This window comes from Acidovorax sp. sif0632 (assembly GCF_019218805.1).
GTDB classification, from domain to species: Bacteria; Pseudomonadota; Gammaproteobacteria; order Burkholderiales; family Burkholderiaceae_C; genus Acidovorax; species Acidovorax facilis.
This window is the reverse complement of the sequence record NZ_JAHUWW010000001.1, coordinates 228,306-283,635: the sequence shown is the minus strand read 5'-3', so window position 1 is coordinate 283,635 and position 55,330 is coordinate 228,306. Positions and strand designations below refer to the sequence as shown.

At 66.8% G+C, this 55,330-nt stretch carries 57 protein-coding genes (2 of these 57 only partly in view); 35 read left to right on the top strand and 22 right to left on the bottom strand.

From position 1 onward, the window contains the following. Positions 1 to 169 carry the 5' portion of a DUF4124 domain-containing protein gene (locus tag KW832_RS01275; protein WP_218298907.1) on the bottom strand. 431 nt of this gene lie to the left of the window's left edge, so only the first 169 of its 600 coding nucleotides appear in the window; it begins with the start codon at positions 167 to 169; its stop codon lies off the left edge, out of view. 91 nt (positions 170 to 260) lie between these two features. Next, positions 261 to 2,246, bottom strand: coding sequence for a lytic transglycosylase domain-containing protein (locus KW832_RS01270; protein ID WP_218298908.1), 1,986 nt, complete (start codon positions 2,244 to 2,246; stop codon positions 261 to 263). A 14-nt stretch (positions 2,247 to 2,260) separates the two neighbouring features. Here KW832_RS01270 and KW832_RS01265 point away from each other — a divergent pair, with 14 nt between their 5' ends. From KW832_RS01265 to KW832_RS01255, 3 genes are all read left to right on the top strand, one after another. Beyond that, on the top strand, positions 2,261 to 2,833 hold the full coding sequence (locus KW832_RS01265) for a 5-formyltetrahydrofolate cyclo-ligase (protein WP_121422201.1): 573 nt from the start codon (positions 2,261 to 2,263) through the stop codon (positions 2,831 to 2,833). A 126-nt stretch (positions 2,834 to 2,959) separates the two neighbouring features. After that, positions 2,960 to 3,652 carry a glutathione S-transferase family protein gene (locus KW832_RS01260; RefSeq protein ID WP_218298909.1) on the top strand — a complete coding sequence of 231 codons (693 nt, stop codon included), beginning with the start codon at positions 2,960 to 2,962 and terminating at the stop codon, positions 3,650 to 3,652. An 8-nt stretch (positions 3,653 to 3,660) separates the two neighbouring features. Beyond that, complete coding sequence (locus KW832_RS01255) at positions 3,661 to 3,969, top strand: NIPSNAP family protein (protein WP_218298910.1); 309 nt, start codon at positions 3,661 to 3,663, stop codon at positions 3,967 to 3,969. A gap of 24 nt (positions 3,970 to 3,993) precedes the next feature. Here the strand turns inward: KW832_RS01255 and KW832_RS01250 are convergent, their stop codons facing one another. Beyond that, positions 3,994 to 4,449, bottom strand: coding sequence for a hypothetical protein (locus KW832_RS01250; protein WP_218298911.1), 456 nt, complete (start codon positions 4,447 to 4,449; stop codon positions 3,994 to 3,996). A 45-nt stretch (positions 4,450 to 4,494) separates the two neighbouring features. On the opposite strand from KW832_RS01250, the gene KW832_RS01245 reads away from it, so the two are divergent. After that, positions 4,495 to 5,748, top strand: a complete 1,254-nt coding sequence (locus KW832_RS01245) for a multifunctional CCA addition/repair protein (protein WP_218298912.1) — start codon at positions 4,495 to 4,497, stop codon at positions 5,746 to 5,748. Between the two features lie 129 nt (positions 5,749 to 5,877). Further along, on the top strand, positions 5,878 to 6,336 hold the full coding sequence (locus KW832_RS01240; RefSeq protein ID WP_121422195.1) for a GNAT family N-acetyltransferase: 459 nt from the start codon (positions 5,878 to 5,880) through the stop codon (positions 6,334 to 6,336). A 35-nt stretch (positions 6,337 to 6,371) separates the two neighbouring features. On the opposite strand, the gene KW832_RS01235 is transcribed toward KW832_RS01240, so the two are convergent. Together KW832_RS01235 and KW832_RS01230 are read right to left on the bottom strand one after the other, a co-directional pair. After that, positions 6,372 to 7,013, bottom strand: a complete 642-nt coding sequence (locus KW832_RS01235) for an NrsF family protein (RefSeq protein WP_121422194.1) — start codon at positions 7,011 to 7,013, stop codon at positions 6,372 to 6,374. After that, positions 7,010 to 7,555, bottom strand: a complete 546-nt coding sequence (locus KW832_RS01230) for a sigma-70 family RNA polymerase sigma factor (RefSeq protein WP_218298913.1) — start codon at positions 7,553 to 7,555, stop codon at positions 7,010 to 7,012. Before KW832_RS01230 ends, KW832_RS01235 begins: the two co-directional genes overlap by 4 nt. Before the next feature lie 213 nt (positions 7,556 to 7,768). Between KW832_RS01230 and KW832_RS01225 the strand changes: the two genes are divergently transcribed. The 4 genes from KW832_RS01225 to KW832_RS01210 are packed head-to-tail and all read left to right on the top strand — an operon-like array spanning position 7,769 to position 10,163. Then, positions 7,769 to 8,062, top strand: a complete 294-nt coding sequence (locus KW832_RS01225) for a DUF2282 domain-containing protein (protein ID WP_121507643.1) — start codon at positions 7,769 to 7,771, stop codon at positions 8,060 to 8,062. 3 nt (positions 8,063 to 8,065) lie between these two features. Continuing rightward, entirely contained in the window at positions 8,066 to 8,917 is an 852-nt protein-coding gene (locus KW832_RS01220) for a DUF692 domain-containing protein (RefSeq protein ID WP_218298914.1), read from the top strand. After that, a complete protein-coding gene (locus tag KW832_RS01215) occupies positions 8,908 to 9,690 on the top strand; it encodes a DNA-binding domain-containing protein (RefSeq protein WP_218298915.1) in 783 nt (260 codons plus the stop codon). Before KW832_RS01220 ends, KW832_RS01215 begins: the two co-directional genes overlap by 10 nt. Beyond that, positions 9,690 to 10,163, top strand: a complete 474-nt coding sequence (locus tag KW832_RS01210; RefSeq protein WP_218298916.1) for a DoxX family protein — start codon at positions 9,690 to 9,692, stop codon at positions 10,161 to 10,163. Before KW832_RS01215 ends, KW832_RS01210 begins: the two co-directional genes overlap by 1 nt. 14 nt (positions 10,164 to 10,177) lie before the next feature. Here KW832_RS01210 and trxC read toward each other — a convergent pair whose 3' ends face one another. Further along, positions 10,178 to 10,615: a thioredoxin TrxC gene (trxC, locus tag KW832_RS01205; RefSeq protein ID WP_218298917.1), complete on the bottom strand. Its 438-nt coding sequence runs from the start codon at positions 10,613 to 10,615 to the stop codon at positions 10,178 to 10,180. Positions 10,616 to 10,847: 232 nt separating this feature from the next. Between trxC and otsB the strand changes: the two genes are divergently transcribed. The 3 genes from otsB to otsA are packed head-to-tail and all read left to right on the top strand — an operon-like array spanning position 10,848 to position 14,812. Then, entirely contained in the window at positions 10,848 to 11,585 is a 738-nt protein-coding gene (gene otsB / locus KW832_RS01200; RefSeq protein ID WP_218298918.1) for a trehalose-phosphatase, read from the top strand. Next, the gene (locus KW832_RS01195; RefSeq protein WP_218298919.1) at positions 11,582 to 13,387 is read left to right on the top strand and encodes a glycoside hydrolase family 15 protein; all 1,806 of its coding nucleotides are present in this window, start codon (positions 11,582 to 11,584) and stop codon (positions 13,385 to 13,387) included. Before otsB ends, KW832_RS01195 begins: the two co-directional genes overlap by 4 nt. A 48-nt stretch (positions 13,388 to 13,435) precedes the next feature. Continuing rightward, positions 13,436 to 14,812, top strand: coding sequence for an alpha,alpha-trehalose-phosphate synthase (UDP-forming) (gene otsA, locus KW832_RS01190; protein WP_121507649.1), 1,377 nt, complete (start codon positions 13,436 to 13,438; stop codon positions 14,810 to 14,812). Positions 14,813 to 14,830: 18 nt separating this feature from the next. Here the strand turns inward: otsA and KW832_RS01185 are convergent, their stop codons facing one another. Together KW832_RS01185 and hisN are read right to left on the bottom strand one after the other, a co-directional pair. After that, positions 14,831 to 15,025 carry a DUF2905 domain-containing protein gene (locus KW832_RS01185; RefSeq protein ID WP_121422185.1) on the bottom strand — a complete coding sequence of 65 codons (195 nt, stop codon included), beginning with the start codon at positions 15,023 to 15,025 and terminating at the stop codon, positions 14,831 to 14,833. A gap of 32 nt (positions 15,026 to 15,057) precedes the next feature. Then, positions 15,058 to 15,864 carry a histidinol-phosphatase gene (gene hisN / locus KW832_RS01180; RefSeq protein WP_218298920.1) on the bottom strand — a complete coding sequence of 269 codons (807 nt, stop codon included), beginning with the start codon at positions 15,862 to 15,864 and terminating at the stop codon, positions 15,058 to 15,060. Positions 15,865 to 16,081: 217 nt separating this feature from the next. Here hisN and KW832_RS01175 point away from each other — a divergent pair, with 217 nt between their 5' ends. The 6 genes from KW832_RS01175 to eutC are packed head-to-tail and all read left to right on the top strand — an operon-like array spanning position 16,082 to position 22,875. Continuing rightward, entirely contained in the window at positions 16,082 to 17,107 is a 1,026-nt protein-coding gene (locus KW832_RS01175) for an ABC transporter substrate-binding protein (RefSeq protein ID WP_192420882.1), read from the top strand. A gap of 52 nt (positions 17,108 to 17,159) precedes the next feature. Next, positions 17,160 to 18,167: an ABC transporter ATP-binding protein gene (locus KW832_RS01170; protein ID WP_218298921.1), complete on the top strand. Its 1,008-nt coding sequence runs from the start codon at positions 17,160 to 17,162 to the stop codon at positions 18,165 to 18,167. Further along, on the top strand, positions 18,164 to 19,843 hold the full coding sequence (locus tag KW832_RS01165) for an ABC transporter permease subunit (RefSeq protein WP_218298922.1): 1,680 nt from the start codon (positions 18,164 to 18,166) through the stop codon (positions 19,841 to 19,843). The genes KW832_RS01170 and KW832_RS01165 overlap by 4 nt, the downstream gene beginning before the upstream one ends. A 10-nt stretch (positions 19,844 to 19,853) precedes the next feature. Then, positions 19,854 to 20,630, top strand: a complete 777-nt coding sequence (locus tag KW832_RS01160) for a DeoR/GlpR family DNA-binding transcription regulator (protein WP_218298923.1) — start codon at positions 19,854 to 19,856, stop codon at positions 20,628 to 20,630. 26 nt (positions 20,631 to 20,656) lie between these two features. Next, positions 20,657 to 22,066: an ethanolamine ammonia-lyase subunit EutB gene (locus KW832_RS01155; protein ID WP_218298924.1), complete on the top strand. Its 1,410-nt coding sequence runs from the start codon at positions 20,657 to 20,659 to the stop codon at positions 22,064 to 22,066. Continuing rightward, entirely contained in the window at positions 22,063 to 22,875 is an 813-nt protein-coding gene (eutC, locus tag KW832_RS01150; protein ID WP_218298925.1) for an ethanolamine ammonia-lyase subunit EutC, read from the top strand. The genes KW832_RS01155 and eutC overlap by 4 nt, the downstream gene beginning before the upstream one ends. A 98-nt stretch (positions 22,876 to 22,973) precedes the next feature. On the opposite strand, the gene KW832_RS01145 is transcribed toward eutC, so the two are convergent. Next, positions 22,974 to 24,092, bottom strand: coding sequence for a class I SAM-dependent methyltransferase (locus KW832_RS01145; protein ID WP_218299098.1), 1,119 nt, complete (start codon positions 24,090 to 24,092; stop codon positions 22,974 to 22,976). Positions 24,093 to 24,107: 15 nt separating this feature from the next. On the opposite strand from KW832_RS01145, the gene KW832_RS01140 reads away from it, so the two are divergent. From KW832_RS01140 to KW832_RS01110, 7 genes are read left to right on the top strand one after another with little or no spacing between them, the layout of a single operon-like run. After that, the gene (locus tag KW832_RS01140) at positions 24,108 to 24,893 is read left to right on the top strand and encodes an SDR family oxidoreductase (RefSeq protein WP_218298926.1); all 786 of its coding nucleotides are present in this window, start codon (positions 24,108 to 24,110) and stop codon (positions 24,891 to 24,893) included. Positions 24,894 to 24,919: 26 nt separating this feature from the next. Then, the gene (locus tag KW832_RS01135) at positions 24,920 to 25,291 is read left to right on the top strand and encodes a dihydroneopterin aldolase (protein WP_055396414.1); all 372 of its coding nucleotides are present in this window, start codon (positions 24,920 to 24,922) and stop codon (positions 25,289 to 25,291) included. 4 nt (positions 25,292 to 25,295) lie between these two features. Beyond that, positions 25,296 to 26,276: a tRNA 2-thiocytidine(32) synthetase TtcA gene (gene ttcA / locus KW832_RS01130; protein WP_218298927.1), complete on the top strand. Its 981-nt coding sequence runs from the start codon at positions 25,296 to 25,298 to the stop codon at positions 26,274 to 26,276. A 55-nt stretch (positions 26,277 to 26,331) separates the two neighbouring features. Next, positions 26,332 to 26,949, top strand: a complete 618-nt coding sequence (locus tag KW832_RS01125) for a DUF4136 domain-containing protein (protein WP_218298928.1) — start codon at positions 26,332 to 26,334, stop codon at positions 26,947 to 26,949. A 51-nt stretch (positions 26,950 to 27,000) separates the two neighbouring features. Beyond that, positions 27,001 to 27,642, top strand: coding sequence for a histidine phosphatase family protein (locus KW832_RS01120; protein WP_121507658.1), 642 nt, complete (start codon positions 27,001 to 27,003; stop codon positions 27,640 to 27,642). Continuing rightward, positions 27,626 to 28,792, top strand: a complete 1,167-nt coding sequence (locus tag KW832_RS01115; protein ID WP_218298929.1) for a DSD1 family PLP-dependent enzyme — start codon at positions 27,626 to 27,628, stop codon at positions 28,790 to 28,792. Before KW832_RS01120 ends, KW832_RS01115 begins: the two co-directional genes overlap by 17 nt. Before the next feature lie 36 nt (positions 28,793 to 28,828). Continuing rightward, entirely contained in the window at positions 28,829 to 30,673 is a 1,845-nt protein-coding gene (locus tag KW832_RS01110; protein WP_255577450.1) for a lysoplasmalogenase family protein, read from the top strand. Positions 30,674 to 30,779: 106 nt separating this feature from the next. On the opposite strand, the gene KW832_RS01105 is transcribed toward KW832_RS01110, so the two are convergent. From KW832_RS01105 to ruvA, 6 genes are all read right to left on the bottom strand, one after another. Next, complete coding sequence (locus KW832_RS01105; RefSeq protein WP_055396398.1) at positions 30,780 to 31,517, bottom strand: ABC transporter ATP-binding protein; 738 nt, start codon at positions 31,515 to 31,517, stop codon at positions 30,780 to 30,782. Further along, positions 31,517 to 32,755 (bottom strand): FtsX-like permease family protein, encoded by a 1,239-nt coding sequence (locus tag KW832_RS01100; protein ID WP_218298930.1) that lies wholly within the window; start codon positions 32,753 to 32,755, stop codon positions 31,517 to 31,519. The genes KW832_RS01105 and KW832_RS01100 overlap by 1 nt, the downstream gene beginning before the upstream one ends. A 10-nt stretch (positions 32,756 to 32,765) precedes the next feature. Next, complete coding sequence (locus KW832_RS01095) at positions 32,766 to 34,052, bottom strand: efflux RND transporter periplasmic adaptor subunit (protein ID WP_218298931.1); 1,287 nt, start codon at positions 34,050 to 34,052, stop codon at positions 32,766 to 32,768. 35 nt (positions 34,053 to 34,087) lie between these two features. Further along, complete coding sequence (gene ruvB, locus KW832_RS01090; RefSeq protein WP_055396394.1) at positions 34,088 to 35,146, bottom strand: Holliday junction branch migration DNA helicase RuvB; 1,059 nt, start codon at positions 35,144 to 35,146, stop codon at positions 34,088 to 34,090. Between the two features lie 9 nt (positions 35,147 to 35,155). After that, positions 35,156 to 37,066, bottom strand: a complete 1,911-nt coding sequence (locus tag KW832_RS01085; RefSeq protein WP_255577445.1) for a trypsin-like peptidase domain-containing protein — start codon at positions 37,064 to 37,066, stop codon at positions 35,156 to 35,158. A gap of 95 nt (positions 37,067 to 37,161) precedes the next feature. Next, the gene (ruvA, locus tag KW832_RS01080) at positions 37,162 to 37,737 is read right to left on the bottom strand and encodes a Holliday junction branch migration protein RuvA (RefSeq protein ID WP_121507662.1); all 576 of its coding nucleotides are present in this window, start codon (positions 37,735 to 37,737) and stop codon (positions 37,162 to 37,164) included. 47 nt (positions 37,738 to 37,784) lie between these two features. On the opposite strand from ruvA, the gene KW832_RS01075 reads away from it, so the two are divergent. From KW832_RS01075 to KW832_RS01055, 5 genes are all read left to right on the top strand, one after another. Beyond that, complete coding sequence (locus KW832_RS01075) at positions 37,785 to 38,741, top strand: PhoH family protein (RefSeq protein WP_055396485.1); 957 nt, start codon at positions 37,785 to 37,787, stop codon at positions 38,739 to 38,741. 63 nt (positions 38,742 to 38,804) lie between these two features. Beyond that, complete coding sequence (ybeY, locus tag KW832_RS01070) at positions 38,805 to 39,266, top strand: rRNA maturation RNase YbeY (RefSeq protein ID WP_218298932.1); 462 nt, start codon at positions 38,805 to 38,807, stop codon at positions 39,264 to 39,266. Between the two features lie 187 nt (positions 39,267 to 39,453). After that, positions 39,454 to 41,256, top strand: a complete 1,803-nt coding sequence (locus KW832_RS01065; protein WP_218298933.1) for a hypothetical protein — start codon at positions 39,454 to 39,456, stop codon at positions 41,254 to 41,256. 123 nt (positions 41,257 to 41,379) lie between these two features. Continuing rightward, a complete protein-coding gene (locus tag KW832_RS01060; RefSeq protein WP_218298934.1) occupies positions 41,380 to 42,120 on the top strand; it encodes a sulfite exporter TauE/SafE family protein in 741 nt (246 codons plus the stop codon). A gap of 83 nt (positions 42,121 to 42,203) precedes the next feature. Continuing rightward, positions 42,204 to 43,421, top strand: a complete 1,218-nt coding sequence (locus KW832_RS01055; RefSeq protein ID WP_218298935.1) for an MFS transporter — start codon at positions 42,204 to 42,206, stop codon at positions 43,419 to 43,421. Between the two features lie 40 nt (positions 43,422 to 43,461). Here KW832_RS01055 and dtd read toward each other — a convergent pair whose 3' ends face one another. Together dtd and KW832_RS01045 are read right to left on the bottom strand one after the other, a co-directional pair. Beyond that, a complete protein-coding gene (gene dtd, locus KW832_RS01050; RefSeq protein ID WP_218298936.1) occupies positions 43,462 to 43,914 on the bottom strand; it encodes a D-aminoacyl-tRNA deacylase in 453 nt (150 codons plus the stop codon). Continuing rightward, positions 43,911 to 44,861, bottom strand: coding sequence for a cation diffusion facilitator family transporter (locus KW832_RS01045; RefSeq protein ID WP_218298937.1), 951 nt, complete (start codon positions 44,859 to 44,861; stop codon positions 43,911 to 43,913). Before KW832_RS01045 ends, dtd begins: the two co-directional genes overlap by 4 nt. Before the next feature lie 146 nt (positions 44,862 to 45,007). Between KW832_RS01045 and KW832_RS01040 the strand changes: the two genes are divergently transcribed. The 4 genes from KW832_RS01040 to KW832_RS01025 all read left to right on the top strand — a co-directional run bounded on the left by KW832_RS01040 (position 45,008) and on the right by KW832_RS01025 (position 48,653). Then, positions 45,008 to 46,555, top strand: coding sequence for a sensor histidine kinase (locus KW832_RS01040; protein WP_218298938.1), 1,548 nt, complete (start codon positions 45,008 to 45,010; stop codon positions 46,553 to 46,555). After that, positions 46,545 to 47,177, top strand: coding sequence for a response regulator transcription factor (locus KW832_RS01035; RefSeq protein WP_218298939.1), 633 nt, complete (start codon positions 46,545 to 46,547; stop codon positions 47,175 to 47,177). The genes KW832_RS01040 and KW832_RS01035 overlap by 11 nt, the downstream gene beginning before the upstream one ends. A gap of 139 nt (positions 47,178 to 47,316) precedes the next feature. Then, entirely contained in the window at positions 47,317 to 47,802 is a 486-nt protein-coding gene (locus tag KW832_RS01030; RefSeq protein ID WP_218298940.1) for a heme-binding protein, read from the top strand. Between the two features lie 152 nt (positions 47,803 to 47,954). Beyond that, positions 47,955 to 48,653 (top strand): ankyrin repeat domain-containing protein, encoded by a 699-nt coding sequence (locus KW832_RS01025; RefSeq protein ID WP_255577441.1) that lies wholly within the window; start codon positions 47,955 to 47,957, stop codon positions 48,651 to 48,653. 55 nt (positions 48,654 to 48,708) lie between these two features. Here the strand turns inward: KW832_RS01025 and KW832_RS01020 are convergent, their stop codons facing one another. The 5 genes from KW832_RS01020 to KW832_RS01000 form a co-directional block, all read right to left on the bottom strand. Then, a complete protein-coding gene (locus KW832_RS01020; RefSeq protein ID WP_218298941.1) occupies positions 48,709 to 49,527 on the bottom strand; it encodes an amidohydrolase in 819 nt (272 codons plus the stop codon). Positions 49,528 to 49,530: 3 nt separating this feature from the next. Next, positions 49,531 to 50,541, bottom strand: coding sequence for a tripartite tricarboxylate transporter substrate binding protein (locus tag KW832_RS01015; protein ID WP_176888175.1), 1,011 nt, complete (start codon positions 50,539 to 50,541; stop codon positions 49,531 to 49,533). Positions 50,542 to 50,661: 120 nt separating this feature from the next. Beyond that, on the bottom strand, positions 50,662 to 51,405 hold the full coding sequence (locus tag KW832_RS01010; RefSeq protein WP_055396362.1) for a GntR family transcriptional regulator: 744 nt from the start codon (positions 51,403 to 51,405) through the stop codon (positions 50,662 to 50,664). Between the two features lie 389 nt (positions 51,406 to 51,794). Continuing rightward, entirely contained in the window at positions 51,795 to 53,198 is a 1,404-nt protein-coding gene (gene dbpA / locus KW832_RS01005) for an ATP-dependent RNA helicase DbpA (protein ID WP_218298942.1), read from the bottom strand. A gap of 33 nt (positions 53,199 to 53,231) precedes the next feature. After that, positions 53,232 to 54,512: a DUF4010 domain-containing protein gene (locus tag KW832_RS01000; protein ID WP_218298943.1), complete on the bottom strand. Its 1,281-nt coding sequence runs from the start codon at positions 54,510 to 54,512 to the stop codon at positions 53,232 to 53,234. Positions 54,513 to 54,676: 164 nt separating this feature from the next. Here KW832_RS01000 and KW832_RS00995 point away from each other — a divergent pair, with 164 nt between their 5' ends. Beyond that, positions 54,677 to 55,330, top strand: the beginning of a protein-coding gene (locus KW832_RS00995; protein WP_207401908.1) for a bifunctional diguanylate cyclase/phosphodiesterase. 1,419 nt of this gene lie beyond the right edge of the window; 654 of the gene's 2,073 nt are visible here — the first part of the coding sequence; the start codon lies at positions 54,677 to 54,679; the stop codon falls past the right edge of the window.

Below are 55,330 nucleotides of genomic sequence, written 5' to 3'. Positions count from 1 at the left end.
TGTTGTTCTGCAGCTTCATCGGCTCGGCATCCTGCGAGGTAGGCGGCGGCTGCGATCCGTAATGGGTTTTGCCGTCGGCATCGACCCACTTGTACACCGGCTGCGCCTGCGCTGCTGCGCCCAAAGCCATCGCCAGGGCGACCATGGCCACCCAACCCAGTTTTCTCATGGCTTACCCCTCCAAATATTGGCAAAAATAGGCCCTAGCGCTTATCCGATAAGCGCCAGCAGCTCTTCTATTTATAGCAACCACCGACCCATCAAGGCAAATCCTTGTTCACCTCTGGCAACGCCGCATCGCGCGGGCCGATCGTGCCCAGGCGGCTCTTGAGCGACTGAGGCTGGCCGGTGAGCATGGCTGCGTAGTTGGTGGTGTTGGACAGCACTTTCTTCACATAGTCACGCGTCTCGGCAAACGGCACGTTCTCGGCCCAGATGGCGGCGTCCAGCACCGGGCCGTTGCGCCAGCTGCGCGGGCGGCCGGGGCCTGCGTTGTAGGCGGCCGCGGCCATGGGCATGGAACCCGCAAAGTCGTCCAGCGCGAGCTTGAGGTAGGCCGTGCCGATGGTGATGTTGGTGTCGCGGTCATTGATCTGGTCGGCCGTGAAACCGTTCAGACCGATCTTCTTGGCCGTCCAGCGCGCGGTGGCAGGCATCACCTGCATGAGGCCCGAGGCGCCCACGTGCGAGCGCGCATCCATGATGAAGCGGCTTTCCTGGCGGATCAGGCCGTACACGTAGGCCGGGTCCAGGCCGATGCCATTGGCACGCTCCACCACCGCGCTGCGGAAGGGGGTGGGGAAGCGCTGCGTAACGTCCACAACGCTCTTGGTGCGCTCGCTGGTGTTGATGCAGCGGTCCCACACCTCACGCTGGCAGGCGAAGTCGGCGGCGGCCAGCAGTTCGCGGTCGGGCATGCCGCCGCTTTGGTGCAGGTTGGTGGTGTAGTTCCACTCGCGCACGCCTTCGCTGCGCAGGCCCAGCAGGATGGCGTACAGGGCGCGATTGAGCCCCGGGTTGGCGCGAGCGGCGGCCTTTTCTTCGGCGGTGAGGGGCGCGGGCGCGGGCGGCGTGGTGATGCGCTGGCCCAGCTCTTCGAGCGCCAGCTGCTCATAGAAGCCGCGCGTTCCGGCGATGCCTTCGAGCAGTTGCCGTGCTTCGGCGCGTTCGGCATCGCTCACGCGGCCCGCCAGCAGCGAGCGCGCCTTCCAGTACACCCAGGTGCTGTCCTGGCGGCCTTCAGGGCCCATGGCGTCCACCGCCTTGCCCACGGCCTTCCACTGGCCAGCGCGCAGGGCGGCACGCACCTTCCAGCCCAGCAGGTCGTCGTTGAGGTCGCTGTCCTTGGTCACATTGGCGAAGTAGCCATGGGCGTTGCTGGCCAGCTTCTGCGCGGCGGTCTTGCCAATCACGCCCCAGGCCCAGTTGCGCTCTTCGGCAGAGAGGTGCACGCCCCATTTGTTCTCCAGCTGGTAGGCCGCGCTGTCCGGGTCGCTGGTGGCCAGCTTCAACAGGGCGAGCAGCACCAGTTCCTGCCGGGCCTTGCCAGCGGCAGTGGCGCGCGAGAGCAGGTACTTGCTGGGCGCATCGAGCACATCCTTGACCTGCGGCAGCGATTCCGGCGAGACGATTTCGACCGCCGTGCGCACCACGCGGGGGCGGTTGGCCTCCACACCCAGGCGGGCCTTGCGCCACACATCCAGGGCCGAGAGCTTCTTGTAGCCATACAGCTCGCGCGCGGCGTGGGTGCAGCCATCGTCGGCGTCGCGGATCGCATACCAGTTGCTGCGCACGTCCTCAGCCACCGTGGCAGGCGCCGTGCCCTTGATCTGGTCGATCAGGAGGGCGTAGCAGCGCACTTCGCGGTCGTCCGACATGCGGTAGCTCGGGTGCTGCTCGGCAAACTGGCTCCAGTCGCGGCGCTGACCCAGCAGCAGCAGCCAGTCGTTGCGCAGGCGGTCTTCCTGGTAGGTGCCGACGTAGCGCTGCATGAAGGACTGGATCTCCTGTGGCGAGGCCTCGCCAAGACGCACGCGCAGCTCCCAGTAGGCAGCCCAGGGCTCCAGCGCATGGCCGCGTGCCGCTGGCAGCAGCTGCGCGAGCTTGTTGCGGTCGCCCTTGCGGAACGCCTGCTGCATCTCCAGCAGGGTATCGTCACCACGGTTTTGCGCCATGACAAGGGGCGCGGTAGCAGCCAGCAGGGTGGCGGCCACAAGGGGTGTCAGAATCGCTCTGAGAAATTGCATGGGGGAATTATCTGATGGACAAAGCAGCCCTTCGGCGCGCATTGATAGAAGAACGCCTCAACCTGCCCGACCGCCTACAGCGGGCCGACCTGTTACAGCAGGTGATGCGCATCTGGCTGGTGAACCGGCCCGATACGGTGATTGGTGCCTACTGGCCCATCAAGGGCGAGTTTGACCCCCTGCCCGCCCTGCACCGCTGGAAGGAAGACGGCGAGTTGCTGGACGAGCCCCTGCGCCGCCGCATCGGCCTGCCCGTGGTCAACAAGCAGCACAAGACCCTCACCTTCCACGCCTGGTACCCCGGCTGTCCCATGGAAGAAGACGCCTACGGCATCCCCAAGCCCAAGGACACTGAGGTCATCGTGCCCACGCTGCTGTTTGTTCCGTGCGTGGGCTACGCGCCGGGTGGCTACCGGCTGGGCTATGGCGGTGGGTTTTACGACCGCACGCTGGCCACGCTGCAGCCCAAGCCGTTCACCGTGGGTCTGGGCTTCACCCATGGCTACCTGGATGATTTCGAGCCTGAGGAGTTCGACCTGCCGCTCGATGCCATCCTGAACGACAACGGGGTAGTCTGGCCTGTCTGACCGGCCAGACCGGCTCCTCGGGGCCCGGTGATGCGCGCTGCGCATCATTCAGACCTTTTTTGGCATCGCTGGCGCATCGCGCAGCCGCTAGCATGGCGGGCTGACCTTCATTTTTCAGGTGTCCCCATGTTCAAGCTCTACATCGGCAACAAGAACTACTCCTCATGGTCCATGCGCCCCTGGGTGCTGCTCAAGCAGGCGGGCATTGCGTTTGAAGAAGTGCGCGTGCGCTTCGACAGCTTTGACGCCGATTCGGAGTTCAAGCGTGTGATGAGCCCCGTGAGCCCCACGGGAAAGGTGCCTGCACTGGTCGATGGCGATCTGGTCGTGTGGGACACCCTGGCGATTGCCGAATACGTGGCCGAAACCCACCCCGACAAGAAGCTCTGGCCCGCGGACGCCAAGGCCCGTGCGCGCGCACGCAGCGTCTGCGCCGAGATGCACAGCGGCTTCACCGCCCTGCGCGGCAACTGCCCCATGAACATTGAGGCGAATCTGGCCGATGCCGGCGCGCTGATCTGGCGCGACAAAGCCGGCGTGCGCACCGACGTCCAGCGCCTGGTGGAGATGTGGAGTGCACTGCTGCAGGAGCACGGCGGCCCTATGCTGTTTGGCGAGTTCACCGTGGCCGACGCCTACTTTGCCCCCGTGTGCATGCGCCTGCACTCTTATGCCCTGCCCGTACCCACCCCCATCCAGGCCTATGTAGACCGCGTGCGCGCACTGCCCGGCGTGAAAGCCTGGATCGACGAAGCCCTGGCCGAGAAGGACTTTCTGGACTTCGAAGAGCCGTACCGCCTGCGCCATACCGAGGGTTGAGCATCGCCATGGCTGTCACCATCTACCTGCGCTACGTGCTCAACACCAGCAAGCTCAAGGAGTTCGAGCACTACGGCAGGCTGTGGATTCCACTGGTCGAGAAGTTCGGCGGCCAGCACCACGGCTACTTCATGCCCAGCGAGGGCGCCAACAACATCGCGCTGGCGCTGTTCACGTTTGAGAGCCTCGCGGCCTACGAGGTGTACCGCCAGCAGTCGATGCAGGACGCGGAGTGCCAGGCAGCGTTCCGCTACGCCGAGGAGACGGGGTGCATCGTGAGTTATGAGCGGAGTTTTTTCAGGCCGGTGTTCCGCTGAACAGGCGTGGGCGCACCCGCCCAACTACCGGAACTGCTTGCGCAAAAACGGCTTGTGCCGCGCAATGTGCGCTAACTGGGCGGGGGCAATGGTGCCGCCCAGGTCTTCCTCCTCCGCGTTCAGCACTTGGTTTGCATAGGCCAGCGCACGCGCTACCACCTCTTCGTCGCTCACACCCTGCTGCGCAGCCAGATCCAGCGCCACGCGCTTCATGGCGCGCTGTGACAGCATCCACATGGCGCCGAAGGCGTCCCACGCGGCCATCGCTTCCTTGAACTTGTCGCGGTCGGCCAGGATTTCGTTGAGCGGCTTGGCCAGGATCTCCTGCAAGTCGTCCACCTTGGCCTTGAGGGCTTCGAACTGTGCCTCGCGCCGCAGGGCTTCTGCGGCGGCGTTGGCCGCTGCGTCGGGCGCCGTGGGCACGGGCACGCTGCCGTCGGGGTTGAGCTGGGCAATGGTGAGTTCGGACGATAGGGACATGGTGGGCTGGAATATACGGCCGAGTGCTCGTCCTAAACTACACCGATGCAAATCTACATGGTAGGCGGCGCGGTCCGCGACAAGCTGCTGGGCCGGCCGGTGAATGACCACGACTGGGTGGTGGTAGGTGCCACGCCCGAGCAGATGCTGGAGCTGGGCTACCTGCCCGTGGGCCGAGACTTCCCGGTGTTTTTGCACCCCGAGACGCGCGAGGAATACGCGCTGGCCCGCACCGAGCGCAAGAGCGGGCGCGGCTACCGGGGCTTTGTGGTGGAAAGCTCGCCCGACGTGACGCTGGAAGAAGACCTTTCCCGCCGCGACCTCACTATCAATGCAATAGCTACTAGCGCTTATGGGACAAGCGCTGGAGGCATTTTTGACCCATATTCTGGCGCCAAAGACATCGAAGCGCGGGTGCTGCGCCATGTGACGGACGCGTTTCGCGAAGACCCGGTGCGCATCCTGCGCGTGGCGCGGTTTGCGGCGCGGTTCACCGACTTCACGGTGGCGCCCGAGACGATGCAACTGATGCGCGAGATGGTGGCGCATGGCGAGGTGGACCACTTGGTGGCCGAGCGCGTGTGGCAGGAGCTGGCGCGGGGTCTGATGGAAGAAAAGCCTTCGCGCATGTTCGAGGTGCTGCGCGAGTGCGGCGCGCTGCAGGTGCTGTTGCCCGAAGTGGCGCGCCTGTGGGGCGTGCCCCAGCGGGCCGAGTACCACCCCGAGGTGGATACGGGCGTGCACCTGATGATGGTGCTGGACATGGCGGCCCGGCTGCAGGCGCCACTCCCCGTGCGGTTTGCCGGCTTGGTGCATGACCTGGGCAAGGGCACCACGGCCGCCGACGTGCTGCCCCGCCACATCGGGCATGAGGAGCGCAGTGCGGAGCTGCTGAAAGACGTGGCCGAGCGCCTGCGCGTGCCCGTGGACTGCCGCGAGACGGCCGATGTAGTGGCCCGCGAGCACGGCCACATCCACCGCAGCGGCGACCTCTCGGCCGCCGCGCTGGTGCGCCTGCTGGAGCGCTGCGACGCCATCCGCAAGCCCGAGCGGTTCGCCGACATCCTGTTGGCCTGCGAATGCGATGCGCGCGGACGGCTGGGGTTTGAAGAATCCGCCTACCCGCAGCGCCAGCGGCTGGCGGCTGTGCTGGCGGCCGTGCAGTCGGTGGTCACGCGCGACATTGCAGCGCAGGCAGCTGCCAAGGGCGTGGCTGGGCCGCAGGTGGGTGCGTTGATCCACCAGGCGCGGGTGGAAGCGGTGGCGCAGTGGCTGCAGCCCCGCAGCGACGTTGCCTGACCCTGCACACCACCGCCCAAGACGCGGACAGCCCCTCCTACAATCCGCGTCCGCCTGTATTCCATCCGGGGTACAGCCTTGCAAAACCCTGGTGCAGTTTCGCGCCCGCACAGCCATCCCAACGTATCCATGACCACTGTTCACATCCGCCTTGCCACCCCAGCCGACGCTGACACCGTCGCGCCGCTGTTTGATGCCTACCGGCAGTTCTACGAGCAGGCGCCAGACCTGGCCGGAGCGAAGGCCTTCATCGCTGAGCGGTTAGAGCGTGAAGAGTCGGTGATCCTGCTGGCGCTGGATGCGACGCAAACGGCGGTAGGCTTTTGCCAGCTCTACCCCACGTTCTGCTCGGTGGAGGCCGCCCCTATCTACACGCTGTACGACCTGTTCGTGGCCCCCGCCGCCCGCAAGACAGGCGCCGGGCGCAGCTTGCTGATGGCAGCAGAAGCCACGGCCCGCACCCATGGAAAGGTGCGCATGGACCTGACCACAGCACACACCAACACCACCGCGCAGTCCCTCTACGAATCGCTGGGCTGGACGCTGGACACGGTTTTCCGCGCCTACAACAAACGCGTCAGCGCCTGAACCACCAGGGCGCTTGGCACACTTGCCGCGCCTCCTCACCAGCGCAGCAGGCGCGGCCCCAGCACCGCCCCCAGCGCAGTCGGGATGGCCATGCCCGCCACATACCAGACAGCCAGGAAGGGCGTGGCCATTTCGGGGCAATGCAGGGCGTACACCAAGGCGCCCAGCGCACCCGCCAGCAAACCAGCGCCCGCACCCGTCCACACCAGGCGCGTGGGGGCAGCGCCCTTGAGGGCCCAAAAGCCTGCAACAAATGCCGGCACCGACAGCGCCGCGATATTGAACGGGCAGGTGCGCCAGGTGCTGCCCAGGATGAGCGGCATGCGCTCTGCGGCGGACACCTGCGACAACGCCCACAAGGCCATGGCCCACAGCACCAGCGGCGGTACGGCCAGCCACAGGGCTGCGTGGCCCAGCGCCATGCCAGGGCGGGCCATGCGGCGCAGCAGCGCCAGCCCGGCAGCAGCGAGCGCGGCGGCAAACACCAGCTTGCCCCAGAACATGGGCAGCGCCATGGTGGCCAGCAGATCTGGGCGCAGACCGAACAGGGACAGCATCAGCACCCCGGCGCCGGCAATGCCCGCCAGTGCGGCCACCACAAAGCGCTGCTCTATCGCGTTGCGCTGCACCGGCCGGTCATCGGTGGCCAGCAGGTGGATCAATTCATCGGTTTTCATGCCATTCCCCTGATCTTGGCGGCCAGGGCCTTGAGCCCCCGGTGCACGCCGACTTTGACAGCCGACTCCGACAGCCCCGTGAGGCGCGCCGTCTCGACCACCGACAAACCTTCCAATTTCACATACTCAATCGGCAGCCGTTGCTTGTCTGGCAGCGTGCGCAGCAACTGCCCCAGGTCCCGCCGGGCTTCGGCGGCCTCGCTGTCGCTGCGGGCAAACAACTCGTCGGCATCGTCCAGCGGGTCGTTGCGCCCCTCTTTGACGGCATGCGAGCGCAACCAGTCGATGAGCTTGTAGCGCGCAATCGCGTGCACCCAGGCCGTCACCGGCATCTCGGGCCGGTAGGTGTGGCGCTGGTTGTGCACCGCCAGCAGCGTCTCCTGCACCAGGTCTTCCACCTCATCGAGCCGCTGCGCGAGGCGGCGGCGCAAAAAGGCGCGCAGGTGGGCGCTCAGCTCTTTCAAAAAGCGCTGGTAGGCGGCTGCGTCGGCATCCAGCCCCTGCATCAACAAGCCGCGCAGGCGTTCTTCCACACTCTCCATGGTGTCTCCCTGCAAGAAATTCGTATGCCGGAGCCATTGGGTTACAGGCATCGCAAAAAAATGTTTCGCCATGCCGCTCCGAAATTTTTCGTACAGCGCTGTAACCCGCAAGTTGCGCTGCGCGAATTACAACGCAGATCGGGCAGTTCAACGCGGCCTCTCGCTGCACCCCGATCGGATTCAACCCTGACCCAACCCTCGGAGAACCGTACCATGACCACTCGCACCCTCAGCCTCGGCGCCCTTGCCCTTGTAGCCCTGACCTCTGGCGCCGCCATGGCCCAAACCACCTCCGCCCCCATGGACGGCGCCAAACCCGCCATGGAGAAGTGCTACGGCGTCTCGATGGCTGGCAAGAACGACTGCGCCGCCGGCCCCGGCACCACCTGTGCGGGCTCCGCCAAGGTGGACTACCAGGGCAACGCCTGGAAGTTTGTGCCCGCAGGCACCTGCGCCACCATCAAGACGCCCAAGGGCATGGGCTCGCTCACCCCCATCAAGGCCTGACCGATGGCCCTGTGCCCTCTCACCGCTGGCCTGGGCCTCAAGCCCCAGCACTATGACGAGGCGCTGCACTGCACCGCCACGGGTCTGTGGTGGGAGGTGCACCCCGAAAACTATCTGGCCGAGGGTGGCCCCCGCCTGGCCTGGCTGGAGGCCATCCGCGCGCGCCACCCCGTGGCGCTGCACGGCGTATCGCTGTCGCTTGCTGCCGATACTCCGCCCGACGCGGCACACCTGGCGCGACTGGCAGCCCTTGCAAGGCGGGTGGAGCCAGTCATCATCTCGGAGCACTTGGCATGGTCCAAGTGGCGCGGGCAGTACCTGCCCGACCTGCTGCCGTTTCCGCGCACGCAGGCCGCCTTGCACCGCATCGTAGACAACATCGCCCGAACGCAGGATGCGCTGCAGCGCCCCATCGCCATCGAGAACCCCACGCACTACCTGCACATCGACGGCCACGACTGGCTTGAGACCGAATTTCTGACCGAGCTGGTGCAGCGGACTGGCTGCGCCCTGCTGCTGGACGTGAACAACGTGTACGTCAGTGCCAACAACCTGGGCTTTGACGCGCAGACCTACCTCAACGCCTTTCCCCTGCACGCCGTGGCCGAAATCCACCTGGCGGGCCACCATGCCGACCCGGTGCATGGCGATGCCCTGCTGATCGACAGCCACGACGCGTCCATCGCCCCGGCGGTGTGGGCGCTGTACGGGCAGGTGATCGCGCGCACAGGCCCCATGCCCACCCTCATCGAACGCGACGACAATCTGCCCGCCTTCAGCGAACTGCTGGCCGAGCGCGACAAGGCCCACAACGCGCTCACAGCGGCGCAGCCCGAGGAGGCAGCATGCAGCTGAGCGCATTCCAGGACGGCTTCTCTGCCGCGTTGCTAGGCCATGCCGAGCACTCACCGTGGCTGTCTGCGCTGGAATCCCAGCCCGGCTTTGCCGTGTACCGCAACACCGTGCTCAAGGGCTGCATTGATGCCCTGCAGGCCAGCTACCCCACGGTGTGCCAGCTGGTGGGCGAAGAATGGTTTCGCGCCGCCGCCGCGGTGTATGCCCGCGCGCAGCCGCCAGCTGACGGACTGCTGATGGACTACGGCGCGGAGTTTGCTGACTTTCTGGCCGGTTTTGCACCAGCGGCCGAGCTGCCTTATCTGCCGGCCGTGGCGCGCCTGGACCGCGGCTGGACCGAATGCCATCTGGCGGCAGACGCCACCGCTGTGGACCGCAACTGGCTGGCACAGCAGGCGCCCGATACATTGCCCCTGGTGCAACTGCGCCCCCACCCCGCCGCACGCTGGGCCTGGTGCGACGAGCATCCCGCCTACGCGTTGTGGCAGAGCCACCGCGAAGGTCTGCTCCCCACAGAGCCGCTGGACTGGACCGGCGATGGGGCCTTGCTCACCCGGCCCCACGCGCCCGTGACGTGGCGCCCACTGTCGCGCGCCGGAGTGGCCTTTTTGGACGCCTGCGCCCAAGGCCAGACGCTGGAGGCCGCCGCCACTTCAGCCCTTGCGGCCGAGCCCACAGCAGACTTTGCGGCCCTGATGGGCACCTTGCTGGACGCAGGCGCATTGATACCCACTGACTCACACCAATTCACACCGAGGCCAAGGAGCCCCTGATGACCACCAGCACACATTTCCCCACTGCACCCGCCAAAGGCCAGCGCAAGCTGTTGGCGCGCCTGGCCGAAGCAGCCACCTCGCTCACCCCGCACAGCCTGCTGGCGATGGTCAACCGCGTGGCAATTGCAGGCATCTTCTGGCTTTCAGCGCGCACCAAAGTCGAGGGGTGGTTCACCATCTCCGACAGCGCCTATGCGCTGTTCCGCGACGAGTACAAGCTGCCCCTGCTGCCACCCGAGCTGGCGGCGCAGATGGCCACCGTGGCAGAGCATCTGTTCCCTGTTCTTCTGGTGCTGGGCCTGCTCACTCGCCTGTCGGCCCTGGCCTTGCTGGGCATGACGCTGGTCATCCAGGTGTTCGTGTACCCCGATGCCTGGCCCACGCACCTGTCATGGGCGGGGCTGATGCTGTACCTGGTGGGGCGCGGCGCAGGCAACGTGTCACTGGACCGGGCACTCGGAATTCGTTGAGGCGCCTGTCTTTTTTAAACTGCCGCTGTTTGCACCCAGCGCACGATGTCCGCAGCCCCCAGCGCGCCCGAAACGCGCGCGACCTCGCGCCCCTGCTGGAACAAAATCATGGTCGGAATGCTGCGGATCGCATAGCGCGCCGCGATGGCCTGGTGGTCTTCGGTGTTGAGCTTGGCCAGGCGCACACGCGGCTCCAGCTCGCGGGCGGCCTGCGCAAAGGCCGGGGCCATCTGGCGGCAAGGCCCGCACCAGGGCGCCCAGAAGTCCACCAGCACGGGGATGTGGCTGCGCACCACATGCTTGTCAAAACTGGTGGCATCCAGCTCCAGCGGCGCCCCCGCGAAAAGGCGCTGATGGCACTTTCCGCAATCGGGCGCGTTGCCCAGGTCGGCGCGCTGCACGCGGTTGGTGGTGTGGCAATGGGGGCAGACGATGTGCAGGGCTTCGGTCATGGTGCGGCAATCGGTGTGAGCAAAAAGCGGGCCTCTTAGAACCTGTTCAAGATCTTTTCGGGGATCGCAACAGGTTCTTACACATGGCGGCACAAGCCGGGCGTTTCAAGAGCGGGCCTAGCAGTCCTGAGGTCTTGATGTTGCACCCCGTCGCACACCTTGCGCGCGTTTACCAGCGCTGAAACACCCTTTCACCCGGGTCAGCTTCACCGCGTCTGATAAGGTTTCGCCCATGCAGCTGCTCCCCCTACTGACAACTGCCCATGCGCTTTTTCTGGACTTTGACGGCACGCTCACCGAGCTGGCGCCGCGCCCCGAGGCGGTGCGCATCGCTTCCGGGCTGGTCCCCACGCTGTCATCGCTGTACACCCACTTGGACGGCGCGCTGGCCATCGTGACCGGGCGGCCCGAGGCCGACATCGACGGATTTCTGGCCCCGCTGCACCTGCCGCTGGCCAGCGAGCATGGTGCCCAATACCGACTGACCGACACATCCCACCCTGCCGTTCTGCCGCCAGACCTGGAGAAGGTTCTACGGGCTGCGTACGACCTGGCGGCACACTATCCGGGGTTGCTGGTAGAGCCCAAGCGCGCGGGCGTGGCCCTGCACTACCGCCAGGCCCCCCACCTGGAAGGGTTGTGCCACGACACCCTCTTGCGCGCCATGCAGCAGGTGGAGGGTGTGGAACTGCTGCGCGGCAAATGTGTCTTTGAAGTGAAGCCCCGGGGCGTCCACAAAGGCCAGGCCATTCTCGATTTCATGACACAGGCCCCCTTTGCCGGGCGCACCCCAGTCTTTGTGGGAGATGACGTCACCGATGAGGCTGGCTTTGCCGCCGTTCAGGCACTGGGCGGCTGGGGCATCAAGGTGGGCGAAGGGCCGACCATGGCACAACACCGCTGCATGACATCCGCCGCCTTGCGCGGCTGGCTGTCTTCTGCACGCACGACCTTGGAGCGCGAACGATGAACACGGCAGCCAACGATCCCCAAGCGGGCTCACTCAACCTCGGGATGATCGGCAACTGCGCCATCAGCGCACTGATCGACAACCACGCCCGCATGGTGTGGTGCTGCCTGCCCCGTTTTGATGGCGACCCGGTGTTCAACGCCCTGCTGCAGCCCGGCGACGAAGGCAGCCACTTCGCGATCGAACTGGAAGACCTGGCATCGGCCCACCAGTGGTACGAGCCGAACACCGCCATCCTGCGCACGCAGCTGTTTGACAAGGCGGGCCACGGCATCGAGATCACCGATTTTGCGCCGCGCTTTTACAGCCGCTCGCGCTACTTTCGCCCCATGACGCTGGTGCGCCGGGTGCGCCCCATCCAGGGTGCGCCGCGCATCCGTGTGGCGCTCAAGGTGCGCTACGACTGGGGCCAGACTACCCCCGAAATCACACGCGGCAGCAACCACATCCGCTACGTGGGCGAGAGCATGACGCTGCGCCTGTCCACCGATGCGCCGGTGTCGCATGTGCTGTCGGGCCAGGCATTTGTGCTCACACGCGAACACAACTTTCTGCTGGGGGCGGACGAGACGCTGGTGGAGGGCATCGCCGACACCGCGCGCCTGTTTGAGCAGGAGACCACCTCCTACTGGCGCAGCTGGACCCGCGCTCTGGCCGTGCCGCTGGAGTGGCAGGAGGCCGTGATCCGCGCGGCCATCACGCTCAAGCTTTCGCTGTACGAAGACACCGGCGCCATCGTGGCCGCCATGACCACCAGCATCCCCGAGTCCGCCCACAGCGGCCGCAACTGGGACTACCGCTACTGCTGGCTGCGCGATGCGTTCTTCGTGGTGCGCGCGCTCAACAGCATCTCCGAAGTGGGCACCATGGAGGACTACCTGCGCTGGCTCAGCAACGTGGTGGTGGAAGGCGGCGATGGCCACATCCAGCCGCTGTACGGTATTGGCCTGGAGCAAGAACTGCCCGAGAGCCTTGTGCCGCAGCTGGCGGGGTATCGGGGCATGGGCCCGGTGCGCGTGGGCAACCAGGCGGCCGAGCATTTTCAGCACGATGTGTACGGCAACATCGTGCTGGGCGCAGCCCAGGCGTTCCACGACCACCGCCTGCTGCACCGCGCGGGCCTGGCCGAGTTCACGCGGCTGGAACAGGTGGGCGAGAACGCGGTGCGCGTGTATGGCCAGCCCGATGCCGGCATGTGGGAGCTGCGCACGCGCGCCAGGGTGCACACCTCGTCCGCGCTGATGAGCTGGGCAGCCTGCGACCGGCTGGCCAAGATCGCCGCCACCCTGCAGCTGGCCGACCGTACCAGCCACTGGCAGCAGCATGCCGACCGCATGCGCGCCGAGATCCTCGACAAATCCTGGTGCGAAGCGCGCCACGCGTTCGCCGAGAGTTTTGGCGGCCATGAACTCGACGCGAGCGTGCTGCTGATGGCCGAGGTGGGCCTGATCGACCCCAAGGACCCACGCTTTGTGAGCACCGTGGAGGCCATGGAAAAGAGCCTGTGCGATGGCCCCTACATGCGCCGCTACGAGGCGGCCGACGACTTCGGCAAGCCCGAGACGGCCTTCAACATCTGCACCTTCTGGCGCATCGACGCGCTGGCGCGCATTGGCCGCAAGGCCGAGGCCCGCGCCATCTTCGAGACCATGCTGGCCGCCCGCAATCCGCTGGGCCTGCTGTCCGAAGACACGCATCCCGAGACCCAGGAAATGTGGGGCAACTTTCCGCAGACCTACTCCATGGTGGGCGTCATCAACGCCGCCGTGCGCCTGTCGGCCCCCTGGGACAGCGTCATTTGAGGCACTGTCCGACAGCGGCCCGGGGCGATCCACAACGATGATGAACCCATGAGCCGTCTTGTTGTCATCTCCAACCGCCTTGCAGACCCCCGAAAACCCGCCGCCGGCGGCCTGGCTGTCGCCCTGGGCGAAGCCCTGAACCAGACCGGGGGCCTCTGGTTCGGCTGGAGCGGCACCGTGGTCGAAGGCGGCACACCCGGCGAGGGCGAACTGCACACCCGGCAGGCAGGTGCCGTCACCCTGGCCACCGTGGATCTGTGCCGCGAAGACCACGACAGCTACTACCACGGCTACAGCAACAGCGTGCTGTGGCCGGTGTTCCATTACCGCCTGGACCTGGCCGACTTCAACGCCAGCTACATCGCGGGCTACCGCCGCGTGAACCAGATGTTTGCGCGCAAGCTGCTGCCGCTGCTGCGCGACGACGACGTGATCTGGGTGCACGACTACCACCTGATCCCGCTGGCGGCCGAGCTGCGGGCCATGGGCTGCAAGCAGCGCATCGGGTTCTTTCTGCACATTCCCATGCCGCCGCCGCTCATCATGGCGGCCATCCCGCAGCATGAGTGGCTGATGCGCTCGCTGTTTGCCTACGACCTGGTGGGTCTGCAGAGCGAGGCCGACGTGTCGCATTTCACGCGCTATGTGCGCAACGAAGGCAGCGCGGAAGAGGTGGACGAAAAGCGCGTGCGCGCCTTTGGAGCCACCGTGGTGGTGCAGTCCTTTCCCATCGGCATCGACGTGGACGAATTCACACGCCTCACGCACGCGCCCGACGCGGTGGAAACCTACGAGAACATGCGCGACGAGTATTCACGCAGGCGCCTGCTGCTGGGCATTGACCGGCTCGACTACTCCAAGGGCATTCCGCAACGTGTGCGGGCCTTTCGCGAACTGCTGGACCGCTACCCGGAAAACCGCGACAGCGCCACGCTCATCATGATCGCCTCGCCCACGCGCGACGACGTCAACGCCTATGCCGACCTGCGCCAGGAGCTGGAAGGTCTGTGTGGCGCTGTCAACGGCGACTACGGCGAACTGGACTGGATGCCCGTGCGCTACATCCACCGCATGGTGGCCCGCAAGCGGGTTCCGGGCCTGTGCCGCGCCGCCGCCGTGGGGCTGGTCACGCCACTGCGCGACGGCATGAACCTGGTGGCCAAGGAGTACGTGGTGGCGCAAGACCCGGACGACCCGGGCGTGCTGGTGTTGTCACGCTTTGCCGGTGCGGCCGAGCAGCTGAAAGAAGCGCTGCTGGTGAACCCCTACGACACCCAAGGCATGGCCGACAGCATCCAGCAGGCATTGCAGATGCCGCTGGTGGAGCGGCAGGCGCGCCATCAAAAGCTGATGGCCCGTATACGCCAGCACGACGTGCACTGGTGGCGCAAGGCGTTTCTGGACGCATTGCAGGCGGCGGGGTAGCCGCCCAGCTGCGGCCCGTTACAACAGCTTGGTGATCAGGCTGACCACGAAGCTCAGCAGCAGCGTGGACGCCAGCGGCACATCCCAGTCGCGCCCCAGCCAGCGAAACCGGAAGTCCCCCGGCAGGCGCCCAAAGCCCAGGCGGCGCAGCAGCGGCGACAGCCAGCTGATGAACATCAGGGCCAGGAGAATGACGAGGAGCCAGCGGAACATGGTGCGCCGAGTGTAGGCGCCACCGCATTCGGCTACGCCGTGGCCCGGTCGACCCGGTCAGCCAGCAGGGCCAGCGCCTGGGCATGCAACTGCGGCGTGGCAGCCGCCACCACGCGCCCATCCGATGCCACCGTGAGCGCGCGGCCCTGCCAGTCGGTAATGCGCCCGCCCGCGCCCTCCACAAGGCAGACCAGCGAGAGGTAGTCGTACGGCTGCAGCCCCGCCTCCACCACCAGGTCCACATGCCCGCCCGCCAGTTGGGCATAGGCATAGCAGTCGCCGCCAAACCGCCGCAGCGCGCACTGGCGGCTCAGCGCATCAAAACACTGCCAGTCGGCCGCACCAAAGGCATCCGGCGATGTGGTGTAGATGCGGGCCTGCGCCAGTTGTTCACACCCGCTGGCCCGCACAGGCTGGCCATTGCACTGCGTCAGCTGGCCTGCCAGCCCCGTCCAGCGCTCACCCAGCACCGGCAAATCCATGAGCCCCAGCACGGGCTGGCCCTGGTGCAGCAGGGCCACCAGCGTGCCCCACAGCGGCGATCCGGTGATGAAGCTCTTGGTGCCGTCGATGGGGTCGATCACCCACACGTACTCGGCGTCCAGCCGCTCGCGGCCATGCTCCTCGCCCAGGATGCCGTGTGTGGGCGCCTGCGCCTGCAGCGCCGCGCGCATCGCGGCCTCGGCCTCGCGGTCGGCAATGGTGACCGGGCTCTCGTCCGATTTGGTCAGCACATCCAGCGGGGTGCGGAAGTACCGCAGCGAGTGGACACGGGCCGCATCGGCCAGGGCGTGCGCCAGGGCCAGAAGGGGGGAAACAGGGGTTGGCAAAGTAGTCATTGGAATGGTCAAGGGAAGAGGTGCGGGCAGTGGTTGGGCAATCAGGAAGGACCTGCCGCTCGGCATGAACGGGTTGGCATATTTAGTGCTTGTGTATTTTCGTGCAAAAACAATAATTTGCACAAGTGCAATAAAACGCACAAATTTGGTGAACAAATCCCCTGACCTGCGGTGACCCCGCACTGTTTTTTGGCAACGCACCGTTCTGGAGAAATTCATGCGCACACGCTCCTCCCTCTTTGCCGCCCTGCGCCTGCTGCCCGTGCTGGGCGCCTTGGCCTGCGGGCTGACCGCCGCCCAGGCGGGCACCGTCACGGCCTACACCGCGCTCGAAGAAGACGAGATCAAGGAATACCTGGCCGCCGCCAAAAAGGACTTGCCCGATGTGGATGTCAAAGTGCTGCGCCTGTCCACCGGCGACTTGGGTGCGCGCATCCTGGCCGAAGCTGCCAACCCGCAGCACGACGTGATCTGGGGCTGGGCGCTGACCAATACGCTGGACCCGCGCATCACCGCCCTGCTGGAGCCCTATAGCCCCAAGGGCAGCGACAAGCTGGCTGCCAAGGACAAGGCCGCCGACGGAAAATGGTTCACCACCACCGGCTACATGGCCGCGTTCTGCGTGAACACCGAGGTGCTCAAGGCCAAGAAGCTGCCCATGCCCACGTCGTGGAAGGACCTCACCAACCCCGTCTACAAAGGCGAGGTCGTCATGCCCAACCCGGTGTCCTCGGGCACAGGCTACCTGCAGATTGCCGCGCTGATCCAGTCGCGCGGCAATGACGAGGGCTGGAAGCTCATCAAGGCCATGGACGGCAACGTGGCGCAGTACATCAAGTCGGGCTCGCGCCCCTGCAAGGCCGCGCGGGCGGGTGAGTTTGCAATTGGCACCTCGCTGGCGTTCGCGGCCATGCAGTCGGTGGACGAGGGCTACCCGGTCAAGATGGTGATCCCCACCGATGGCGCGGGCTATGAGCTGGAAGCCTCGGGCCTGATGGCCAGCTCCAAGAACAAGGCCGACGCCAAGCGCTTTCTGGACTGGACGCTGTCGCCCGGCGCGGCGCAGCTCTACACCAAGTACAAGGAAATCGTCACCGTGCCCGGCGTGCCGCAATCCAAAGCGGCTGCAGCGGCAGGCCTGCCCGCCGACCTCTCCAAGGTGCTCTACCCCATGGACTTTGCCAAGTCTGCCAAGGAACGCGACGCCATCCTGAGCGCTTGGCAAAAGACCATCGGCCGCTGAACCGCTGTACCGAACCGCTGCACTGAACCGTACTCCCCGAGGACCAAACACCATGTCCCTGCAGATCACCGACCTGCACAAGAGCTTTGACGGCCAGGTCGCGCTCGAACGCATCCACCTCGCGGTGGGCGCCTCGGAGTTCGTGTGCCTGCTGGGCCCCAGCGGCTGCGGCAAGACCACGCTGCTGCGCATCATCGCGGGGCTGCTGCCTGCCGATGGCGGCCGCATCACCCTGGGCGGGCGCGACCTGGCCACGCTGCCTGCACGCGACCGGGGCTTTGGCATCGTGTTCCAGTCGTACTCGCTGTTCCCGCACATGACGGTGGCGCAGAACGTGGGCTACGGCCTGGCCATCCGCCGCACACCGCGCGATGTGGTGCAGGCGCGCACGGCCGAGCTGCTGGACATGGTGAAGCTGGCAGACTTTGGCGGGCGCTACCCGGCGCAACTGTCGGGCGGCCAGCAGCAGCGCGTGGCCATTGCGCGGGCACTGGCGGTGAACCCTTCGCTGCTGCTGCTCGACGAACCCCTGTCGGCCCTGGACGCCCGCGTGCGCGCCGACCTGCGCCATGAGCTGCGCGAGGTGCAGCGCCGCCTGGGCATTCCCACCATCATGGTCACGCACGACCAGGAAGAAGCCCTGGCCATGGCCGACCGCATTGTCTGCATGCAGGGCGGGCGCATTGCACAGGCGGGCTCGCCGCGCGAGCTGTACCTGGCGCCGCGCACCCGCTTTGTGGCCAACTTCATGGGGCACAGCAACCTGCTGCCGCCCGCCCAGGCCCGGCTGCTGCAGCCCGCCTTGGGCGGGCCCCCCGAAGGCATGGCGCCCGAATCGGCCCTGCTGTGCATCCGCCCCGAGCGGCTGCAACTGCAAGCCAGCGCGCTGGGCGCGGGCCGCGTCACCGGCACCACCTTCCTGGGCAGCATCCAGCGGGTGCAGCTGCGCTGGAACGACCTGGACCTGCTGGCCGAATCCAGCAGCGCCAGCAACTGGGAGACTGGCCAGAACGTAGACATCTCGGTGGGCGCGCAGGACTGTGCCTGGGTGCACGCATGAGCATCGCCGCCCCCTCAACCCAAACACCCCACCTGCCGCCCATGCATGCCAGCGAGCGCTGGCTGCTGCGCGCCTGCCTGCTGCTGCCGCTGGCCGCGCTGGTGCTGTTCTTTGGCGTGCCCATGCTGGCCATTGCCTGGCGCAGCCTGGTGCAGGACACGGGCGGCATCGGCTGGGGCAACTACGCCGCGCTGCTCGACACCCCCGGCGTGTGGCGTGCCCTGGCCAACAGCCTGCTGCTGGGCGCGGTGACCACGGCCGTCACGCTGGTACTCGCCTTTGTGGTGGCGTTTGGCCTGGAGCGCACCTGCATGCCGGGCCGCCGCTTTGTGGCCGGGGCGCTGGCCCTGCCCATGCTGGCGCCCTCGCTGGTGCTGGGGCTGGGCCTGATCTTCCTGCTGGGGCGCAACGGCATCGTGGGCAAGATGCTGGGCGTGCGGCCCGAGATCTATGGTTTTTGGGGCCTGTTGATTGCAGACGTGCTCTACGCACTGCCGCAGGCCGTGCTCATCGTGCGCACCGCGCTGCGCCAGGGCGATGCCCGGCAGTACGACGCCGCCGAAGTGTTGGGCGCCACCCCGTGGCGACAGTTTTGCGACATCACGCTGCCGCAGGCCCGCTACGGACTTCTGAGCGCGGGGTTTGTGGTGTTCACCATCACCATCACCGACTTTGGCAACGCCGTGGTCATTGGCGGCAATTTTGCCGTGCTGGCCACCGAGATCTACAACCAGGTCAGCGGGCAGATGAAATTTGGCATGGGCGCGGTGGTGGGCATGCTGCTGCTGGCGCCCGCCGCGTTATCGGTGTTCATCGAACGCATGGCCGCACAGCGTGCCGGGGCAGGTGCCGAATCGGCCCTGCCGCCCACACCCGCACGCAGCCCGGGGCGCGACACCGCGTTTTTCATCGCCTGCATGGGCATTGCGGGCAGCATCGTGGCCCTGGTGCTCACGGTGGTGGTGGCCAGCTTCATTCGGCTGTGGCCCTACCGGCTGGACCTCACACTCAAGCACTACGACATCACCATTGCAGGGGGCTATGCGCCGCTGTGGACCTCCGTCTGGGTGTCGGCCCTGGCCGCCAGCGTGGGCACAGCGATGCTGTTTGTGCTGTGCTTTGGCATACGCCGCCTGCCGGGGCGGCTGGCGCAGGCGGCCACAGCGCTATCGGCCTTGCCGGTGGGCGTGCCCGGGCTGGTGCTGGGGCTGGCCTATGTGTTCACCTTCAACACCGCCACCTGGCCCTGGGGCATGCTGTATGGCACGGCCATCTTGCTGGCGCTGTGCAACTACTACCACTACCACACGCAGGGCTTTATGACCATGATGACCGGCATGCGCAACGTGCCCACCACGCTGGAAGACGCCACCACCGTGCTGGGCGGCAGCACCGCCCGCGTGCTGCGCGATGTGTACCTGCCCGCGCTGCTGCCTACGCTGCTGGCGGTGCTGGCGTTTCTGTTCATGCGGTCCATGGTCACGCTGTCGGCGGTGATCTTCCTCATCACGCCCTCGCTGCCCATGGGGGCGGTGACGGTGATGCGGCTGGATGAAGCAGGGCTGACCTCGCAGGCCGCAGCGTTCTCTACCTGCATCATGGCGGTGGTGGGGTCGCTGGCGTTGCTGCTGCACTTTGGCACGCAGCGCCGAAAACCTGGTTCCAAGCCCGCCTAACATCGCCACCATGCTGCAAGAAGAACGTTTCCTCCGCATCCGCACCCTGCTGTCCACGCTCTCGCGGGTGAGCACGGAGCGCATTGCGCAAGACCTGGACGTGTCCCGCGAAACCGTGCGCCGCGACATCCTCGCGTTGGAGTCGCAGGGCATTCTGCGGCGCGTGCACGGCGGCGTGGTGGCCCAGGGGCCGGAGCCCGAACCCCCGCTGGCCGTGCGCCAGACGGTGCGTGCGCGCGAAAAGCGCGCCATCGCCCGCGCCGCCCTGCAGCTGCTGCAGCCGGGGCAAACGCTGTTCATTGATGCGGGCAGCACCACCACCCTGCTGGCCGAAGCGTTGTCGAGCCTGTCGGGCCTGACCATCATTACCAACGGGCTGAACGTGGCGCTCAAGCTGGCGGCAGCCGACGCCGGGCGCAGCGCACGCAACGACGTGATCCTGCTCGGTGGCCGCACCGACCCTGCCGTGCAGGCCACGCACGGCGACACCACCGTGGCCGAAATCCACCGCTACCGCGCCGATGTGGCCCTGCTCTCGCCCGTGGGCATCAGCGTGCACAGCGGCGCCACCAGCTTTGAACACCACGAGGCCGCCGTGGCCCGCGCCATGGCCGCGCAGGCCAAAGAGCTGATCCTGCTGGCCGACCACAGCAAGGTGGGGCAAGCCAGCCGCGTGACCTATGCCAGCCTGGCCGACGTGGGCACGCTGGTCACCGACGCAGGCGCCCGCGCCCTGCCCGCCTTCTCGGCACTGCAGGCAGCGGGCTGCCACATCGTGGTGGCCTGATCAATTCAAAAGGGGCAGAGCACACCATGGCCTACCAGCACACCATTGGCGGCGAGCGCTGGCAGTTCAGCGACTTGCGGGAGGTGATGGCCAAGGCCACGCCGCTGCGCTCGGGCGACGCCCTGGCAGGCGTGGCAGCCACATCGGCTGTGGAGCGCATGGCCGCGCGCCTGAGCCTGGCCGACATTCCCCTGTCGCGCTTTCTGAGCGAGGCGCTCATCCCCTACGAAAGCGACGAGGTCACGCGCCTCATCCTCGACACCCACAACGCCGCCGCGTTCGCCCCGATCGCCCACCTCACGGTGGGCGACTTCCGCAACTGGCTGCTGGCCCACGGCACCGACAGCGCCATGCTCGCCGCCGTGGCACCCGGCATCACGCCCGAGATGGCGGCGGCCGTGAGCAAGTTGATGCGCAATCAGGACTTGATCGCCGTGGCGCGCAAGTGCCGCGTGGTCACGCGGTTTCGCAACACCATCGGCCTGCCGGGCCACCTGGCCGTGCGGCTGCAGCCCAACCACCCTACGGACGACCTGCGCGGCATTGCGGCGTCGATGATCGACGGCCTGCTGTACGGCACGGGCGACGCGGTGATTGGCGTGAACCCCGCCACCGACAGCATCGCCGCCCTGACCGGACTGGTGCACATGCTGGGCGATGTGATCGAGCGGCTGCAGATCCCCACCCAGTCGTGTGTGCTCACGCATGTGACCAACACGATCCAGATGGTGGAACAAGGCGCGCCGGTGGACCTGGTCTTCCAGTCGATTGCAGGCACCGAGGCGGCCAACGCAAGCTTTGGCATTTCACTCGCACTGCTGAAGGAAGCGCGCGAGGCGGCACTGTCGCTGCGGCGTGGAAAAAACTTTGGCGATGGAGTGGGCGACAACGTGATGTACTTTGAAACTGGCCAGGGCAGCGCCCTGTCGGCCAACGCGCACCATGGCGTGGACCAGCAGACCTGCGAGGCACGGGCGTATGGCGTGGCCCGCGCATTTGCGCCGCTGCTGACCAACACGGTGGTCGGCTTCATCGGCCCGGAATACCTGTACGACGGCAAGCAGATCATCCGCGCGGGCCTGGAAGACCACTTCTGCGGCAAGCTGCTGGGCGTGCCGCTGGGCTGCGATGTCTGCTACACCAACCACGCCGAGGCCGACTCGGACGACATGGACACGCTGATGACGCTGCTGGGCACGGCCGGCCTGACCTTCATCATGGGCGTGCCGGGGGCGGACGACATCATGCTCAACTACCAGAGCACCTCGTTCCACGACGCGCTGTATCTGCGCGAGGTGCTGGGCCTGCAGTGCGCACCCGAGTTTGGCGCCTGGCTGCAGCGCATGCACATCACCGATGCAGGCGGACGCCTGCTGCCTGCCAGCGATCAACACCCGGCGCTGGCACAGATGCGGCAATGGAGGCTGGGCGCATGACACACGAACCAGCGCCACACGGCATCCCTCCCGACCCGTGGGACGACCTGCGCGCCCACACCCAGGCGCGCCTGGCCCTGGGGCGTGCGGGCGCAGCCCTGCCCACGGCCGAGCTGCTGCGTTTTGGCCTGGCCCATGCGCAGGCGCGCGATGCCGTGCACATCCCGCTGGACGCCGAAGCGCTGGCCACCCAGCTGCAGGCCCAGGGCTGCGCAACGCTCCCCGTGCACAGCGCCGCCCCCGACCGCGCCACCTACCTGCTGCGCCCCGACCTGGGCCGCCGCCTGTGCGATGCCGATGCGCAGGCGCTGCGGGAGTCCTCTGCAAACGGAACCACTCCCATCGACCTGCTGCTGGTCGTGGCCGATGGCCTCTCGTCCCTGGCCGTGACGCGGCAGGCGCCACCGCTCATCGACGCGATTCGCCAACAGGCGCCCGCAGGCTGGCAGCTGGGCCCCGTGGTGATTGCAAAGCAGGCCCGCGTGGCGCTGGGTGACGAGGTGGGCGCACTGCTGGGCGCGCGCCTAGTGGCGGTGCTGATCGGCGAGCGGCCGGGCCTCAGCTCGCCCGACAGCCTCGGCATCTACCTCACCTGGCACCCGCAGGTGGGGCGCCACGATGCGCAGCGCAACTGCATCTCCAATGTGCGGCCCGAGGGCCTGCCCCCGGCCGCCGCCGCTGCACGCCTGTGGTGGCTGTGCCAGGAGGCGCGGCAACTGGGGCTGACGGGGGTGGGGCTGAAGGACCGCAGCGATGGGATGACGCTGGTGGCGGGGAGCTCCCACAAGATCTCCGACCGTTCAGGCTGAACCGGTCGAAGCCAAGGCAACTTCAAGCAAAATTCGGCTCTAGCGCTTGCCCACCAAGCGCCTGCAGCTATCTTTCTCGAAGCACACGAATACCTGGATCACAACCGGTGCGACCGGTCCCCGTGCGCAAACCCCACGGGTTCCCAAGGCTCGCCTGCCCCCACGGCCAGCACCTTGAACAGCTCGCCCATCTCGTGTTCCATGATCAATTTGGCCGCTGTCGCCCGTCCCGCTTGTGGCAGCAGCTCCATTTTGGGGAGCAAACCACAGTTGATGAGGAAATGCGCCTGCGTGGTGTAACCCAGCACGTTCAGGCCCGCCTCTTGCGCGGCCAGCGCCATGGCGGTGAAGTTGACGTGCGCGGTGATGTCTTTGAGCCCCACCGCCACCAGCGGGTCGCCATCGGCCAGGTGGCCCTGGTGGCACATCACGGTGCCCATGTGGCGCTGGGGGTGGTAGTACTCGTCTTCGCCAAACCCATAGTCCAGCAAGAAGGCTGCGCCGCACGTGAGCCGGTCGGCCAGCATGCGCATGAAGCCTTCGCCCTGGGCGTGGATCTCGGTCAGGTAATCCTGCGGGCCTTCGATGTCGATGGGCGGGCGCAGGTCGGTGGGGCGGTCGGCCCAGGCAAAACTGCCGTCCTGAGCTACCGCCACGCCGCGCTGATGCCACACACCGCCCTGCTGGCCGCCGTGGCGCGCCAGCAGTTGCACAGGCATGGCGTCCAGTACCTCGTTGCCCACCACCACGCCGCTGAATTTCTCGGGCAGTGCATCCACCCAGCGCAGCTTGTGGGCGTGGGCTACCAGCTTGGCCTGCTGGCGTGCGCGCAGGCTGCCCGACAGATCAACGATGTTGTAGCGCTGCACCTGATCGCCCAGCGCATCCAGCAACTGCAGCGCCAGCGCGCCCGAGCCTGCGCCGAACTCCCAGACCTCGTCGGTGCCGGTGTGCGCCAGGGCTTCGCCCACCTGCACGGCCAGCGTCTGGCCGAACAGTGGGGTCATCTCGGGCGCTGTCACAAAGTCGCTGCCCGACTCGGGCATGGCGCCGAACTTGGTGGAATCGTTGGCGTAGTAGCCCAGGCCGGGCGTGTACAAGGCCAAGGCCATGAAGCGGTCAAAACCCAGCCATCCGCCCTCGGCGGCAATGGCCTGGGTGATGTGCTGGTGCAGGGCGGTCGTTAAACTGTCGGGTCTTTGGGTCACGGCCCGCATTGTCTCCCAGCCCACATGCCTACTCCCTCCCACCCACGCACCGTTCTGGTCACAGGCGCCGCCAAGCGCCTGGGCCGCAGCATTGCGCTGGCTCTGGCGGCGGGTGGCTGGCAGGTGGCGGTGCACTACCGATCGTCCGAGCAGGACGCTATCGATACGGTAGCTGCTTGCGCACAACTGACAAGCGCTAGCGCCCATTTTGATGCTGATTTTGAGGATGAGGCCGCCGTGCGCGGCTTGTTGCCCCGCGTGGTGGCGCACTTTGGCCGTGTCGATGCGGTGGTCAACAGCGCCTCGTTGTTCGAGCATGACAATGCCGCCACCTTTGGTTTTGCCGCGCTCGAAAAGCACCTGCGCAGCAACACCGCCGCCCCCGTGCTGCTGGCCCAGGCGCTGCACCAGCACGTGGCCGACCGCGCGGCCCAGGGCGAGGCCGACGCGCAGGGCGCCGTGGTCAACCTGCTGGACCAGAAGCTCTGGAACCAGAACCCCGATTTTGTGAGCTACACGCTCTCCAAGGCTGCACTCGAAGCTGCGGGCACCATGCTGGCCATCGCCCTGGCGCCGCGCGTGCGCGTGGTGGGCGTGGCACCGGGCCTCACGCTGACCAGCCACATGCTCAGCGACGAAAAGTTTGCCCAGTTGCACTCCCTCAGCCCCCTGGGCCGCTCGTCCACCGCCGAGGACGTGGCGAGTGCGGTGAAGTTTGCGCTGGAGAACCGGTCGATGACCGGCACCACGCTGCTGGTCGACGGTGGCCAGCATCTGATGAAGTTTGACCGCGATTTCTCTTTGATGTGAGCGCCCGCTCACTCCAGGACCTATTCATGACCACCGCTGCAGGCACCCAGATCCTCACGCTCACCGGTTTGCGCTTTGACGCCAACCTGGGCATCCTCGACCACGAAAAGACCGACCCCCAGCCCATCCAGGTCGATGCCGAACTGAGCCTGGGCGTGCAGCCGCTGGCCCCGCGCGACGACGACATCGGCCATGTGCTGGACTACCGCCGTGTGCGCCAGATCATCATCGACGAGTGCACGGCCGAGCATGTGAACCTGCTGGAGAGCCTGATCGGCAAGCTGGCCAACCGCCTGATGCAACTGCCCGGCGTGCTGGGCGTGCGGGTGAAGATTGCCAAACTCGAAATTTTTGACGACTGCGAAGTGGCCATTCGCGTCGAGACAGGACAGTGGTGACCCCATGAGCGCAGTATTGAACGAAGCCCCCACATCCAACCCCGGCTCCGCCCAATCCACTGGCTGGACGGAGGAAAGCACCGAAGCCACCAGCGGCGCCGCCCGCATGAAGATCGAGCGCGAAACCCACAAGCTGGAAAAGCGCCTGTGCCGCGAGGTCGGCAAGGCCATCGTCGACTTCAACATGATCGAAGAAGGCGACAAGGTGATGGTGTGCATGTCCGGCGGCAAGGACAGCTATGCGCTGCTCGACATCCTGCTCAAGCTCAAGGCCCGCGCCCCCATCCACTTTGACCTGGTGGCGGTGAACCTGGACCAGAAGCAGCCGGGCTTCCCCGAGCATGTGCTGCCCGAATACCTGGCCAGCACCGGCGTGCCCTTCCATATCGAGAACGAAGACACCTACAGCATCGTCAAGAAGCTGATCCCCGAGGGCAAGACCACCTGCAGCCTGTGCAGCCGCCTGCGCCGGGGCATTCTGTACCGCGTGGCCGATGAGCTGGGCTGCACCAAGATCGCGCTGGGCCACCACCGCGACGACATCCTGCAGACGCTGCTGCTCAACATGTTCTTTGGCGGCAAGATGAAGAGCATGCCCCCCAAGCTGGTCAGCGACGACGGCAAGCATGTGGTGATCCGCCCGCTGGCCTACGTGGCCGAGAAGGACACCACCCGCTGGGCTGCGCACCGCAACTTCCCCATCATCCCGTGCAACCTGTGCGGCAGCCAGGAGAACCTGCAGCGCAAGCAGGTGGGCGAGATGCTGCGCGAATGGGAAAAGCGCTTCCCCGGCCGCGTGGAGAACATGTTCAACGCCTTGCAGAACGTGGTGCCGTCGCACCTGCTGGACGGCAGCCTGTACGACTTCAAGAACGCGAAGGCCACGGGCATCGCCAGCGAAGACGGCGACAAGGCGTTTGACAAGGAAGAGTTTGTGGCGCCCTCGCCCACGCTGCCCGGCGTGCAGGTGGTGCAACTGTCGTGAACCCTGGCAAGCTGGGGCACTCTCATGGAGACTTCTTTTTCTGGAGCGTCTGACCATGACAACGCAACGCCGATGGATTCCCCTTCTTGTACTGGGCTTGGCAACCGCCTTGCTCGCGGGCTGCAGCACCACCCGCGTGGTCGACGGGCAAGTACAGAGCTTCTCAACCCTGGCGGCCGCGCCTGCACCTGCCACCTACCGCATCGAACGCCTGCCTTCGCAGCAAACCCCATCGTTTGACGCCATCGCCGCACTGGCAGAACAGTCCCTGGCACGCGCCGGCCTGCAACGCGACGATGCCGCGCCCCGCCTGCGGGTGCAACTGGGCGTGCAGGCTGACACGGTGCCGCGCAACGATCCTTTCAGCCCCTACGGGCCCTACGGTGCGTATGGCCCCGGCCCTTGGGGCGTGGGTGGCTGGTATGGCCGAGGCTGGGGCGTGCATGGCATGTGGCGCTTTGGTGAGCCCACGCCCCTGCACCGCCGCGCTGTCAGCATCGTGATGCGCGATGCCAACACCCAGGCGGTGGTGTACGAAACCTCGGCCGTGCACGAAGATGTGTGGGTGAGCGACCCGGCCGTCTATGGTGTGCTGTTTGACGCCGCACTCGATGGCTTTCCAATGCCACCCCAGGGCCCTCGACAGGTGCGCCTGCCCCTGGCGCAAAAATGAAACATTCCCCTGAGCGGCTGCGAGCTACATCCAACGCCATCGAAAACTGACATGCACGCCACCCGCATCATTGCCATCCGCCACGGCGAAACCGCCTGGAACGTGGACACCCGCATCCAGGGCCACCTGGATATTCCGCTCAACAACACCGGGCTGTGGCAGGCCGATCAGGTCGCCCAGGCACTGGTGGGTGAACCGATTGCCGCCATCTACACCAGCGACCTGCAGCGCGCGCACGCCACGGCCCAGGCCGTGGCCCGCACCACGGGCGCGCCTTTGGTGGCCGATCCCGGCCTGCGCGAACGTAGTTTTGGCCACTTTCAGGGCCGCACGTTTGCCGAGATCGAGGCCGAGCTGCCCGAAGACGCGCTGCGCTGGCGCAAGCGCGATCCGCACTACACCCCCGAAGGTGGCGAGTCGCTCGTCGCGCTGCGCGAGCGCATCGAACACACCGTGACCGTCCTGGCGCAGCAGCATGTGGGCGAGCAGGTGGTGATGGTGGCGCACGGTGGCGTGCTCGATGTGTTGTACCGCCTGGCCACGCGCCAGGACATCCAGGCGCCGCGCACCTGGCAACTGTCCAACGCCGCCATCAACCGCCTGCTGTGGACGCCCGACGGCCTCACCCTCGTCGGCTGGGCAGACACCCAACACCTTGACCAGATCGTCCTGCGCGATGAAAACCACGCCTGAATTGCAATCCACCATCGGCCAGCGGGTGGACGCTATCGACACCCCCGCCCTGGTGGTGGACCTGGACGCCATGGACCGCAACATCCAGCGCATGGCCGACTTTGCGCGCAAGCACCAGGTGCGCTGGCGCCCCCACGCCAAGCTGCACAAGAGTGCAGAAATCGCGCTGCTGCAGCAACGCGCGGGCGCCCAGGGTGTGTGCGTGCAGAAGGTGGCCGAGGCGGAGGCGCTGGCCGCCGGTGGGGTCGATGACATCACCATCACCAACCAGGTCATCGCCATGCCCAAGCTGCACCGCGTGGCGCGGCTGGCCGCCCAGCTGGCGGCGCGTGGCGGGCGCCTGGGCGTGGCCGTGGACCACATCAACGGCATTGAGCGCCTGGCCGAAGCCATGGCGCAATCTGGCAGCGATGCGGGCATCGACGTGCTGGTGGAGATCGACGTGGGCCAGGGCCGCTGCGGCGTGCCACCGGGCGAAGCCGCCGTGCCACTGGCGCTGGCCGTGTCGCGCAGCCCCCGCCTGCGTTTCGCGGGCCTGCAGGCCTACCATGGCCGCGCGCAGCACTTGGCCAGCAGCGTGGGTCGGCGCGAGACCATCGCCGCCGTGGTGCGCGCGGCGGATCACACGCGCCAGCTCATCGAAGCCGCCGGGCTGCCCGTGCCGCTGGTCACCGGATCAGGCACCGGCACCCTGGTGCACGAGGCTGCCAGCGGCGTGTTTGGCGAGCTGCAGGCGGGCTCTTTCTTGTTCATGGATGCCGACTACGCCCGCAACGAGCGTGAACCGGCACAACCCGCGTTTGAACACGCGCTGTACGTCAAGACCCAGGTGGTGTCGGTGCGCGACACCCACGCCGTGTGCGACGCAGGCCACAAGAGCCACGCCATCGACTCTGGTCTGCCCACCGTGGCCCTGCTGCCGGCCGACCGCACCCTGCGTTACGCCAACGGTGGTGATGAACACGGCCTGCTGTATGCCGACGCGCCCGACGCCCGCTTGCCCAGCCTGGGACACATGCTCTGGCTCATCCCTGGCCATTGCGACCCCACGGTCAATCTGCATGACTTTTTGATCGGCGTGCGCGGCGGTTTGGCGACGGGTACTGTGGAGCGCATCATCAGGGTTGATGCCAGAGGCGCGCTGACCTGATTGCGGCAAGAATCGGCGGACATTTTGGTGTCCCCCATGAGCCCCAGCCAGATCATTGTCCTTGCGACCCCCGTCTTCTTTTTGCTGATCGCCATCGAACTGGCGGTGGGCTACAGAAGGCAGCGCAACACCTACCGCCTGGCCGATGCCGTCAGCAGCATCAGTCTGGGCATGCTGAGCCAGACCAGCGCAGTGTTCACCCGGCTGCTGCGCATCGGCATCTACACGGCCCTGTTCGAGCACGTGGCGCTGTGGCGCAACGATGCATTCTGGACCAGCCTGCCCGGCTGGCTGCTGGCACTGGTGTTCTACGACCTGTGCTACTACTGGCTGCACCGCATGGGGCATGAATCGGCCGTGTTGTGGGCCGCGCACGCGGTGCACCACCAGAGCCAGGATTACAACCTCTCCACCGCGCTGCGCCAGACCAGCTCGGGCGCGCTGCTGGGCTGGATCTTTTATGTGCCCATGGCACTGGCGGGCGTGCCGCCGCTGGTGTTTGGCGTGGTGGCGCTCATCGATCTGCTTTACCAGTTCTGGGTGCACACCGAGCAGGTGGGCAAGCTCGGCTGGTTTGACCGCTGGTTTTGCAGCCCCAGCAACCACCGGGTGCACCACGCGGTGAACGACGCTTATCTGGACAAGAACTATGGCGGCATCCTGATCCTGTGGGACCGGGTCTTTGGCACCTTCAAGGACGAAGACGACCAGGAGAAGTGTGTGTACGGCACGCGCGGCCTGCTGAACAGCTGGGACCCGCTCTGGGCCAACGCGCAGGTTTACGCCGGGCTGGCACATGACAGCTGGCACGCGCGCAGCTGGCTCGACAAGCTCAAGGTCTGGGTCAAGCCTCCGGGCTGGCGGCCTGCCGATGTGGCAGAGCGCTTTCCCAAGCCCGCCTTCAGCATGGCACAGATGCAGCTGTACCACCCGCCGATGTCGCGCGCCGCGCAGTGGTTTGCGCTGGTGCAGTTCGCGCTGCTGCTGGCGGGCGTGGCGGCTTTTCTCTGGCAGGCAGATGCGGCGCCGCTGGCGCGCAACGCCATCTGGTTTGCGGTGCTGCTGACGGTGCAATGGTCGCTGGGCGCAGTGATGCAGGGACGTATCACCGCGCTGATGGCGCTGATGCTGCAAAGCGGCGCGCTGGCCACCGCCACCAGCGCGATGGGGTTCATGGAATGGCATTGGCTGTTCAAGCCGCTGACGATGGTTTTTGCTCTTGTTTTGGTAGCTGCCAGCGCTTATTCGCCAAGCGCTAGAGGCCAATTTAACCCAAAGACCCTGCCTCTCCTCGCGGCCGCGCTGGCCGGATCGCTGGCCGGGGATGTGTTCCTCATGTTCCAGGGCTTCTTCATCCCGGGCCTGGTGAGTTTTCTGGTGGCGCATCTGTTCTATGTGGCGCTGTTCAAAAGCGGGCAGGCGTGGTTTCCGCACCGGGGCGCGCTGGCCGCCACACTGGGCATTGGCGTGGCCATGTACGCCTTTCTGTGGGCGGGTGGCCTGCCACCTGCACTGCGCGCGCCGGTGGCGGCCTATGTGCTGGTGATCGCGCTGATGGCGGCCCAGGCCATCGGCCGGGCGACGGTGTTGCGCGATGCGCCGTCGCTGCTCGTAGCGGTCGGCGCCGGGTTTTTCATGCTCAGCGACTCGCTGCTGGCCACCAACCGGTTTGTGATGCCGCTGCCGATGGCGCAGGTCTGGGTGCTGGCCACGTACTATGCGGCGCAGGCGCTGATCGTCAGTGGATGGCTGGCCAGCAAGGCCTCGGTGCCTGCCACCGCAGTGCAGCGAACGGGCGTGACCGGAGAAGAGGGCCGCACGCACATGGCTAGGGACAGGGCTCCGAACATCGCCCCAGGGACGGCTTCACGCTCCTCCTGAGCACCTGTGTGTTCTGTGCGATGGTTTTTTAGCCAAAATTGCCGCCAGCGCTTCAGCATCAAGCGCAAATAGCTATTTATTTGATAGCAAACCACCTGCCTGCAGCTCACCCACTGGGCGCAGGCTCCACGCCCACAGTGATGGCCTCGTCGCGGGCAATCCGGCCGTCGATCAGCTCCACCAGCCGGTCGCAGCGCGCGGCCAGCCGGGGGTCGTGCGTGACCACGACAAAACTCGTGCCCCGCTCGGCATGGATACGGCGCAGCAGGGCAAACACTTCGGCAGAGGACGCGGTGTCCAGGTTGCCCGTGGGCTCATCGGCCAGCACCAGCGGCGGGTTCATGACCAGCGCGCGCGCAATGGCCACGCGCTGCTGCATGCCGCCTGACAGCTCTGCGGGGCGCTTGTCCATGGCCTGGGCCAGGCCCACAGCGTCGAGCAGGCTGCGCGCGTGATCGCGGTGGGCGGGGCTGACGCGGCCTTCGGCCATGAGGGCCGGCAGCGTCACGTTCTCCAGCGCGGAGAAAGCAGGCAGCAGGTGGTGGAACTGAAAGACAAAGCCCAGGGTGCTGCGCCGGCGCAGGGTCAGGGCCGCATCGTCCAGACCCTGCACCGCCTCGCCGTCCAGCAGATAGCTGCCCGTCGTCATGCGTTCGAGCAGGCCCAGGATGTTGAGCAGCGTGCTCTTGCCCGAGCCCGAAGGCCCCATCAGCGCGATGAACTCGCCCCGGCGCACCTGCAGGTCGATGCCGTGCAGTACCTCGGCCTCGCTGGGGCGGCCCAGGTTGTAGCTCTTGCGCACGGCATCGAGCGTGATCAGTTCGGGGGCGGCGGGTTGGTTCATCACATCCTGATGGCTTGCGCTGGGTCCAGCGCCGCTGCCCGCCGCGCAGGCGCCACCGCCGCCAGCACACCACACACCGAAGCAATGAGTGCAATCTGCAATGCCATGCCCAGCGGCAGCGCGATCGAAAACAACGGCAAGCCATCCGAGCCCCGCACAAAATGGGTGAACACCCAGATCAGCCCCACCGCCAGCAGCAGGCCTAGCACCGAGCCCAGCGCACCCACCACGGCGCCCTGCACCAGAAACACGCGCAGCACCTGGCCCCGCGTGGCGCCCATGGCGCGCAGGATGCCGATCTCCCGGCCCTTTTGCACCACCGAGACTACCAGCACGCTGGCAATGCCCAGCACCACCACCGCCAGCACCACGCCCCGGATGATGGAGGTGCTGATGGACTGCGCATTGAGTGCTGACACCAGCTGGGCATTGCTCTCCTGCCAGCTCTCGATCTTGTAGGGGAACTGCGTTTGCAACGCACGCGCCAGGGTCTGTGCCACCCACACGTCTTTCAAGGTCAGGTCGAGCTGGCTGGCGCCCCCCGGCAGCGCCAGCAGGCTTTGCGCCGCGCGCAGCGGCACGATCACGGTGCGCCGGTTCAGGTCTTTCACCCCCAGGTCCACCAGCGCGGTGACACGCACCGAATCACTCACCGTGCCGCCCGCGCCGCTCGTCTGCAACGTGAGGCGGTCTCCCACTCGCACGCCCAGGTCGGAGGCCAGCTCGCGCCCCACGATGGCCTCGCCCGGTGACAAACGGGCGGTACCACTGACCACCTTGGAGCGCAGCCCCACCACGCGGTCATAGCGGTCCAGGTCCACGCCCATCAGGGCAATGGCCTGCGATGCCTCACCGCGCAGCGCCAGGCCTGAGCCGGACACCATGGGCGACACCCCGGCGACTTCGGGCAAGCGCTCCAGCAGCGGCACCAGCGCCTGCCAGTTGGCGACGGACCGCAGGCGCTGGGCGCGCGGTTGGGTTTCGGTCAGCGCAGCGGTGCCATACAAGGCAGGGGCTGCCGGTATGACCAGGTCGTCCGGCGCCCGCAGGGTGATGTGCGCCTGGGCGCCCAGTGTTTTGGCCAGGGTGTTCGACTGCAGGCCACTGATCAGCGCCGAGATGTAGGCAATGACAGCCACGCCCGCCGCCACGCCCACGATGATGAGCACGGTCTGCATGCGCCCCTCTCGCAGAAAGCGCAGCGCCACACGCAACTCGAAGCCAGGCCAGATCCACATGGCGGAGAGCTCAGCGGCCCATGGCGTTGGTCAGTGCGGAGCCTGCATCGCCCCCCGGGGTGGGGGAAACGGCGGTGGCCGCACCTGCGGACCAGGCCACCGTGCGGGCACGTACGCGGTCGCCCGCCTGCACGGCGCCGCCCCGCAGCACGGTGTCGCCCTCGGCAAGGCCGTCCAGTACCTCGACCGCGTCCAGTGTGCGCAGCCCCAGCCGCACGGGGCGGGCCTGGGCGCGCCCCTCCTGCAACACCAGCACCGTCGCCTGGTCGCCCTCCACCGGGGCGCGCAGGGCCGCCTGGGGCAGTACCAGGGTACGCTCGCGCCGCGCAGTCTCTACCTCGACCGATAAGGTCATGTCCTCGCGCAGAAAGGCGGGGGCCTGCTGCTCCAGCGCAAACTTCACCTCGATGGCACCGCGCTGGGCATCCACCGAGGGTGCGATGGTGAGCACACGCGCTGCAAAGCGCTGGCCCGCAAAGGCATCGGCCACCACCGAGGCCTTTTGGCCCGGCAGCAACTGGTCCAGAAAACGTTCGTCCACCTGGGCCACCAGCTGGGTGGGCCCGGCCAGCGCCAGGCTGAGCAAGGCCTTGCCAGGCTGCACGATCTGCCCGGGCTCGACGTCGCGCACCAGCACGCGGGCATCGGCCGGGGCTACCAGCGTGGTCTGCGCCAGGCGGGCCTGGGCCGCCACCGTGGCCGCCCGGGCCAGCGCCAGCTGCGCCTGCGCCTGGACCACGTCAGTGCCGGCATCGGCGTTGGCCTGGACCTGTGCCTGCGCGCTCAATTGCTGCGCCTGGGCCACATCGACGGCGCGCTGCGCCTCATCGAGCTGCGCGGCGCTATAGAACCCCTGGGCCACCAGCTGCTGCACCCGCGCCAGACTGGCGCTGGCCGCTTGCAGGGTGGCATTGGCCTGTGCGCGCGCTGCCTGTGCAGCGCTGCGGCCGCTACTGCGCAGGCCTACCAGGCGGGACTGCGCCTGGCGCTCGGCCGCCACGGCCTGCGCCAGCGCTGCCGCGAGCTCGTCGGACTCCAGTTGCACCAGCACGTCGCCCCGGCGCACCTGCGCGCCTTCTGTCACTTGCACCTGGGCCACGCGGCCGATGACGGTGCTGCCCACATCCACCCGCGACAACGTGGCCACGCGCGCCGAAAACTGCAGCGTGCGCACCAGCGGCGCCGACTGCACCAACAGGGCATCGACCTGCGGACCACGCAGCACCATCACCCCGGTGAAGGCAGCCACCACCAGCACGACAGCGCCCAACGCAACAGCAAACCAGCGCCTATTCACAGATCTGCCCTGGTTGCCATGCGCTGTGCCTTCCGTCATTCAGAAAACAGCCCTCCAGCTGCCTTGGGCGGCGCCACCCCCAGGTGTCGGAACGCCGCCAGCGTGGCAATACGCCCACGCGGCGTACGCTGCAAAAAGCCTTGCTGGATGAGGTAGGGCTCAATCACGTCTTCGATGGTGCCCGCCTCTTCCCCGATGCTGGCGGCAATGTTGTCCAGCCCCACGGGGCCGCCATCAAAGCGGTGGATGACCGCCTCCAGCAGCTTGCGGTCCATCACGTCAAAACCCTGCGGGTCCACATCCAGCATGGCCAGCGCCTTGTCGGCAATGGGTTTGGTGATGCGCCCGTCGCCCTTGACCTCGGCGTAGTCGCGCACGCGGCGCAGCAGCCGGTTGGCGATGCGGGGCGTGCCGCGCGAGCGGCGGGCAATTTCAAAGCCGCCTTCTTCATCCATGGGCGCATTGAGCAGCCCCGCGCTGCGCTTGACAATGCGCGCCAGCTCTTCGGCTGTGTAGAACTCCAGCCGCGCCACGATGCCAAAGCGGTCGCGCAGCGGGTTGGTCAACATGCCCGCACGTGTGGTGGCGCCCACCAGCGTGAAAGGCTGCAGGTCGAGCTTGATGCTGCGCGCCGCAGGCCCCTCGCCGATCATGATGTCGATCTGGTAGTCCTCCAGCGCGGGGTAGAGAATTTCCTCCACCACAGGCGACAGGCGGTGGATCTCGTCAATGAAAAGAACGTCGTTCTTTTCGAGGTTGGTCAGCAGCGCCGCCAGGTCCTTGGGCTTTTCGAGCACAGGGCCACTGGTCTGGCGCAGGTTGACCCCCAGCTCAGCCGCAATGATGTGACTGAGCGTGGTCTTGCCCAGACCGGGCGGGCCAAACAGCAGCACATGGTCCAGCGCCTCGCCCCGCTTCCTCGCCGCGCCGATGAAGATCTCCAGCTGCTCGCGCGCCTTCGCCTGGCCCACGTACTCCTGCAGGAGCTTGGGGCGCAGCGCGCGCTCGATCGCCTCCTCCTGGGGCGATGCGGGCACGGCCGAGATGACGCGTTTTGCGGGGGCGGGGGCGAAGTCGTCGGTCTGGATCGTCATGCAGCGCGGTTACTTGTCCGCCCAGACATAAAAGCCAATGCCTTCTTCAAGGTACTGCTGGCTCAGGTTGGCGTTGATGTAGTTGCGCTCCGCTGCACTGGTTGTATAGAAGTAGGTGTTCGTGCTGCGGTTGAAGTAGCGGTAGACAGGCATAGCACCATTGCCCGGTGCAGCCTGCCCCCACCATGCGGTGCCTTCCAGCGCCACAGTGGGGAAAGCACGGATCAGACCATCACGCTCTGCCGGGTTGGCCGTGTAAAGGTGCATCTTGCGGGCCAGATCGACCAGGCGATACACCGGGAACAGGCTGGAGTCCTGGTTGGAGCCTTCAACGGGGTAAGCGTAGAAGATCGGACCTTCGTAGATGAAGTTCGATCCAAACTGTTTGATCAGGAGATCCCGCTCGCCAACATTGCTGGTGTAGAAATGCTCCAGGCCAGCGCTGTTGTAGAAGCGATAGACAGGCACCCGCCCCGTGGGGCCAGTGGGTGGCGTGGCAGACGACAGCCAGTTCTTGAGCGCTGCGTTGAACGCCACGTCAAAACGGCCATAGTAATCGGGGACTGTGGTGGCCGTGCAGCTGGAACCACCGCCGTAGAGCGTACCGATCACATGGGTGCCACCCTTGAACAAGGCCGAGCCACTGCTGCCACCTTCGGTGGTGCCCTGGGTCCAGTTCACCTGGTAGTAGTTGCCCGTTGTACCGCTGCACTGGAACTGGGTTTCACTGGTGGGAGTGCAGGAAATCAGGCTGTTCAACGTACCCAGGCTGACCTTGAGCAGGTCGCCCCGGGGATGGTGCAGGCCCACCACAGGTGTGCTCAAAGCCTGGGTGCCCGCATCCCAACCGGCAAAGACGGCCCCTGCAGGAGGTGTGTCGTTCAGCTGCAGCAGGGCCATGTCCATGGCACCCGAGGCGTAGAGCAGCGATGCGCCGTTGACGCGCTGGATGGTGGCACTGGACAGGGTGCGGCTGTTGCACGTTGGCGAACGGAAGAACCAGTCGGTCTGCAGCGAGGCAGCTTCGGACTGCTTGGAGATGCAGTGGTTGGCCGTCAAGAAATACGGCGTGCCAGAAGACCGGCTGTCATTGAGCAATGTGCCCGTGCACAGATAGGTGTTGGCACCGGAAGTGAACAACATGCGCGCCACGGCATTGCGCTCAGTCGCATAGGTATCGTAGCAAGTGGCATCCAGGTGGCACGAAGCCGATTCGTTGATCTTGGTGGAGAGTTCTGCCTCCGTAGGGATCGACAGGTTCTCGAAGATGTGCGACACGCGCGGCACCGAGATGTCCACCGTGCTGGCATCCGCACCTACGGGCAGCTCCAGCTCCAGCGTGGCCTCGTCCGATCCGGTATCTGGCGTCCACCAGGTCTGACCGTCCAGGGTGGTGTCGCCCGCCTGCGCATTGCGCTCAATGCGCTGCAGCACTTCCTGGCCGGAAATCTGGAACACCTTGGAGGCGTTGGCCTGGCTGTACACACGCAGCACTGTGCCTTGTGGCAGCGCCTTGACCACTACGCCCAGGCGCAATCCGTACGCACCTTCGGCCGAAAAACTGATAGCAGCCACCTTACCGCCAGTGGCGGTGGGCTTCCACTGCAACTGCTGCTGTGTCTGGGCTGCGGCGCGGGTGGCCACCACATCGCGCGCTGCACCCACCTGGCGTGGGCCGATACCGCCACCCAGCGAAGCCGTCTTGGAGGCATCCAAGGCTCCCAGGCTCACCCGGGAAGGCGTGGGCGCTGTGACAAGCGCGCTGCGGGATTTGATGTTCGAGACACCCTGGTCCACGCTGGCGGGCTGCACCCAGCCATCCACCATCAGCACAGAGGCCGCCTTTTGCGCGCTGGCCTCGGTACCGCTTCCGCCGCATCCGGCCAACAAGGCAAGCGCCGCACCCCAGGCAACGCCCATCCGCCACATCATTCCATTTTTCATTTCTTTCCCTCGCTCCGGTCAAAACCGCCATTGAACACGAAAACAACTGCCGCAACAAACCCGCAAGTGCACTACCTGGCCAACGCCTTCAGTGCCAGTTTGATGCCATCGCTCACACCCACCTCTGGTGGCAGGGCCTTGAGGGCCGCCGCAGCCTCTTTGTCGTTGTAGCCCAAAGCCAACAGTGCCTGCAGAATGTCGGCCTGTGCGTCACTGGCAGCGGGCCCGTGGGCAGCGCCCATGTCGGCCCCCAGCTTGCCCTTGAGCTCCAGCAGCAGCCGCTCGGCCGTCTTCTTGCCAATGCCCGGCACCTTGACCAGGCGGCCTGCCTCCTGCAGCGTGATGGCCTGGGCCAGATCCGCCACGCCCATGCCGCTCAGGATGGACAGCGCAGTGCGCGGCCCCACGCCCGATATCTTGATCAGCTCGCGGAACGCCTGGCGCTCGGGCGCCGTGGCAAAGCCATACAGCAGCTGCGCGTCTTCGCGCACAATGAACTGGGTCAGCAGGCTCACCTTTTCGCCCACAGCGGGCAGGTTGTAGAACGTGCTCATGGGCACATTCACCTCATAGCCCACGCCATGGCAGTCCAACAGCACCTCGGGGGGATTCTTCTCCAGCAGGGTGCCGGTCAATTTGCCTATCATTGATGTCCTTTGCCGCGCACTGCGGCGATCCAACGGGAATTATCCGCGTGATCCTGCGCCACACCTTCACCCCCCACAACAACACCCGGCTCACGCACCTGTGTGGCCCGGCCGACGCGCACCTGCGCACCATCGAAGTGGCCCTCTCGGTGAGCATTGCGCACCGGCACGAGCAGTTCAAGGTGGACGGCCCCAAAGCGAAGGCCACGCAGGCGATGGAGCTTTTGCAGGCGCTGTACGAGATGGCCGAACGCCCGATCACCGAGGACCACCTGCAGCTCATGCTGGCCGGAGACAGCGCCCTGGTGGAGGCGCCCGAGGGCGCCATCGTGCTCAACACCCGCCGGGCCGACCTGCGCGGCCGCACGCCCACACAGAACCTGTACCTCGAAAACATCGCCAGCCACGACATCACCTTTGGCATCGGCCCTGCAGGCACCGGCAAAACCTATCTCGCCGTGGCCTGCGCCGTGGATGCGCTGGAGCGCAGCGCCGTGCAGCGCATCGTGCTGACCCGCCCAGCGGTCGAGGCGGGCGAGCGCCTGGGTTTTCTGCCCGGCGATCTGGCGCAAAAGGTGGACCCCTACCTGCGCCCGCTGTACGACGCGCTGTACGAACTGATGGGCTACGACAAGGTGATGAAAGCCTTCGAGCGCAACGCGCTGGAAATCGCCCCGCTCGCATTCATGCGCGGGCGCACGCTGAACAACGCCTTCGTGATCCTGGACGAAGCGCAGAACACCACGCCCGAGCAGATGAAGATGTTCCTCACCCGCATCGGCTTTGGCGCCAAGGCCGTGGTCACGGGCGACGTGAGCCAGATCGACCTGCCCAAGGGGGCCATGAGCGGCCTGATCGATGCCGAGCGGGTGCTCAAGCGGGTCAAGGGCATCTCCGTCACCCGCTTCACGACGGCCGACGTGGTGCGCCACCCGCTGGTCGCGCGCATCGTGGATGCGTACGACGCACCGCGCCGCGCCCCGGCTTCTCGCAGCCGGGACTAGCACTATCATTTTGATAGCTTTCAGCGCTTATCCATCAAGCTCTGACGGCCAAAAACAGCAAAAATGTCTTTAAACCAACTCTCCTTGTCGCTGCAGTTCGGCCCGTTCGACGGAGCTGCCGCCCACCGCGCCGTGCTGCCACGCCACAAGGTCACCCGCTGGATTCGCCACGCGCTGGCCACCGATGCCGAGATCACCGTACGCATCGTAGGGGCCGAAGAAGGCCAGCAGCTCAACCGCGAGTACCGCAAGAAGGACTACGCCACCAACGTGCTCACCTTTGACTACACCCAGGAGCCCTTGGTAACGGCCGACCTGGTGCTGTGCGCCCCCGTGATTGAGCGCGAGGCCAAAGAGCAGAACAAAAGCCTAGAAGAACACTACGCCCACATGCTGGTGCATGGCACGCTGCATGCCCAGGGGTGGGATCACGAGACCAGCGAGGCAGATGCCGAGGAGATGGAGGAGTATGAAACCGCCATCCTGCAGGAGTTGGGCTTTGCCGACCCGTACGCGACTTCCTGAACGCTATCCCTGCTGCCGAGGGCAGCGGCGCACTTTTTACCATTTGGTACAAAGTGCTCGCATCTGCCGGGGCTCGGCGTTGTCTTGATAAGCGACGATTGACTCCTCCAGTGCGCGTCTCGCAGACCTGTTGGCACTCCCGCCGCGCGCCCTGCCTGTCTTCCCCCTTTTTGCAGGAGTCTTCTCTGTGATCAATTTCCAGCGACACCCTGCGCCCGTGGCGAATTCGGGCCTGCCATGCTTGTATCGCGCCTTGCTGCTGGCGGCGCCACTCGTTCTGGCGGCCTGCGGGGGCGGCAGTGGCGAATCGGAGCCCGCCGGACTCCCGGCCCCTTCCGGCTTCAGCGTGGCGAGCTACGGCCCCAAGACCTACAACTTGGGCTGGACCGTCACCCCGGGTGCGATGCGCTACGAACTGTTCGAGGACCCTGATGGCGCAGCAGGCCCCCAACCTGAATCGCTATTCGGCGTCGGCGCCGCCAACAACGTCACCAGCTTCCCCATACAGGTTGGGGGGCTGCTGCACGAGCGTGTGAACGCGAGTTACCGGCTGCGCGCCTGCGACACGAGCGGCTGCGGCCCGTTCACGAGCGCGGTAACACCCGACCTCACCCAGGCCATAGGGCGCTTCGACCTGCCTGCCGGCGATCCGAAGCAGCGATTTGGCGCCTACACGAACGCAATTGCCCTGTCGGCCGACGGTTTAACGCTGGCTGTCGGGTCGCCCCGCGAGGGCAGTTCAGACGGCCTGGCAGGGGCGGGCGCGGTGTACATCTTCAGCCGCAGCATGCCAGGCGTTGGCATGCCAGCCCCTGCCTGGGGTCTGCGGGCGCGGCTGGAAGGCAGCAGTCCGGCCGCAAAGATGGCCTTTGGCGCCAGCCTCGCACTATCGGCCAACGGTCGCACGCTGGCAGTGGGTGCACCAGAGGAAAGAAGCAATGCACGCGGCATCAACGGCGATGCGGCCAACCGCGACGCGTATGGCGCGGGGGCTGCTTATATCTTCATGGACAACGGCAGCACCTGGAGCCAGCAGGCCTACATCAAGTCCCGCAACACGCCTGCGAAAGTCGAGACCTGCAGCCGCCTGGACATCTCTGGCACGGCTGTATTTCCATGCACCCCCCAACACTTTGGCTTCAGCGTGGCTCTGTCAGCCGACGGGAACCTGCTGGCGGTAGGAGCGCCCGAAGAAGGTGCTAACTTCACCCCGGGGTCTGCCGCCGTGTTGAGTGGACTCTCCTTCACCGGTGAAACCATTTTTGGGGGCGGCGTCGGAGCCGTTCACACCTTTGCCCGCAACAACGGCGGCTGGGCCGAGCAGGCGCACCTGCCAGGCAGCAGCGCCGACCCGACAATGGCCCGCTTTGGGGCGGTTGTAGCCCTGTCCAGCGACGGCACCGTGCTTGCGGCAAACACCGACAAGGACATCTCGGTCCTGACCCATCTCGGAGGTGTCTGGAGTGCACCCACGCAGGTGTGGCGCGTTCCTGCCGCAGGTGCGCTGACGGGTTCGCACAATCCCTTTGCAATGTCCAGGGACGGAAGCACACTGGCCGTCTTGGACCGCTCTGGAGGTACTGACGTTCAGCTGCGAACATTCACACGCACGGGGGACGCCTGGACGCAGCAGCCCGCATTGCCGGTCAAGGCTGCCGACGGGTTCTTTACAAACAGTGTCATGTTGTCGCTTTCTGCGGACGGCCGCATGCTTGCCGTGGGCAACCTCGACGATGCAAGCAACGCCTCTGGCATCAATGGCAACCCCAACAACCAGGCCTTATATTCAGCCGGAGCCGTCAATGTCTACCGCCGTGACGGCACCACCTGGGCGCACAGGGCCTACCTCAAGGCCCCCCAGCCGCGCGCACTTGCACGCTTCGGTGCCAGCGTCGCCCTGTCCGGTGATGCCAGCACCCTGGCCGTGGGCACCAGCAGTGCTACGGATGGCGTAACACCCGCCGCAGCCGACGCCGCCTATCTGTACTGATTGCATCGGCAGCCGGGACCCCACTGGCGACAGGGCTGAACACCCGACGAGGCTCACGGCAGGCAAAAGTGTTGCACCCGCGCCGTCGCCAATGGTGGCGGCGCCACCCCCTACCATCGGAGCATGCTCGACACGCCTTTGCTGCTCACCGCCGCCTTCGTTGCTGGCGCCCTCAACGCCGTCGCCGGGGGCGGCAGTTTTCTGACCCTGCCCGCCCTCGTCTTCACTGGCGTGCCGCCTGTGGTGGCCAATGCCACGGGCACGGTAGCCCTGCTGCCGGGGTACATGGCCGGAGCATGGGGTTTCCGCGAAGACACGGCACCGCCGCCGGGGCTGTCGATGCGCTTGTTGGTGGTGCTCTCACTCATCGGGGGCGCGGCCGGGGCCGCGCTGCTGCTGGTCACACCCGACGCAACCTTCCGCCGCGTGGTTCCCTGGCTGCTGCTGGCGGCCACGGCGCTGTTTGCATTCGGGCCGCAGCTGCGCCGGATGCTGGCGGGCGGCAAACCCTCCACCGCCAAGGCCACGGTGGGCGTGCTGGCGGTGGCTGCCTATGGCGGCTATTTCAACGGCGGGCTGGGCATCCTTCTGCTGGCGCTGTTCGGCCTGCTGGGGCAGACCAACCTGAACGCTATGAACGGCCTCAAGAACTGGGTGTCGGCCCTGCTTACCGCCATTGCCGTGCTCATCTATGCGGCAGGTGGCGTGGTGCTGTGGCAGCAGGCGCTGATGATGATGGTGGCCGCCACCGCAGGCGGGTATGGTGGTGCACGCGTGGCGCGCAAGCTGCCTGCTAACGTGCTGCGCTGGGGCATTGTGGCTACCGGGCTGGTAATGGCCGCTCTGTTCTTCTGGCGGCAGTGAGCGGCAGCCCCTTGCCGTCCTCGTCGGCATCTCCATCCTTTCCTGCGGACAGCGGCCGGCCATCACCGCGTGCGCTGTGGGCCATGCTGCTTGCGCTGCTCAGCGGGTTTGCACTGAGCCAGGCCTTTCGCACCACCACGGCCATGGTGGCCCAAGGACTGACGGCGGACTTCGGGCTCTCGCCAGGGTCGCTGGGCGCGTTTGCGGGGCTGTTTGGCCTTTCCTTCGGCGTGGCCCAGTTGCTGATGGGCGTGGGGCTGGACCTGTACGGCCTGCGGCGCACGGTACTCACGGCGTTTCCGCTGGCGGTTGCGGGGTCGGCGCTCTCGGCCACCGCGCCGACCTACCCCTGGCTGATGGCAGGGCAACTGCTGATCGGCGTGGGCTGCTCGCCCGCGTTTCTGGCCTGCACGCTGTTCATTGCACGGCATTTTCCAGCGGACCGGTTTGCCTACCTGTCGGGCGTGGCGATGGGTGTGGGTGGCCTGGGCCTGCTGTTCACCGGCACGCCGCTGGCCTGGCTGGTGCAACACGGCGGCGGCTGGCGCACGGGTTATGCCGTGTTGGCGGTGCTCAGCGCGCTGTCGTGGCTGCTGATCTGGCTGCGCGTGCACGAGCCCACTCCGCTGGTGCCTCCCCCGGCGCAGCGCGAAACCTGGGGCCAGGCGCTGCAGGGCTTTGGCCAGCTGCTCACCGTGCCGCACACCTGGGGCATTCTGCTGCTGGGCATGTCGGGCTACGCCGCATTTTTGTCGCTGCGCGGCCTGTGGCTGGCACCGCTGCTGATGGACCGCTACCACCTCTCGCTGGTGGACAGTGGCAACGTTGCGCTGGGGCTCTCGCTGATTGCCCTCTTCGCGCCGGGTCTGGGCGGTCGGCTGGACCCGGGCATCGCCCGCCGCAGGCGCTGGATCGGCAATGCATCGCTGCTCATGGCGAGCCTGTTCATGGTGCTGGCGTTCCTGCACGGGAGCGCTGCGGCCAGCGTGGTGCTGATTTTGCTGATGGGCCTGCTGTCGGGCTATGGCGTGCTGCAGTACGCCGATGTGCGGGCCTCCTATCCGCCCACGCTCACAGGCCGGGCACTGTCGGCCTACACCATGGCGATGTTCCTGGGTGTGGCGCTGATGCAGTGGTTCACTGGCATCGTCGCCACCTGGGCGCAGCGCCAGGGGTGGGATGCCTACACGGCCGTCATGCTGGCCATTGCCACCTGGCTGGCGCTGGCGTCGGCAGGGTTCCGGGTGCTGCCGGTGTCGCCCTTGGTTTCTCTCGAAAATAAAAGGAAAACAAGGCCATAGCGCTTATCCATCAAGCGCTGAATGCTATCTATTTTGACCACTAAGCCGCTGTAGGAGGTATCCGCAGCGGGATGGTCACCGGGCCGTCATTGATGAGGTGCACCTGCATATCGGCGGCAAACTGGCCCGCGGCCACCTCGGGGTGCACCTTGCGCGCCTGGGCAACCACATAGTCGTACAGCCGCCGCCCCTCATCGGGTGCAGCCGCCTGGGTGAAGCTGGGGCGGTTGCCGCCGGTGGTGTCTGCCGCCAGCGTGAACTGGCTGACCAACAGCAGGCCGCCACCGGTGTCCTGCACGCTCTGGTTCATCTTGCCTGCGGCGTCCGAAAAAATGCGCAGCTTGAGGATCTTGGCCAGCAGTTTGTCGGCCTCCATCTCCGTGTCACCGCGTTCGGCACACACCAGCACCAGCAGGCCTGCGCCGATGGCGCCCACGGTCTGCCCGTTCACCTCCACGCGCGCTTCGCGCACACGTTGCAATACGCTGATCACTTCACGGCATCCTTCAAATCGTCACGGGGATCATCAAAATGCGCTTCCACATCGGTGGGCAGCAGCTCGATGGTGGCGCGCAGGCCGGGTACGGCGGTCATCAGCGCACGCTCGACCTGGCCGCGCAGCTCGGCGGCGTGGCGCAGGGTCCAGTCGGCGGGCATGTGCAGGTGCATGTCCACAAACTGGCGCTGGCCCGCACGGCGGGTGGAGACATGGTCAAACCGCACGGCACCGGGCGCCTGCGATTGCACAAACTGGTGCAACGTGGCGTCGATGGTGGCCTGCACCTCGGGCTCTACCGCTGAATCCATCAGGCCCTGGGAGGATCGCCACACCAGCTCCACGCCCTCTTTCAGGATATTCAGCGCCACTGCAATCGCCGCCAGCGCATCCAGCCACAGCCAGCCCGTGAGGGCCGCGCCCGCAATGCCCACCAGCACACCGGCCGAGGTCCACACGTCGGTGACGAGATGGCGCGCATCGGCCTCCAGCGCGATGGAGCGGTACTCGCGGGCCGAGCGGAACATGAGCCACGCGAGAAAGCCATTGAGCGCCGAACTGAGCACCGACAGGCCCAGGCCCCAGCCCAGCTGTTCGATGGGCTGCGGGTCCATCAGCCGGTGCCCGGCCGCCCATAGGATGCCCGCCGACACCCCCACGATGAGGATGCCTTCGAACCCTGACGAAAAATACTCAGCCTTGTGGTGGCCGTAGGGGTGGTCGTCATCCGCAGGCCGCGCCGCCACGGTCACCATGGCCAGCGCAAACATGGCGCTGGCCAGGTTGACAAACGACTCCATCGCATCCGACAGCAGGCCCACCGAGCCAGTGACCACCCAGGCCAGCGTCTTGAGAGCAATGGTGACCCCCGCCACCGCAATAGACGCCCACAGCAGGTTGCGGGGTGTGAGCCATTGGTGAGGCTTTGGAGCAGGGTTGGACATGGGTGGAGGTATTGGAGGAGTAGCGCTGAAGAACCGAGCCGGAATTACACCAGAGCGGCCTTAAGACCCGCTTTACGCCGTTCGCTCAGGCAGCGCTACCTTCGGCGAAGCGCGTCCCGCGCAAGCCCCCATGCCAGAATCCGCGCATGACCCCGGCATGGCGCCGCCGCCTTCCCTCGTACCGCACCCTGCATCTCCCCAGCCTGCTGCTCTGGGCCGTGGTCGCATGCGCGGGCGCCAGCTGGCTGGCCGTCGCGCGTTTGCAGCAGCTGCACGCAGCGTTCGAGACCGACGCGCGCATCGTGCACCGGCTACTGAGCCAGCGTGTGGTGCAGCACGATGCCATCATGGCCACGCTGGCGTTGCTGCAGCCCACCGCTGCAGCGAGCAACAGCACCGACGCCGCATCCCCCCTGCCCCGCCTGCCTTCGGTCTACCCGCAAATTCTGGCGGTGCTGCAGCGCACAGCGCAGAGTGATTGGCCCCCCGCACTACAGGCAGAACTGGCGGCCGCTGAAGCCTCCTCACGCCGCACCGGCCATGCGGCCATGGCAGGGCTGAACCTGCCCGCAGGCCGCTATCACCTCGTGCTGGCAGGCACGCCCGCCAGCTACGCACTGCACATCGACCTGCGCAGCACCATTCCCATGGACGAGTGGCCCATGGACAGGTCCACCAGCCCCGTGCGTGTGACGCTGGAGCGCGATGGCGAGGCTTTCGTCGTACAGCCGGGCCGATCCGAGGTGGGCGCCTGGAGCCGCACCTACGAGTTTCACAAGCTGTTGGCGGCACAAAGCCAGCCGCTGGACGTGGTGGCCCGCCGCAGCGTGGGCCTGCACGAGCTGCCGTGGTGGGGCATGCTGGGCTGGTGCGTGCTGACCGCTGCGCTGTGGGCTGCAGGCCGCGCACTGTGGCGCCAGCGCGTGGCCCGCCAGCGGGCCGAAGAGCTGCTGCGCCTGGGCCAGGTGGCACGCCTGAACACACTGGGCGAGCTGGCCGCCGGCATGGCGCACGAGCTGAACCAGCCACTGACGGCCCTGCTGTCCAGCACCCAGGCCGCCCAGCGCCTGCTGGCCGATGAACCGCCCGACCTCGACACCGCCCAGACGGCCATGGCCCGTGCGGTGGAGCAGGCACGCCGCGCTTCCACTGTGGTGGGTCGCCTGCGCCGCCTGGTGGAGCGCCCCGACCTGGCAGGCCAGGCCCAGCCGCTGGCGCTGCCCACGGCCGTGCACGACGCGCTGCACCTGCTGGAGCCCGAGCTGGCCCAGCGGGGGGTGGTGCCCAGCGTGACCACCACTCCCGACCTGCCCACCGTGCTGGCCGAGCCTGTGGCCCTGCAGCAGATCATCCACAACCTGCTGATGAATGCATTGCAGGCCCTGGAACAGGTGCCAGCCACCGAACGCCAGCTGCACATTGCCCTGGCGCGCACCGATACCGGGCACGTGGCCCTGTCGGTGCGCGACCACGGCCCGGGCATACCACCCGAGGCACGCCAGCGGCTGTTCGAGCCGTTCTACACCACACGCACGGGCGGGCTGGGACTGGGCCTGACACTGTGCGACAGCCTGGCGCAGGCCATGGGCGCGCAGCTGGCCCTGGCGCCTGAGGCCACTGCGCCAGCCCAAGGCCTACGGGGCGCGGAGTTTGTGCTGACCCTGCCCACTGCACCGCCCGCCCATGACCGATAACGCGCAATCCCTCTCGCCCCTGATCCACCTGGTGGACGACGATGCCGCCGTGCGCGACAGCCTCTCCCTGCTCATCAGCACCGTGGGCCTGCGCGTACAGGCCTGGGCCGACCCGCAGTCCTTCATGGCAGGGTTTGACCGCGCCAGCATCGGCGCCATCGTGCTCGATGTGCGCATGCCCGGCATCAGCGGCCTCACGGTGCTGGAGCAGCTGCTCGCGCAGGGCGTGGACCAGCCCATGATCCTGCTGACCGGCCACGGCACGGTGGAGATGTGCCGCCGCGCGTTCAAGGCCGGGGCGGCGGAGTTTCTGGAAAAACCGGTGGACGACGAAGTGCTGATCGAAGCCCTGCAGAACGCCGTGCGCCAGCATGTGCGATCCCGCGAGCGCCACCAGGCCGATCAGCAGGCGCGCGAGCGCTTCGCGCAACTGTCGGCCCGCGAGCGCGAGGTGCTGGGCTTGATCGTGGAGGGCCTGACCAACAAGGAAATCGGCCGCGCGCTGGAGCTGTCGCCCCGCACGGTGGAAACGCACCGCGCCAACCTGTTTGGCAAGCTGGGGGCGGAATCGCTGGCGCAACTGATACGGCGGTATGCGGCGCTGGTGGATGCGGCATCCTGAGCTGCTTTGCCAAGGCCTTCCGTAGTTTTACGGAGGCCCGCGCGTAGCCGCCCGAATGGCTGAAAACCGCAGCGTTTTCTACAGTTCTCCCACGGCGCCACAACGGGTGGTGCCGACGTCAAAAACACCGGAGAACACCATGCAAAACCGCCTCGCCACCATCGCCCTGTCCCTGATCGCCACAGCGGCCAGCGCCGAAGGCGTACGCACCGAAAAGAACATCTCGCTGGACCTGGCCACGCAGATCGCCGCGCAAACCGTCGCCACCTGCAGCGCCAACGGCTACAACGTGACCGCCACCGTGGTGGACCGCGCAGGCACCGTGCGCGCCGTGCACCGCGCCGACAACGCAGGCCCCCACACGCTGGAAGCCAGCCGCCTGAAGGCCTACACCTCGGCATCGGCCAAGAACACCACGCTGGCCATGATGGAAGGCGCGCAGAAAAACCCCGCTGCTGCCAACCTGGTGAACATCCCTGGCTACCTGCTGCTGGGCGGCGGCGTGCCGGTGAAGGTGGGTAACGAAGTCGTCGGCGCCGTGGGCGTGGGCGGCGCACCCGGTGGCCACCTGGACGAGCAATGCGCCGTGGCCGGCATCGCCAAGGTGCAGGATCAGATCAAGTAACCCCCTGTAGCGCTGCGCGCCTTCCCCCCAGGGGGACGCCACCAGCGCGGCGGGGCGGCCCTTGCGCGGTGGCCGCTGGCATGGGCCGCGCACATAGCCAACGCAGCAAGTTCTGCGTAGCGACGGATTGGATATGCCGAGAGGAAAACACCATGGTTCGCTTTTTTGCCTTGCCTTTAGGGCTCACGTGTGCCCTGCTGCTGACACACCCGCGCCCGGCACCCGCCCAGGTGCCTCCCACGGCGGCCGAAACAGCGGCCTACCAGGGCCTGCATGCCGCTGCGGCGCGGGGCGACATGCCGACGTTGAACAAGCTGATTGCCGCAAAGGGTGACCTGAACGCACGCGACGCTTACGGTCGCACACCGCTGCATGTGGCCACATACGCCCGGCAGGCCGAAGCGATCCGCGCCCTTGCCAAAGCGGGCGCTGGCCTGGATCTGCTGGAAAACGACCGTTACGACGCCGTGACCATTGCCGCCGTGGCCGACGACGAGGCCACGCTGCGCGTGCTGCTGCAACTGGGCGCCAGCGCCAAACAGGTGACCAGCCGCTACGACGGCACGGCGCTCATCGCCGCTGCCCACCTGGGGCACGACGGCGTGGTGCGCCAGCTGATCGCCGCTGGCGCGCCGCTCGACCATGTGAACAACCTGCACTGGACGGCGCTCATCGAGTCCATCGTGCTGGGCAACGGCGGCCCGCGCCACCAAGCGACCCTGCAAGCCCTGTTGCGGGCGGGTGCGAGCCAAACGCTGACCGACCGGCAGGGCAACACGCCGCTCCAACTTGCACGGCAGCGCGGCTTCAGCGAAATGGTGCGGATGCTGGAAGAGGCAGGCGCCAGGTAAAGAGACGGCGGGTGCGGCAAGCACCCATGCCAATGTCCTCCAAACGCACTTCGCTTCAGCGGTACAGCTTAGCGCCCGCCATGCGCACCTTGTCGGCGCGCGCCGCGCCCAGGGCATTCACCACCGGCTCCCACACACCCGCGTAGGCGGGCATGGCGTCCGGAGCAAACGCCGTATGGGGCCAGTCCGAACCCCACACCAGCCGCTCACCCATCAGACCGGCCACGCGGCGGATCGCGCCGTGCAGTTCGGCGTAGGGGGCTCCGGCCTGAAGGCGGTACCAGCCCGACAGCTTGACCCATGCCCCCAGGTCGGCCAGCCTTGCCAGCGCCTGCCAGGCCGCATCGTCCTGCGCCAAGGCGGCGTGCATCCCCGCCAGATGGTCCAGCACACAGGGCAGCCCCGTTTGCGCATGCAGCTGGGCAATCTGCGCGAGTTGTGCGGGTGCTGCATACCACTGCACATGCCAGCCCAGCGCCTTCAGGCGGGGCGCCAGCGCCTGCATGGCCTGCGCCCCGTTGCCCACGGGAGACACCAGATTGAAACGCACGCCGCGCACGCCCAGTGCGTGCATGGTGTGCAGTTCGCTGTCGGCAATGTCGGTATCCACCACCACCACCGCGCGGTGCCGACCCGGTTCGCGGGCCAGGGCGTCGAGCACCAGCCGGTTGTCGGTGCCGTACACGCTGGGCTGCACCAACACGAGGTGGCCCACGCCCAGCTTCGCGGCTTCTGCCTCAATGCGTTCGAGGGGCTGGTGCGCAGGCTGGTAGTGCCCAGCCTGGACCCGGGCGGCGGCATCAAACACATGGACGTGCGTGTCCCATCCCTCCAGGGCATCCCGCAACGGTGTGGATGTGGCCAGCGCACCCATGGGTCAGCCCACCACGATCTTGCGCTCACGGATGACCTTGCCCCACTGCGCTTGCTGGGCCTGGATGAACTTGCCCGCACTGGCCTGGGTGGCATCGGGAAAGGCATCGCCGCCCAGCGCGCGGATGCGTCCCAGCACCTCAGGGTCTGCCAGTGCCTTGCGGATGGCGTTGACCAGCTGCGTGCGCACCTCGGGCGCAATGCCCGCCGGAGCCAGCACGGGGTTCCACTCCAGCACTTCGTAGTCGGCCACACCGGCCTGCGCCATGGTGGGCACATCGGGCAGCGAACGGGCGCGCACGGCGCTGGTCACTGCCAGCGGCCGCAGCTTGCCCGCCTGGATATGGCCCAGGGACGAGGCCACATTGGCAAAGAACAGCGGCACCTGGCCTCCCATCACGTCGTTCATGGCAGGGCCGCCCCCACGGTAGGGAATGTGGGACAGCCGCACGCCTGTGCGCTCTTCAAACAACGCCCCCGCCAGATGCTGGGCCGAGCCATTGCCGGACGACGCATAGGCCACGTCCTCGGGCTTGGCCTTGGCGCGTGCGATGACCTCCTTGACGGAATTGACACCGAAGCCCGGGTGGCACACCAGCACGTTCGGAAAGGTCGCCAACACGGCCAGTGGCACAAAGGCCGTGTTGCTGTCGTAGGGCAGCTTGGGGTAGAGCGATGGATTGACAGCGAACGACGATGCATCGAGCAGCAGTGTGGTGCCATCCGGCGTGGCGCGGGCCACGGCCGATGCGGCCAGCTGGCCGCTGGCGCCGGGCTTGTTGTCCACCACCACGCCTTGCCCCAGCGCCTCGGCCATGCGGGGCGCGATGATGCGGGCCATCAGGTCGGCACCGCCGCCTGCCGGGTAAGAGACAACCAGGGTCACGGTGCGTCCGCCGCCCACGCCCGCGGCGCGGGTGTGCACCCAGGGGGCGGCCAAGGTGGCGCCCACAGCAGCCAGCGCCGCGCGGCGCGACAGACCAGGGGGGTTCAGAGGATCGGACAGATGGGGCATACAGGTCTCCTTGGTTGAGTTTTCAGGCGTTCAGGGGGCCCCGCAGGAAGCTGGCGCCCCAAGTCCAGCAGGGGGTGTGGAACTGGCTTGCCAGGCCACGGACACCCCCACGGTTGTCGTTCATGTAATGGTCACGGTGTAGTGAAAGGCATGGGCATCGCCGCGCGTGGTGCGCCATTCGACGCAGCGCCCGCCCAGGTCGTAGGCGGCCCGTTGCACCACCACGCCCGGATGGCCTGCGGCCAGCCCCAGGGGGATGGCTTGAGCGGCCGTCAGCACGGCAAAGCCAATGTCGTCCACGGCACGGTGCACATGCACGCCGCAGCGCCGCGCGAACATGGGGTACAGCAGGTCGTCCCATTCGGCGGTGCTGCCTTCAGCCAGGGGAGCAAACACATCCAGCGGCAACCACAGCTCTTCCAGCAGGCAGGGCTGGTCGGCCAGCAGGCGCAAACGCTGCAGCCGCAGCACCATCTCGCCCGTGGCCAAGCCCAGCCTGCGGGCCACGGCGGCCGGGGCCGCCACGCGCTGGCGTGACAGGATGCGCGAGCGTGGCATTTCGCCACTGCCACTGTCAAACCTAAAAAAGCGCAGCATCGACGCACCGGCAATCCCCTGGCGCACAAAGGTGCCCCGGCCGTGTATGCGTTCCACCAGGCCTTGCGCCACCAGGAGTTCCAGCGCTCGGCGCATGGTGCCCAGCGCCACCTGGTGCTCGGTGGCCAGCAGGCTTTCTGCCGGCAGGGCCGAGCCGGGTGGCCACTCCCCTGCCACCACGCGGGCACGCAGGGCGGCGGCCAGGGCGGCGTAGCGGCTCAGTCCCGGGGCACTGTCAAAGGCAACAACTTTGTGGGATGTGGTCATGCCAAGAACTATAGTCCTCTATAGGTCTTGGTGCAATGCGCAGATGCCACAGGCGGCGTGAAAAAAACAGCTGCGGAAATGATCCGCCGCCGGGCAGAACCTGATCACTATCAAGTAGATAGCAACAAATGACACCCATCAAGCGCTGGCGGCATTTTTCACCCAAACTTTCACCTGCCACCAGCGCAGCCAGCCTCCGCGCAGCGGCGCTGGCCCCACGTGAGCGCCTCGGAGCTGAGAGTTGTTTAGCCGAGCCCGAAAAGCGCGCGAAAACGCCTCGGATCTAGGCGCAAAGCACAGCCACAGCTCGGGCTATGGCGAGCATTTGCAACGACGAGCCGGGGCGTTTTCGCGTGCAAGGCGGGCATGGATAAAAGACTCTCAGCCTCTCAGTCCGTGACGAGCCGCGCCTTCACGGTCTTGCCCTTCACGCGGCCCTGGTTCAGGCGCTGCGCGGCCTGCGCGCCAATGGCGCGGTCCACCGCCACGTAGGTCGAGAAGTCGTTCACATTGATCTTGCCGATCTGCTCGCGGGTGTAGCCCATCTCGCCGGTCAGCGCACCCAGTACGTCGCCCGCACGGATCTTTTCCTTGCGGCCACCGATGATCTGGATGGAGACCATGGGCGGCACCAGCGGGCCGCTGCCCGTGGGCGTGAGGTCCGCCACAGGGAACCAGCGCGACTCGCGGCCCTGCAGTTGCTCGATCTTGCCCACGGAGCCCATCTCGTCCAGGCTGGCCAGGTTCAGCGCCAGGCCGTCGGCATCGCCCCGGCCGGTGCGGCCAATGCGGTGGATGTGCACCTCGGGGTCGGGCGTCACATCCACGTTGATCACGGCGGCCAGGTTGGCAATGTCGAGGCCGCGCGCGGCCACGTCGGTGGCCACCAGCACCGAGCAACTGCGGTTGGCAAACTGCACCAGCACCTGATCACGCTCACGTTGTTCCAGCTCGCCAAACAACGCCAGCGCGCTGAAGCCCTGGGCCTGCAGCACCCCCACCAGGTCGCGGCACTGCTGCTTGGTGTTGCAAAAGGCGATGGACGATTCTGGGCGGAAGTGGTTGAGCAGCTGCGACACCGTGTGCAGGCGCTCGCTGTTTTTCACCTCGTACCAGCGCTGCTCGATCTTGCCTTCGGCATGCTGGGCCTGCACCGTGATCTGCTCGGGCGACTTCATGAACTGGGCGCTGAGCTTGGCGATGCCCTCGGGGTACGTTGCCGAAAACAGCAGCGTCTGGCGCTCCTTGGGGCACTGCTTGGCCACCACGACGATGTCGTCGAAGAAGCCCATGTCGAGCATGCGGTCGGCCTCATCGAGCACCAGGGTGTTGAGCGCCTCCAGCGACAGGTGCTGGCGCTCCAGGTGGTCCATCACGCGGCCGGGCGTGCCCACCACGATGTGCGCGCCATGCTCCAGGCTCAGCGTCTGTGCGCGCAGCGGCACGCCGCCACACAGGGTCACGACCTTGATGTTTTCTTCGGCCCGCGCCAGGCGGCGGATCTCGGTGGTCACCTGGTCGGCCAGCTCGCGCGTGGGGCACAGCACCAGCGCCTGCACCGCAAAACGGCGGGGGTTGAGGTTGGCCAGCAGGGCCAGGGCAAACGCGGCGGTCTTGCCGCTGCCGGTGCTGGCCTGGGCGATCAGGTCCTTGCCCAGCAACGCGGGCGGCAGGCTGGCCGCCTGGATGGGGGTCATGGTGGTGTAGCCCAGCTGCTGCAGGTTGGCCAGCGTGGCGGGGCTCAGGGCCAGCGCGCTGAAATCAGCGCGGGCTTGGTTTTCTTTGGAGGTCATGGGTCGATTATCCGGCCCCGCCTTCACCAGCCGCTATGCCTGCAGGGCCAACACCCCCACAAACGCCAGGGTGTGCGCCAGCACGCCCGGTGCCACAGCCAGCGCGTAGCGCCAGCCACCACTGGCCAGGGCCACCGCGCACTTGCTGCCTGCATGCACCAGCAGCGCGGCCATCAGGGCCTGTGCGATGGCGGGTGCGGCCGCGCTGTGCGGGCCGCCGCGCACCAGCACGGCCGCCGTGGCGGCATGCACGTCGGCCAGGGCCGCCAGCAGCGCGCCTGCCAGCATGCCCGCGTCGCCTTGCCACGCCGTGAGCCCCTGCACACCGGCCTGAATGCCAGTGAGCAGAGCCGCAATCAGCAAGGCATCGCGCAGCTTGAACATAGGGGTGTCAGGGGGTACAGCAACCGCCACCTCCGCACCGGCGTCCATAGCCTTCGCAGACAGGTGCGCCGCGCCGCGCCCGCCCCACCATCCCACGACGGCCGCCACACACCCGCCCGCCAGCGCGGGCAGCCACAGCCGAGCCAGCCACTGCGGCTGCACGGTGGCGGCCACCACCACGATCTGGGCCATGGTGGCCACACACGACAGCACCGCTGCGCCTGCGTTGGTGCGCGCCGTGGCCCGGCCCGCTCGCACCTCCATACCCAGGCTGCCGATGGTGGCGGTGCTCGACACAAACCCGGAGGCCAGCGCCGACAGCGCCACGGCATGGCGCGCCTGCATCAGTCGCTTGGCCAAGTGCGCCAGCGACTGGATCACCAGCAGCACGATGACCAGGCGCACCACCACCTGCGGGTTCAGCACGCCTTGCCACAGGGGGGTGTTGGGGGCCAGTGGATACACCAGCAAAGCCAAGGCGGCCAGAATGAGCCCGCTGCGCACCTCGCCGGGCTGCAGCCACTGGTTGGAAAACTGGTGCAACACGTCCCGCAACGCCAGCAGCCCCGTCACCACCACCGCCAGGGCGGCGGCCAGCAACTGGTCGCGCGCGCAGGTCACCCCGATCAGATAGGCCAGAAACAAGGCGATCTCGGTGGTGACGCCAGGGTCGCCAGAGCGGTCGCGCGCATAGGCCACCACCGTGAGGGCCGCTACCAACACGGCCCCCACCACCACCAGCACAGGAACCGCCGTGAGCGCAGCTGCCGCGCCCCCCAGGGAAGCCAGGGTGAACGACCGCACCCCGGCCAGCGCCCGGTCGGGCCCCGCCCCTTTGCGACGCTCGCGCTCAATACCCATCAGCAAACCGCACCCCGCTGCGCTCGCCAGCACGGCCAGCGCTGAGGAAAAACCTCCGAACTCCTGCATGGAACTCCCGCACCTTTCCTGTCTTTTGTTCTTGTGGCAATGCCCCATGGTGACAGAAAGACCCACCGCAACCCACCCACCCGCGCAGCAAACTTGCATGGGGAGTTGCCCCAAGCCTTGCTGTCAGGTCTATCGGCTATAACAAAACCCATCAGCGCCTGCCCATGCAAGACCTTACCAACGCAGCCCCCACCCCTGGCCCCCGTGGCTCCAGCGATGCTTTGCTGCGGCTGATTGCAGACTCCGTGCCCGCGCTGATGGCCTACTACAACCTGCCCGGCCTGTGCTGCCAGTTCGCCAACCAAGGCTATGCCGCCTACAACGGCCACACGACCGAATCCATCCTGGGCCTTACGGTGCAGGAGGCCATCGGCGACAAGGCCTGGCTGGCCATCCAGCCGCATGTGGAACGGTCCGCATGCGGCGAACATGTGAAGTACACACGTGAGCAGACCTTGCCCAATGGCGAGGCCCGCATGATCGAGGTCAACCTGATCCCGCACTTTGACGCCAGCGCGCAGCAGCTGGGCTCGTTCGTTCTGATCACCGACATCACTGAGCGCTGGCGCGCGGAGCGCCAAGTGCGCCAGAGCGAAGAGCGCATGCGCAAGTTCACCGAGGCCACGGACGAGGCCATCGTGTTCCACCGCGACGGCATCATCACCGACGGCAATGAGGCACTCACCCGCCTGACGGGTTATGCGCTGCAGGAGGTGGTGGGGTTTTCCATCTTCCACTTCATCAGTCCGGAATGGAGGGCCGTGGCGCTGGACTACACGCGCACCGGGCGCGAAGACCCCTACGAAGTGACCATCCGC

Coding starts and splice junctions, on each gene's coding strand:
- KW832_RS01270 (WP_218298908.1), bottom strand. CDS start 2,246: ATGCAATTTCTCAGAGCGATTCTGACACCCCTTGTGGCCGCCACCCTG.
- KW832_RS01265 (WP_121422201.1), top strand. CDS start 2,261: ATGGACAAAGCAGCCCTTCGGCGCGCATTGATAGAAGAACGCCTCAAC.
- KW832_RS01260 (WP_218298909.1), top strand. CDS start 2,960: ATGTTCAAGCTCTACATCGGCAACAAGAACTACTCCTCATGGTCCATG.
- KW832_RS01255 (WP_218298910.1), top strand. CDS start 3,661: ATGGCTGTCACCATCTACCTGCGCTACGTGCTCAACACCAGCAAGCTC.
- KW832_RS01250 (WP_218298911.1), bottom strand. CDS start 4,449: ATGTCCCTATCGTCCGAACTCACCATTGCCCAGCTCAACCCCGACGGC.
- KW832_RS01245 (WP_218298912.1), top strand. CDS start 4,495: ATGCAAATCTACATGGTAGGCGGCGCGGTCCGCGACAAGCTGCTGGGC.
- KW832_RS01240 (WP_121422195.1), top strand. CDS start 5,878: ATGACCACTGTTCACATCCGCCTTGCCACCCCAGCCGACGCTGACACC.
- KW832_RS01235 (WP_121422194.1), bottom strand. CDS start 7,013: ATGAAAACCGATGAATTGATCCACCTGCTGGCCACCGATGACCGGCCG.
- KW832_RS01230 (WP_218298913.1), bottom strand. CDS start 7,555: ATGGAGAGTGTGGAAGAACGCCTGCGCGGCTTGTTGATGCAGGGGCTG.
- KW832_RS01225 (WP_121507643.1), top strand. CDS start 7,769: ATGACCACTCGCACCCTCAGCCTCGGCGCCCTTGCCCTTGTAGCCCTG.
- KW832_RS01220 (WP_218298914.1), top strand. CDS start 8,066: ATGGCCCTGTGCCCTCTCACCGCTGGCCTGGGCCTCAAGCCCCAGCAC.
- KW832_RS01215 (WP_218298915.1), top strand. CDS start 8,908: ATGCAGCTGAGCGCATTCCAGGACGGCTTCTCTGCCGCGTTGCTAGGC.
- KW832_RS01210 (WP_218298916.1), top strand. CDS start 9,690: ATGACCACCAGCACACATTTCCCCACTGCACCCGCCAAAGGCCAGCGC.
- trxC (WP_218298917.1), bottom strand. CDS start 10,615: ATGACCGAAGCCCTGCACATCGTCTGCCCCCATTGCCACACCACCAAC.
- otsB (WP_218298918.1), top strand. CDS start 10,848: ATGCAGCTGCTCCCCCTACTGACAACTGCCCATGCGCTTTTTCTGGAC.
- KW832_RS01195 (WP_218298919.1), top strand. CDS start 11,582: ATGAACACGGCAGCCAACGATCCCCAAGCGGGCTCACTCAACCTCGGG.
- otsA (WP_121507649.1), top strand. CDS start 13,436: ATGAGCCGTCTTGTTGTCATCTCCAACCGCCTTGCAGACCCCCGAAAA.
- KW832_RS01185 (WP_121422185.1), bottom strand. CDS start 15,025: ATGTTCCGCTGGCTCCTCGTCATTCTCCTGGCCCTGATGTTCATCAGC.
- hisN (WP_218298920.1), bottom strand. CDS start 15,864: ATGACTACTTTGCCAACCCCTGTTTCCCCCCTTCTGGCCCTGGCGCAC.
- KW832_RS01175 (WP_192420882.1), top strand. CDS start 16,082: ATGCGCACACGCTCCTCCCTCTTTGCCGCCCTGCGCCTGCTGCCCGTG.
- KW832_RS01170 (WP_218298921.1), top strand. CDS start 17,160: ATGTCCCTGCAGATCACCGACCTGCACAAGAGCTTTGACGGCCAGGTC.
- KW832_RS01165 (WP_218298922.1), top strand. CDS start 18,164: ATGAGCATCGCCGCCCCCTCAACCCAAACACCCCACCTGCCGCCCATG.
- KW832_RS01160 (WP_218298923.1), top strand. CDS start 19,854: ATGCTGCAAGAAGAACGTTTCCTCCGCATCCGCACCCTGCTGTCCACG.
- KW832_RS01155 (WP_218298924.1), top strand. CDS start 20,657: ATGGCCTACCAGCACACCATTGGCGGCGAGCGCTGGCAGTTCAGCGAC.
- eutC (WP_218298925.1), top strand. CDS start 22,063: ATGACACACGAACCAGCGCCACACGGCATCCCTCCCGACCCGTGGGAC.
- KW832_RS01145 (WP_218299098.1), bottom strand. CDS start 24,092: ATGCGGGCCGTGACCCAAAGACCCGACAGTTTAACGACCGCCCTGCAC.
- KW832_RS01140 (WP_218298926.1), top strand. CDS start 24,108: ATGCCTACTCCCTCCCACCCACGCACCGTTCTGGTCACAGGCGCCGCC.
- KW832_RS01135 (WP_055396414.1), top strand. CDS start 24,920: ATGACCACCGCTGCAGGCACCCAGATCCTCACGCTCACCGGTTTGCGC.
- ttcA (WP_218298927.1), top strand. CDS start 25,296: ATGAGCGCAGTATTGAACGAAGCCCCCACATCCAACCCCGGCTCCGCC.
- KW832_RS01125 (WP_218298928.1), top strand. CDS start 26,332: ATGACAACGCAACGCCGATGGATTCCCCTTCTTGTACTGGGCTTGGCA.
- KW832_RS01120 (WP_121507658.1), top strand. CDS start 27,001: ATGCACGCCACCCGCATCATTGCCATCCGCCACGGCGAAACCGCCTGG.
- KW832_RS01115 (WP_218298929.1), top strand. CDS start 27,626: ATGAAAACCACGCCTGAATTGCAATCCACCATCGGCCAGCGGGTGGAC.
- KW832_RS01110 (WP_255577450.1), top strand. CDS start 28,829: ATGAGCCCCAGCCAGATCATTGTCCTTGCGACCCCCGTCTTCTTTTTG.
- KW832_RS01105 (WP_055396398.1), bottom strand. CDS start 31,517: ATGAACCAACCCGCCGCCCCCGAACTGATCACGCTCGATGCCGTGCGC.
- KW832_RS01100 (WP_218298930.1), bottom strand. CDS start 32,755: ATGTGGATCTGGCCTGGCTTCGAGTTGCGTGTGGCGCTGCGCTTTCTG.
- ruvB (WP_055396394.1), bottom strand. CDS start 35,146: ATGACGATCCAGACCGACGACTTCGCCCCCGCCCCCGCAAAACGCGTC.
- KW832_RS01085 (WP_255577445.1), bottom strand. CDS start 37,066: ATGGGCGTTGCCTGGGGTGCGGCGCTTGCCTTGTTGGCCGGATGCGGC.
- ruvA (WP_121507662.1), bottom strand. CDS start 37,737: ATGATAGGCAAATTGACCGGCACCCTGCTGGAGAAGAATCCCCCCGAG.
- ybeY (WP_218298932.1), top strand. CDS start 38,805: ATGTCTTTAAACCAACTCTCCTTGTCGCTGCAGTTCGGCCCGTTCGAC.
- KW832_RS01060 (WP_218298934.1), top strand. CDS start 41,380: ATGCTCGACACGCCTTTGCTGCTCACCGCCGCCTTCGTTGCTGGCGCC.
- KW832_RS01055 (WP_218298935.1), top strand. CDS start 42,204: ATGCTGCTTGCGCTGCTCAGCGGGTTTGCACTGAGCCAGGCCTTTCGC.
- KW832_RS01045 (WP_218298937.1), bottom strand. CDS start 44,861: ATGTCCAACCCTGCTCCAAAGCCTCACCAATGGCTCACACCCCGCAAC.
- KW832_RS01040 (WP_218298938.1), top strand. CDS start 45,008: ATGACCCCGGCATGGCGCCGCCGCCTTCCCTCGTACCGCACCCTGCAT.
- KW832_RS01035 (WP_218298939.1), top strand. CDS start 46,545: ATGACCGATAACGCGCAATCCCTCTCGCCCCTGATCCACCTGGTGGAC.
- KW832_RS01030 (WP_218298940.1), top strand. CDS start 47,317: ATGCAAAACCGCCTCGCCACCATCGCCCTGTCCCTGATCGCCACAGCG.
- KW832_RS01025 (WP_255577441.1), top strand. CDS start 47,955: ATGGTTCGCTTTTTTGCCTTGCCTTTAGGGCTCACGTGTGCCCTGCTG.
- KW832_RS01020 (WP_218298941.1), bottom strand. CDS start 49,527: ATGGGTGCGCTGGCCACATCCACACCGTTGCGGGATGCCCTGGAGGGA.
- KW832_RS01015 (WP_176888175.1), bottom strand. CDS start 50,541: ATGCCCCATCTGTCCGATCCTCTGAACCCCCCTGGTCTGTCGCGCCGC.
- KW832_RS01010 (WP_055396362.1), bottom strand. CDS start 51,405: ATGACCACATCCCACAAAGTTGTTGCCTTTGACAGTGCCCCGGGACTG.
- dbpA (WP_218298942.1), bottom strand. CDS start 53,198: ATGACCTCCAAAGAAAACCAAGCCCGCGCTGATTTCAGCGCGCTGGCC.
- KW832_RS01000 (WP_218298943.1), bottom strand. CDS start 54,512: ATGCAGGAGTTCGGAGGTTTTTCCTCAGCGCTGGCCGTGCTGGCGAGC.